We start from the raw sequence: 55969 nt of genomic DNA, 5'->3' as shown, positions 1-55969 counted from the left end.
CGTGCACGTCGTCGGACTGCGACGTCGCCAGCGCCGGCACATCGGTCGGCGACTCGTGCGCCACCGTCTCCGCCTGCGCGGGCACCGCCACCAGCAGCTCCGCCACCAGCGCGATCGTCATGGTCACCGACGCGAGCGTCCCAGCTCGCGCTACCCGTCCCAGCATGGGACTCCCCTACTGCTCCGACCGGTTCGAGACCGGCCCTGCTCCGCTCCGCTGGGAGCACGAAGACTGAGCGTAGGAACAGCGACCCCCAGCTGATCCATCGGTTCTGCCCCCCGTTCGGGGACGACGGACCGGCCGGGGTACGAGCCACATCGGTCGCGCTGCGCGGACAGGCCGCGGAGCGGAGAACACTTCCGGCGTGGTACTGATTCCGGGGTACGAGCTCGGGGTGAGGCTTCACACAGGAAGCCGCGGAGCGGCGCGGGGAGGGGCGACTCCGGTCAGCTCCGACAGGAGTCGCCCAGTACCTCACTCGTCCTTGTCGACGTAGTGCCCGGTCTCGCCGGTGGGGGTCGGCTCGGCCTCGCCGGGGATCTCCGACTCGACGTACTCACCCTCGTCCGCACCGCCCGCACCCTGGGGCCGCGTCTCACCGGGGATGTCGCTGGAGACGAACTCACCGGCGGGCTCGTGCGAGTCGACGTGGTGCTCGCCCGGGATCTCGCTGTCCGTGAAGGCTCCGGCGCGGGTATCCACGCCGTCCGCTCGGCCCTCGTCGCCGCGTGCCTGCTCGTGCTTGCCTGCCATGTTCCGACCTCCGTCGCTCGCGTTCCTGGCTGTGACGCGAGTGTGCCCGTGACGACTGGACGCCGCCCGAGTCCCGTGGGCCGGGCCGGGTGTTGCGTCGAGGCATGCACCGCAGCACCCGCACACCCATCGTCCTCGTTAGCACCGGGGTCGCGCTCGCCCTCGCGCTCACCGGCTGTTCGTCGGGCGGTACGGACACGGCGCCGACGGCCACCGAGACCGTGACGGCCTCCGCCGCAGCGTCGTCGTCCCCGTCGACTGCACCGGCGGCGCCGTCGTCGGCCCCGTCCTCGGCGTCGGCGTCGGGTGGCTCGGCGGCTGGCGGGTCCGGCGGTGACGGTGGCCGGTGCGCCACCGGGTCGCTCACCGGCAGCATCGAGTCCGGCAGCGGTGGGGCTGCCGGCAGCACCTACGTGCACCTCGCGCTCCGCAACACCGGCTCCACGACCTGCACGCTGCAGGGGTGGCCCGGGGTCTCCTTCGTCGGCGGCGGCTCGGGTGCGCAGATCGGCGCCCCGGCCACCCGCGACGAGGCATCGGCGCACCCGACCGTGACACTGGCGCCCGGCGCGGTGGCCGTCGCACCGCTGAAGATCACCCAGGCGGAGAACTACCCCACGGCGACGTGCGACCCGGTGGCCGCGGACGGGTTCCGCGTGTACCCGCCCGGGTCGACCGAGTCGCTGTTCGTGCGGGACTCCGGCGTCACCGCGTGCCGGTCGACCGACGCGGGGCTGCTCAGCGTTCAGGGGTTGGTGCCCGAGGGGCAGGCGGCGGACTGAGGTTGCGGACCGGCGGTGCTCGAGCATCCTCGTGCAGGGAGTGCTCCTGCTGCGTGGCATCCTGCGCGACGAGCACTTGACCTGCTGGAACGGACACCACGGAAACGTCGTCGCAAGAGATGGCTGCGAGTCGCCGAGAAGAACGCTCTGTCCACTCCGTCTGTTAGCGTCGATCACCATGACTGAGCTTCTCGAGCTCGCGGGTCTCGGAGCGGGCTACGACGGGCAGTCCGTGTGTGGCTCGATATCTGTTGCCCTGCAGCCTGGTGAGGGACTCGCGCTCGTCGGGTCGAACGGGAGCGGCAAGTCGACGGTACTCCGCACGGTCATGGGGCGCCTCGCTCCTGTACTCGGTCGGGTGCTCGCCTTCGGTGAGCCCGTCGACGACCGGTCGATCGAGTTCCGCCGCCGCGTCGTCGGCGTCTTCGACGACGACGCGTTCTTCCCGTCCCTGTCGGTCGCTGAGCACCTCGCTCTGGTGGCGACGGGTCACGCAGTACCAGACCCGGAACAAGCGGTCGCTGACGAGCTCGACTTCTTCGGTCTGACGTCGGTGAGGTCGGCCCTGCCGTCACGCCTGTCTTCAGGTCAACGTCGACGAGTACTCCTGGCCGCGGCCTTCATCCGTCCGAGCTCCATCATGTGCCTCGATGAGCCGGAGCAACGTCTCGATGCCGTGATGCGTCGTCGGCTCATCGATCGCCTCCAGAGTCGACGCGCGGAGGGCGCTGTGATCGTCACGGCGACGCACGACGCGGACTTCGTCAGCGGATGCGCCGACACTGTGGTGGTCGTCTCAGATGAGATCCGGCAATTCGGGTCGGGCGACGGAGCCGCAGCGCTGGGGGCTCTGTGACCGACTCCAGGACGATCCGACGGATGTCGCAAGACTCCACCTCGGCGAAGCACGATCTGAGCGATCGCTACAACGTGGTCGTCCTGTCCGCGCTCGTCGTGCTGGAAGCAGTCGGGCTCTTCACCGCGCCGCTGCGCAGCGGATCACGCCTGTGGGACCCTGTCTCGGGACTTCCGCCCGATCGGAACAGCGCAGTCTCCGTCTGGTCCCTACTGTTCGTCGCAGCGTTGCTGGCACTGCAGGCTGCTCGTTCGATGGGACCGGCCGCCGTGACCCTTCCGCAAGCACAGTGGTGGCTCTCGCTCCCGTTGGCTCGTCGCGGCTTCGTCCTGCCCGACCTCGCTCGGGCGGTCGCCATCGTCGCGTTATCCTGCGGTCTCCTGACAGGCCTCGCCCTCGGCGCGGTGCGAGGGCAGGACCACATGGGTGAATCGGCGTCCGCTGCGGTGGGCGTCATGATGACGACCGTCACGATCGTTGCGATCGGCATACTCCTGCAACGGTTCGATCGAGCAGGCCATCGCCTCGACACCGCGCTCCGGGTCGTCGTCCCGGCCTCAGTCATGCTGATCGTGTTCGGAGAGCATCTGTTGGCGACGGCGTCGAGTCCGGTCGCGCCCGTTGCCGCTCTCGAAAGAGGTTCCTGGACGCTGCTGATCGTGTTGACACCGCTCGGAGCGCTCGCTGCATGGTGCATCGCCTCGACGATCCCAAGACTGTCGGCCGCGCAATTGCGCGACGCCGGATCGCGGCGCGAGATACTGACGGTGCGGCTCTTCTCGATGGGCGGTGCGAGTTTCAGTCCCGCGCCCGAGCGCACCGGAGGGTCGCGCAGGTCCAGTGGCCGATCACGTCTACTCGTCCGAGGGCCGGCCCGCCGTTACGTGATCACGCAACTCCGAGTGTTGGTGCGTTGGCCCGGCCTGCTGAGCAGGTCGGCGTTCTTCGCAGCACTCCCTGCTGCCGTCGTCACCGTGCCGTACTTCGACTCGACGGCCGCCCTCGTCCTGGTGCTCGCGGTGAGCTTGCTACGCGTCACGTCGATCACAGGATCCGCCGCCGGCATTCTGGACCAGGTGCCCGCGCTCGGTCGCCTGTTCCTCTTGACCAGACGCGCGCAGACCCGACTGACTTCGATCCCGCCGTTCGCCGTGCTGTTGCCCTGGTGCCTCGTCGCGTTCGGGCTGATCGTCATCGTCGGCGCCGCTCCGATCGTGTGGCTGGCCATGGCGGTCCCCGTGGCAGTCGGGCTGGCGGGATCTGCGGTGCGGACCGGAACACGACCAGACCCCGAGTGGGCATCTGCCGCGATCTCGACGCCGATGGGTGCCGTACCACTCGGCATGCTCTTGAACACGTTCCACGGACGGGTGGCGTCCTTGGTTGTCGTGCTCCCGTCCCTCCTGACCCTCGTCGAGGGGCACGTCACGATGCTCGGTCTGGTCCTGCAGATTGCGCTCGGAGTCGTCGTGTGGTGGTCGTCGACCATGACTCGCTGACGATGGCGGATCGGCGGAGATCGCGCCACCGAGGCGATCGTCGTCACGGCACTACAGTGGTTGAACACGATCGGGGGGAACACGTGACGACGAACGAGCATTCGACCGACAACGCCGGGCGGTACCGCGAAGCGGACGTCGAGGCTCCTCCCGGAACCGCGAACATCATCGTCCGTCGGTCATTCTCCGCAGAGCCGCCAGAGGTGTTCAAGGCGTTCACGGTTGAGGAGCTGTTCGCTCAGTGGACCGCCGCAACTCCGGAGGCGATCGAGATCGTGCGCTTCGACGCGCGGACTGGCGGGGAGTGGCAGTACAGGCTCCACGTCGTTCCCGGACAACCTCCGTTCGGATTCCGAGGGGTCTTCCACGAAGTTCGGCGCGATCAGCGCATCGTGCAGACGTTCGAGTTCGATCGCGCCCCTGGGACTGTCACGCTGAGCACCACCTTGTTCGAGGCGGCCGCGGGAGGCACTTTGGTGACGACGATCTCCGCGATGCCGTCCGAACAGCATCGCGATCAAGTGCTGGATGCGGGTATGCGCACCGGCGCCGACGAAGGCTACCGCCGGTTGGAATCGATGCTCGCCGACAACCGCACGTCCGGCTCACCCGCTGCCCCGCTCACGGGAAGGGATGCGGATCGGATGTAGGGTCACGACCGGCGAGCGCGGCATCGAGCCGAGGAAGGCCACGCAACCGTCGGTTCAGGTGTCCGAAGGTCATCGGGATCGCACCAGGCACGATGACCTTCGCGCAGAACAAGCCCGAACCTTCGAGGTCCAGCGCCGTTTGATCGACGACCAACACTGTCGGTAGACCCGCGGACACCAACCGTTCAATGACGTGATCGAGATCTCGAGTCAAGTCGATGTCCAGTTCGACCGCATGTCTCGCATCCCGTGCCCGGATGTCGACGCCGTGGGCTGCTGCCTCGGTGTCGAGGTGGTCGAAGCGTGAGAAGGCGTCCGGGTGTGCGTAGAGAAGGGCGTGGTCGCTCATGTCACGCACCTCGGCCGGATCAGCCAGCATGGCCGCGATGCGGTCGGTGTGTTGTGGGTAGGACGAATCGACGCTGCTGAGGATCGGCCCCAACTCACAGAGCGCCGACACGAGCGCTTCGTCGTACGACGTCCGGCAGCTCGATGCCGATACGGACCTCGCGAGGAGACGACCGTCTGCCGACGTCGTCCGGTCACGGATCGCCATGACCCACACGGCTGGAAGTCCGGTCGGTGACCTGAGATCCCAGGCCACGATCCGGCACTGGTTCGTCGACTCGAGGTGCTCCCACAATGCTTGCGTCGACTCCGAGGCAGTGGCCCTGCACAGCCGGTCAAGCTCCGCCCGCGTGTACCAGGCGAGGAGGAGAGCATCTCGTTCGACCACTTCCAGTGCGCCGAAGAGCGAGGCTTCCTGGAGACTGCCGCCCAGAGCGCACCCATTCGAGATCTCGTACACGAACTGAGGATCGCCGACGTTCACCTGGGTGTTCCCGTAGTAGGCGAACCCTTCCGGCACCAAGACGCTGCGATCCTCCGTGATCGATGCAGCCCAGACCCAACGACACGGGACATCGCCGCTGAACGGAATGATCCTGCTTCCGTAGCCCACGTCGAAAGGCACGCCGGTCGAGCGGACGTCGAGGGCTTCTCCTGGGGCTTCGTCGAAAGTCCAAGTTCCGGCGGCGGACACCCGACCCGGAGCGAGTCCACACCATCGTTCGAGTGCCTCGAGAGCGGCTGTCGCCTGCGCGCCGTCGGCAGTGGTACTCCGCCCCCAACCCGCCTCGGTCGCGAATGTCCCACGGATGCCCACGGGCGCGCGTGCAACCTGCAAGCCCGCCGCCTCACCGACTTCGATCCGGGGCAGGAGCCCGGCGTAGTCATCCACGTAACGCGCACGGAGCGTCTCGAGATCGACCTTGCCCGCCCGGGTGTCCCCGCGGCGCCGCTTGCGGACCGAGCCGGTCGGGAACCGCCGAGGCTCATCCACCGGAAGGCTCCGGCACCGGGCGCACAGGGGGTCCGGTTCGAGCCGGCGACGAGTGACGACGCCGTCGTGAACGCGGATCGTGTAGTAGCTGACGACGGAGGGGTCTTCCCCCGGTTGCAGGAGTTCGTCGTGGCAGGCCGCGACCAACTCCGGCAACCCATCGTGTACGCCCGAGAGCTCGTGATCGAATCGTGGGAGAGCTCCGTCGATCTTGAGCTGGTCCCAGGCCTCCCCATGGGATCGCGCGAGGAGCCGACGGTTCAAGAGACATCCCGTGCATCCGGTCCGGCCAGGCCGCTCCGCCGGGCCGATGACGATCAGACCCGAGTCGAAGTACACGACGACCCGTTCGCGATCCAGCGGTGGGAGCGCGCTGGGATACTCGTCGTAGACCACGAACGCATCCTGGCCCGCCCGTGCCCCACCTCCGCCGCCGGTCGGGACGGGAGGATCAGACATTCCCATGGTGCACCTTCCTCACGACCGCACGCGCATCCGCGAGACCACGCCACTGACCGACCCCGCACTGGTTCCGCACCGGAGGTAGGTAGGAGACGGCCAATCCCGCTCGGCGTGTCGCCGACACGAGTTCGTCCTCGACCGGAGCACGCACAGAATCGTCCTCGCTGCCGCCCAAGACGAGGAGCGTCGAAGGGGTCGGATCGCCGACGGCCAGGATGACCCGCTCGGCCATGAGCGCGAGGACCGCGGCTCTGCGTCTGCCTCGCTCGCGCTCCGTATCGACGACCCGAGCCACCTCGACGCCCCGAGACGCGATCACGAAGGTGGACACCACCTCGGAGTCGAAACGGCTGACCGACAGTTGATGAGCAGGGCCGACGAAGACTTCGCGTTCATCGGGATCGCCCTCTGCCAACGCCATGCGGCCGAGCACGTCCATGAGCGCCGCGCCGCGCGCCGCACCTCGATCGAGCCCGGCACCGAATCCGGTGTTGCGGTTCTGTACGGCTCGGTGCGGCGAAACACGCTGCATGTACTCGACCGTTGCGACCTGACGGACGGCCGCCATCCGGGCAGTTGCAACGCTGGGCGCCATTGCGTAGACGGTCAACTGCTGCCGGAACGACGTTGCACGACTGATCCGTTCCGGGAACTGAACGATGTTCGACTCATCCACTCGCGAGACAAGTCCGACCTGTTCGTCGAGCAGACGCGCAAGGCCAGCGTCGGAGTGCAAGTCGAGCGCTGTTCGCGGTTCGAAGTGGTGTTTCGACACTGCGAGTGACACGGCATCGACACGAGTCAGGGTGGTCCCGGGCTCGTCCTGGTAGCGGAGGAGCCCGCGGACGGCACTGTCGAGCGCGGATCGTCGGACGGTCGCCGCCCCTGACGTCCGACCGCGGTCGCGCAGCAGTCGGACCGCATCGTCGAGCGCGCCGGAAGGCCAGTGCGCCGGCGTCGCGAGCCAGACGGCCTCGGAAGACTCGTCGACGACCACTCGACTGCCCAAGCGGCTCACCTGGTGTCGCGTCGAGATGAGGTAGCCACGAGCGTTCAACCGCGCGAGGAACGCGTCGAATCGCGGCCTTGCAACATGCGGGATGCGGCCGCGGAGCGCTTCCGGCGAGAAGCCTGCTCGGAAGACCGGTTCAAGGCGGCGCAGCCAGGCGAGGTCGCCGGCACTCGGTTCCCAGGGTTCGTGCACGGCACTGAACAGCACCGTCGCAGGTTCGACCGGGACCACGACGGACGAGTGCAGCCAGACCTTCATGCCGCCGGTCCGAGCCGCCCAGGCAGTGAACCGAGCGAGATCTCCCCGACGCTCGAAACGACGAGCGGATCAAGTCCGGTGATAGCTGCGAATTGCTCAGGATCTCCACTGCCCAATGCGCACAGCCCGATTCCCTCTGCCGCGGCCACGAGGTAGCTGAGTTCCATCACGACCCCGACGTGCTTCAGGATGAGGGAGTAGCCCATCTCGCGGTACTTCCCCATGAGAGCCTCGAAGCGGGCAGCGAGCACGAGCACGACCTGCGGGAGCTGCTCCCCGGCCATCGCCTGTGCCGTGTCCCTGATGAGTACCGAGGCCCCGGAGGGTACGCCCACCGACCGGAGCGCGTCGGCGTCGCCGTCGTACAGGTACATTCCCGGGGAGAGCCCGGCGCAGGTGCGGACAGCCACGTACAGGTCGAGCTCGTACAGCGCCCCGCCGGACGGGTACGGGCGGTGGGCGGAGGCCGAGGCACCGTCGCCGTCGCCTCCACGCACTGCCCGCAACAGCACCGCGAGCTGGTGCAGTGTGATCGGGTGGTCCTCGTCGTAGCACCGGGTCGACCTGCGGCGTCGAACGGCATCGGCGAGCGACGTCGCGTCCACCCCCGAGGCCTGAGCCTCGGCCGGGAGGGAGACCGCTCCGTCCAGGGCGGGACGGAGAGCCGCCCCTGTGGTGATCCGCGGTGCGACCGAACCGAAGTTCTCGCCCAGGATCGCCGCCCGATGTCTCCGAGACCCGATGTGGAAGGCGAGCTCGTGCGACGACCAGAGGGGGGACGGGTCGTGGGTTTCGTCGTCGGCGAGTGCGAGACCCGACTCGAAGAGCATTCGTCCGAGAACGGCGAGCGGCGCGTCCCCCGTCGTGGGGACTGCCTCGGCAAACAGTCCGGGTAGCAAGTCGGCGTCGTACAGATCGAAAGTGCACGTACCGACCGGAGCGGCGAGCGTGACTCGACCGCCCGTCCTGGTCAGCTGGGCGAACCGCGACAGCCTCACAGATGGTGGGACAGCGCCGCGCCGGGCCTGTTTCCGCGTCGGGACACGACGGAAACGAGCAACGCCGTCCCCGTGCACCACTTCGCCCATCAGCCCGAGTTCCATCAGACGATCGATCAGCTCGCCGAACTCCAGAGCGCGAGCGCTCTTCCGATCGAGTGGTTCCCTGGCCAGCACCCGGATGAAGTCGAGTTCAAGATCGGTCGGAGAGCCGAGATCGTAGCGGCGGGCGCCTTGAACAAGCGCCACTCGTCGTCGTGAAGTCTTGCCTGCAGGAGCGATCAAGAGCCTGACCCCGGGGATGAAGAAGAGCACCCGGGTCATGACGCCTGGTCTTCCCGCAACTCGATCACATCCGGGATTCTGATGCCTTCCCCCTCCTGCGGGAACCGCACGTCGTGTGCGCGGGTGCGGTAGACACGCTCGCAGGCATCTGCCGCGAGGTGGCAGAGCATGAAGCGGTCGTACGGCGATAGGCCGATGCGCGTGAGGTGGAGGTACAGGTAGTTCAGCGCAAGGCGATACTGCGCGAACCACACGGTGTCAACGTGGCCAGGAAGGGTTCCGGCACGGGAGTGGAAGGGGCTCGTGCCGAGTTCCGGGAGCCCCTCGCCGGCCCGTGCCGCTGCTGCCCACGGGGGGTCGACCGTGAAGTCGCCGCGTGCGAGGCGGCGTCCCGCGATCGTGAAGAACGGCCCCGCGGTCTCCAGCCAGTTCTCCACGTGCGCGGGAATGCCAGATCCGGCGTCGAGCCGCTCGATCAGTGCTCCGATGCGATGCCCGATGGCAGCTCCGTGCGACACGCTCTTCGACTCCCATACCGCACGAGATCCCGCTGCCTCCGGCCACCAGGACAGGAACGCATCCGCGTGCGACCGGAACGACACGAAGCCTCTCGCAAGCCCGATCCCCGAGAAGCAGTGAGCGGTGGTGACCATGAGGTCGAGAGCGACCGATTGACGACTTGCCCCCGCACGCACGAGTCGGCTGATCTCTTCGACGGAAGCGTTCGTCGTTCGGTAGAACTCAGCGATCTGCCGACTGCCCCCTGGCCCACCCTGCTGAGCTGTTCGGTCGGGCTCGTCGATGACGTCGACGGTCCCCGGCCCTTGTACCGGGACGAACGGCCCGGTGTCGTTCTCGAGTTCTGCCCTGCGCTCCTGCACGGCAAGCGACACGTCGTCAGCGATGTGAACGGGACGCGTGGGAACGGACCGGTACCGACGAAGCGCAAGGGACAGCGCGGACACCATGTCCTGTGTCGCGGACGACGCCGCATCCACGTGCAGCCTCCAGTGCTCTCCCTGTTTCCAGTGTCGAGTGACGTACGTTCCGTCAAGGTGGTGTGCGGCGACGATCGGAGCGATCACATCCACGAGTACGTCGTCGAAATCGATCGGCTCGCAGAAGACCCTGATCACCCTGTTCATCGCGCTTCACCACCGTTTGCGTCATCCAACTGATGTGACTGTTCCCGTTCCACCCACGTCCGAACGAGACCCTCCGTCTGGATGTCGACGCCGATGCGGTTGCAGAAGAGGTGCGTGCACAGATCGACCATCCGCGGGACGGAATCCGTTGTCGAGGCAGGGAGTTCCGCACGCTCGACGCGCCCGAGCCGGTCGATGAGCGAGGTGACCGAGCGGTGCCAGATGAACTCAGGACCGACCAGTCCGGTGTTCAGCCCCTGCGAAACCGCGTTCCGCGCAGATCGAGCAGTCGACCGCAGCTTCGCCGGATCCGCGCTGGCATCCACGTTCGATCGATCAGCGAGGAGCTCTGGATGACCCGCCGCGTGCAGCGCGTCGTTCGAGATGACGGCCGCCTTGAACGCCAGGAGCGCACGGGCCTCGGCCGACGGCGTGCGCTCGAGCAACCGGAGCGCCAGGGCGGAGGACTCGGTGAAGTGGTCCTCGACCGCTGCCAGGGACTCGCCCGTCCCGTAGCGATCTGTTTCAGGGACGTACGCGCGCACTTGGTACGTGTCGTTGGACGCCAGTCGCGGCTCCGGCACGACGCCCTCGTGCTGTCCGAGGATGGTCGCCTGTTCCTCGTAGTCTGCCTGGGTCATGACTCGCGTACTCGGACGACGGTCGAGCACGTCGCGAACCACGCATTGCACCCTCGCGAGCAGTTCCGAATGTGCCGCAGGAGACCGTCCGGGCAAACGGAAGCGGAACCGGATGTGTGGCCCGCCGTTCCAGTACCGCAGGAAGAACATCTGTCCGCGTCCTGGCAGGTACGGACGCATCTCGTTCGAGACGTCCGTCACGAGATGGTCGAGGTCCCCTTGGTGAAAGACGTGGAGGCTCAACCAAGAGGGACTCCTCAGCTCCGGCATGGCTCTCCGCTGCGGATCTCGACGACGAACTCGGTGTGGGCGGTTCCTGGGAGTCCGGCGGCCGGGTTCGGGAGGGCTTCCTCGAAGACCACCAGACCATGGTGTCCGTGCAGCTGGTCAGCGAAAGCTTCGAGTGTGAGTTGTGCACGCAGGTCGACGAACATCGGTTTGCGTGCCTTCCCGAACGCTTGTTGGCGCCAGTCCGAGGTTTCGTCCACAAGCCGGACGTACACGCGCTCAGGCACGCCAGTGTCTCGGCGCCAGCGCTCTACGCTCGTCAGGCCCGACAGTGTCGACAGGTCCGAGCGCGAGATCGGCACGTCGCGACGCGCAAAGACCCACTTCGCGCGCTCGATCACGACACGTTCGTAGGACACACGACCCAACGCGGTGCCGTTCGTCGGCGGCGCGGCCGTCGGGACGGCGTTGATCAACGGGAACGCAGGATGCGCCGCATTGGATTCGCCGAAGACTGCGAGGAGGAAACGCGCACTCGGAGGGAGGAGCGGGTCCGCCATCAGACCGGTGTGCACGGGAAGAAGGCCCAAGCCGGCATCAGAGCGGAGGGCAAGTAGTTCCGTCGTCTCGTCGAACTCAACCCGGAGATCCGTCAGTGTCAGGCGCCGAGCATCGCCATCATCCCATGATCCGGTGTGCGGGTAGTCGAGCACGAGGTCAGCGGCCGGACTCCTGAGGTTGCCAGCGGCACCGAAGACACCCGAGACCTCGAGAACACGCCGATCCGCCGTACCGTCGGTCTGGAGCGGCAGCGGCGGACGTCCGTTCGCCAAACCGACCAGACGGGCCCACCGCGATCGCCCGCGACCATTCCCCGCACCGATGACGTTGACGACCAGGCCGGTCTCCGTCCTCTCAGAGAAGGTCTGTGCGTAGAACGTCGCCGAGGACAACGGTCGGACCCAGTCCGGGTATGTCGCTCGCAGTTCGTTCAGCGCACGTCGCTGCACCGGCCTGCCCTGCTGCGACGCCGATGAGAACAACGTCCTTGACGCAGTCCGCAGGGCGTGCAGACGTCGCAGCCTGGTGTCACGCGAGCTGACGAGCGAGTCAATGGGTGCTGGGCGAGACAAGCGCAAGAAGGAGAGGTACTCGCGGAGCAGCGGATCGATCGTCTCCGGATCAGCCGCGAGGTCTTCCTGGACGGCCCGGTAGAGCTCGAGGAACGAAAGAGTCCCACGCCCCGGGAACCGGATGCGCGAATACTCGTACGCTGCAACGCGGATGGGCAACATGCGATCGTGGACGGTCACCCACGACACGACGTCCTGGAGAGCCGCGCTCATGCTCGAGTCCTCGAGAGCAGCAGGCCACGAGGACGTTCGTCCAAGCAACGCGTTCTCGTGGAACGCAACCTTGCGAAGAGCGCCCTCCGAGGCCCAGGGCAACTCGAGCTCGTCCGCGACCGCAGCGACGCAGCCGCAGATCTTGTCGATGCGGCGGCCGTGTGCTGCGACGTCGAGAAGGTCGGATGAGGCGGACACCGTCCTAGCCAGTTCGGTCAGAGTGATCGCGAGGCTGCTCCGGGGCCGCCGCGATCGGACGAACGCCGCGAGTTGATCCAGGACGTCCGGGTCCTGTTCATCGAGCGGGAGCCGGCACTCCAGGAGTCCGATCTCCGTCAACCGGTCGAGGAACTGCTCGACGGCGTCCGTGGACCCGGGCGCGTCCCCGGCGAGGGTCTGGACGAGTTCATCAACGGACGACCGTCCATCAGCGACAGCGTCGATCACCCTTCGAACCTGTGGGGTCTCTCGCAGCTTTGCCAGCGCCTCGTTCGGTGGCGGCCCGAGGAAGAGCAAGTACTCGGCGTCACGTTCGATCGACGGATTGGGGCGGACCCGTCGAGCTCCTCGGAAATCTGGTTGTAAACCCGTTGCCTGAACGATCTGCGCGAAGACGTACTGATCGAGTTCGAGGAGGGAAATCGGTGGTGCGTCCGCTTCAGCTTTCGCAGACTCGTCCGTGTCCACCAGACCGGTGAAAGTGAACGTGCTGTACGGGCTGGTCTTCGTCGCGGCGCGCGTCACGTATCGGACAGCTGAAACCCTCTGCCGCCTACCCCATTGCGAGCAGTGCTTTTCCTGGAGGTGTTCCAGGAGATGCGGACTTGCTTGCGCGAGGGCACGTTGCAGCAATGGGGATCGCACAACCGATTCCAACCACTGCAATGACCTCCCAAAAGCAACTTGAACGATTTCTTCGCCGTTCGCCAGCGGGTCACGATCCTGGGTTGCAAGGGCCTGGATCATCTTGCGGAGTTCAGGCGGCAGCTTCCCGACGACTTCGTCGCTGCACTCGCGGGGAGACGGCGTTCTCCCGTTGTGAATCGACCGACGAAGCCCGACGAGAGCAGCCCGCAGCCGGCCGGAGGTCGACCCGATCTCGGCAAAAAGCGCATCGGAGGCCGCCCGTCGGCGTCTCTCCAGCGCCGTCTCGGCGTCGAGACACGCGTCGATCGCGAGGAGCAAGGCATCATCGCGGCTGCCGTCGAGTACATCGACATTCAGTCCCGATCGTCTTTCGACAACGGGATGCTGCACGGGGGACGCGGAAGAAATGGCCGACCACCTTCGACTCAGAGAGAGACCGGGGCAGCGCCTTTTCGAGAGCCCCCCCGGTCTCTCTTGCATGTGTTCTCGCTACGGCAGCGAGGAACAGGAAGAACCGCAGCTCGGGAACGACGCCCCCGTCTCGACGAGTCCGTGTCCAGCCGTCAGCGACTCCACCGTCAAACCCTCGTCGGAGAGGTCGAAGACCTCGGCCGCCAGGTCGTTCAGATCGAAATCAAAATTGCTGTCAGTTGCCATGTTTACACCCCCCTTGTAATCATCGGTTTAGATGTACCGTAGCGACCCCCGTCGGGGGGACGCAAGGTTTTTCATGAACCGCCGTGATCAGGCCGGTGTTTCCGCCGTCGCGGAACTCAACGTGCCGGATCGGACTCCGACGGCGCTGAGCCCGCTGGCCCTCGACGCGCGGAAGCGGTGGAAGGCAGTGACAGCATCGAGGGTCCTGCCAGCCGGTTCGGGAGCGACGTGGTCACCGGAGTGCGCGCCAGCGATGTCGTCGCGGCGTCACGGCCGAGCCTCGCCGTCGGGACGTCGGACGCGAGCGAGCTGCTCTCCGGCGGACGGCGGCACCACTGGGAGAGTTCGACGTCCGGGTCGGGCACCCGGTGAACAGGAGCATCGCGGGACGATGACGACGAACCAGCTCCGTCGCGTCAGCGGTACGAGGGGGCGTGCACGACCTCGAGCACCTCGGTGCCCAGGGTCCGCAGGGCCTCGACGACCGCGAGCCGCCGCTGCAGCGTCGCGTCGTCGAACGTCACCGTGACCGCGTAGCTCACCGACGAGCCGGGTCCGCGCAGGATGCCCGCCTCGGCCCGCACCCCCGTCGACGACCCCGTGACGACGACCGCCTGCAAGCCGTGGTCGAGCGCCCGGTGCGCGAGCGGGTCGAGGCCGAAGGCGCCGGCGAGCAGGCTGAGGTCGCTCGCCAGCGAGAGCCACCCGAGCACGCGGTTCGACACCGGTTCGTCGACGACCTCGCCGAGCGCCAGACCGCGCATGAGCCAGGCGAGCTCACCCGCCGGCGCGACGGAGGCATCGGGAGCGTCGTCGGGTCCCCGGCGGTCACGGACCCGGTCGATCAGCGCGGTCCGCTCGATGCCGAGCGCCTCGGCCCGCTCGCGCACGGCGTCGATGCCGACGGCGGAGAGCAATGCGTTCGTGGCCCACGCGTCGGCAGAGGCCCCGACGAGCGTCGCGAGGTCGGAGACCTGCATGGTCGACTCCTGCAGGAACTGCCACAGCCCCGCACCGGTGGCGGTGTCCCGGGCCATCCGCTGCAGCCGATCGCCGTGCAGGCGGCCGTCCTCGAGCTGGGCGGCCGTCTCGATCAGGAGCAGCACCCGGCCGAGACTCGCCACCGGCTGCACGAGCGTGTCGTCCACGGCGAGCAGCGCTCGGCCGGTCGAGGTGTCGATGACCGAGGCACTGACGGACGCACCGTCCCGTGCCAGCGCACCCAGCGCCTCCAGGCCGGCGCTGAACCGCTCGTCCGCTCCCCCGCGGTGGCGGCCACGCGCACGGACGCCCTCCGCGGCGTCGACCTGGTGTCGACGCCGCGGACGGCGGGTGGGGCCTGCGGAGGCACCCGGCTCCGGGCGACCGGCGCTCGGCTCGGCGTCCGGCTCGGACGACGGAGCCGCGTCCGACTCGGTCATCACCAGATCGCGACGCGCTCGGCCGGGTCGAGGTACATCGTGTCCGACTCCGTGACGCCGAAGGCCTCGTAGTAGCCGTCGATGTTCCGCACGATCTGGTTGCAGCGGAACTCGTTCGGCGAGTGCGGGTCGATGCTCAGCAGACGCGCTGCCTCCTCCGGGCGGATCGCCATCCGCCAGGCCTGCGCCCAGCTGAGGAAGAAGCGCTCGGCACCGGACAGCCCGTCCACGACCGGCGGCTCCTGGCCGTCGAGCGACAGCAGGTACGCCTTCCACGCGATCGACAGCCCGCCGAGGTCACCGATGTTCTCGCCGATGGTCAGCGCGCCGTTGACGTGTCCGTCCGGCACCTCCGTCGGCACGAGCGCGTCGTACTGGGCGATGAGGGCCTTCGTGCGCTCCTCGAACGCCTGGCGGTCGGCCTCGGTCCACCAGTTCTGCAGGCGGCCGTCGCCGTCGTACTGCGACCCCTGGTCGTCGAAGCCGTGGCCGATCTCGTGGCCGATCACCGCGCCGATCGCGCCGTAGTTCGCGGCCGCGTCGCGCGAGGCCTCGAAGAACGGGAACTGCAGGATCGCCGCGGGGAACACGATCTCGTTGAAGCCCGGGTTGTAGTACGCGTTGATCGTCTGCGGGGTCATGAACCACTCGTCGCGGTCGATCGGCGTGCCGATCTTGCCGAGCTCGCGGTCGACCTGGAAGCTCGCGACGGCCCGCACGTTGCCGACCAGGTCGTCGGGGCTGACCGACAGGGCGGAGTAGTCGCGCCACTTGACCGGGTAGCCGATCTTCGGCGTGAACTTGTCGAGCTTGTCGAGGGCACGTGCGCGGGTCTCGTCGGTCATCCAGTCGAGGCCGGTGATGCTCTGCCGGTACGCCTCGACCAGGTTGGCGACGAGGTCGTCCATCTCGGCCTTCGACGTCTCGTCGAAGTGCTCCTGCACGTAGATGCGGCCGACGGCCTCGCCCATCGCACCCTCGACCAGGGATACGCCGCGCTTCCAGCGCTCGCGCTGCTTCGGGGCACCGGTGAGGGCCGTGCCGTAGAACGAGAAGTTCGTCGCGGACATCGCGCTCGTCAGGTACGCCGCGGACCCGCGGATGACCTGCCAGCGCAGCCAGTCCTTCCACGCGTCGAGCGGCTGCGAGCGGAGGAGCTCCGCGAGCCCGGTGACGAAGGACGGCTCCCGGACCACGACGGTCTCGAACGCGCCGGCCGGCGCACCGATCGCCTGCCACCACAGGTGCAGGTCGGCGCCGTTCGCCAGCGCCGTCACCTCGTCCCAGGTCATCTTGTTGTAGGTCTTCTGGCTGTCGCGGGTGGTGACGTTGTCCCAGTGCACCGCGGCGAGCGCCGTCTCCAGCGCGATGACGGCCTCGGTGCTCTGCCCCGCGTCGGCGAAGCCCGCCAGCGGGAACATCGACGCGACGAACTCGCGGTACTTCGCGCGGATGTCGGCGAAGCGTTCCTCGCGGTAGTACGACTCGTCGGGCAGGCCCAGGCCGGACTGCTCGAGGAACACGACGTACGACTCCGGGTCGCCCGGGTCGTTGTCGACGAAGAGCTGGATGAACCCGGGCAGGCCCAGGCGCTCGAAGCGTCCGACCATCGCGATGACGTCGTCGGTCGTCTCGACGGCGTCGATCTCGCCGAGCAGCGGGTCGATCGGACCGGTGCCGAGGGCCTCGAGGCGCTCCTCGTGGGTGAACGACGTGTAGAGGTCCCCGACCTTGCGCTCCTCGGTGCCGGGCGCGGCCTGCTGCGAGCGCTCGACGATCTCGCGGACCGCGACCTCGGCGTCCTCGGCGAGCACCGTGAACGAGCCGTACCGGGCCTTGTCGTCGGGGATCGGCGTCTCCGCGATCCACGTCCCGTTGACGTGCCGGTAGAGGTCGTCCTGCGGGCGGACGTCCGGGTCGAGCTCGTCGGTGTGGATCCCTGAGGTGCGTGCGACGTCGGTCATGCGCTCCACGATAGCCACCGGTGCCCGGCCGGCACGGAGTCAGCAGTCACTCCGGTGTAGACATCCGTAGACAACCGCGTATCCTTCGGTCATGAAGACCATCACCGTGGGACAGCTGCGGCAGAACCCGACGCGCATGCTCGCTGAGGTCGAAGCGGGCGAGACCTACCGCGTGACTCGTCACGACCACGAAGTGGCACGGGTCGTCCCGCTGGCTCCTGGCCTTCCGGTGGTCCCCAGGAGACGTGCCGGGGGGTCACGCCTCGCGCAGCTCCCTCGACACGAGCTGCAGACCGCGCGGGACATCGACGAACTCCTGGCGGACGAGCGCGACAGGTGACCGTCTACTACCTCGACACCTCGGTCGCGCTCCGAGCACTGCTCGGGCACTCACCGTCCGCCGCCACCTGGATCGACGTTGTGTCCGCGGACCCGGGACACGAGCTGGTCACGTCTCGTCTGCTGCAGACGGAACTCACCCGTGTGCTCCGCCGCGAGCGACTACCCGTCGCCCTCCGGAACGAGCTCCTCGACGTCGTCGACGTCCTGCCGATCACCGACGGCGTGCTCGCGGCCGCGGAGTCCATCGAGCCCCACATCAAGACACTGGACGCTGTCCACCTCGGTTCGATCATCGCCGCCGGTCTCGACGCCACGATCGTCACGCACGACACCGGCATGCGGGCGGCCGCGGAGTACCTCGGGTACCCGTGCCACGATCCGGTGGCAGAGACCTGACTCGGCATCACGGTCCGGACACCCTCGTCCCCACGCGCCGACGAGCCGTGAAGGCACCGACGACGATCGCCGCGGCGGCGACCGCCGACGCTCCGACGGACACCTGGACGACCCCTGCCGCGTCCGGCACGATCGTCGTCACCTGCAGGTCGACGAGGGACAGGTAGGGCACCCAGGCCAGCAGGACCCACGCGGTGAGCAGCACCGGGAACAGTCGTGGCAGGGCGGTGAGTCCGGCGCCCATCACGATGGTGATGATCGGCAGGACGGTCAGCGAGTACCGGGTGTTGGGTGCTCCACCGCCGTGGACGTAGTCGATCTCGACGACGGTCAGGATCGCGGCGACCGCGAGGAACATCAGCACGATCAGCGTCGTCGACGTCCGGTCACGTCGCCGTCCGGTCGTCGCGGCCACGGTGCGGGACCGTCCGACATCCCGACGTCCGGCCGCCCAGGTCCCGACGACGCCCGCGAGGACCATCGGGAGGATCATGAGCACCCACTGCACGAGCTGGACCGGCTCGGCCGTGTCCAGGACGCCCCGGTAGATCCCGAACAGTCCGGTCCAGAAGTCCGGGTCCGTCGCGACCTCCGCCCTGGGGCGCACGACGCGCCCCATGTTCTCGATCCCCCAGTCCGCCTGCCGGCCGCTGAACGACCCGGTCAGCTGCTGGTTGCGGAACCAGAACCACCCCGACGCGAGCGCGGCGGTGACGACGGGGGTGGCGGCCGCGAGCAGACGCGCCGGCACACCGGTGAGCCTGCCGAACCGCACGGTGGGGGCGACCGCCAGCGCGACGACGAGGGCGACGAGCCAGAGCGCGAAGGACAGGCGCGTCGCCGTTCCCCCGGCACCGACGATCGCGGCGCCGACCAGGAGCCTGCTCGTGACACCGGTCCGCAGCGCCGCGCCCGCGATCCCGCAGGCGAGCACCGAGACCAGCACGAAGAGGACGTCGTTGTAGATCGACCCACCCTGTTGGACGAGCATGCCTGCGAAGGCCGTGACGACGGCGACCGCGCCCGGGAGCAGGCGGGCGGTGGGGAAGCACCGCCACGCGGCCCATGCGGACGCGAGGACCACACCGCCGGCCATCGCGGCACTCATCACCCGTCCGGCCAGCACCGCGGCCAGCGCGTCGCCGCCGTCGAACAGGGGTCCGACGACCGGGGCCAGGACGAGGTAGTACAGCGGCGGGTGCTGCGCGACCCACTGCACCGGGGTCGTGCTGCCGAACGGGGCGTTGTACGTGATGCCGTCCTCGAAGACGGGCAGGTGCGCGTGCCACACCGACAGGACGTAGTCGAGGTGCGCGGGCTCGTCGCCGCCCTCCAACGGTGGGTAGGTGAAGGCCCGTGCGACGGACGCAGCCACCACGAAGACGACGGCGGCGACGACCACCAGGTCGATCCAGGGTCGGGTCGCCGACCGGGCCGCGAGCCGGGTACTGGCGCGTCGGAAGCGTCTCATGTGCGGTGGTGCGTCCCTCTCCGGAGTGTCGTGCTCCCCACAGACAGGCTCCCACGGACGGCTGGACCGGACGGCAGCCGCTACGGTGCTGCCATGGGACTCGGCTGGAAGCTGCACGGTGACGGCGCGACCGTCTCCTCCTCGACCATCGTGGCGCCGGACGAGCGCCTCTCCTGGGGTCGCACCATCGGGCTCGGCGTGCAGCACGTCGTGGCGATGTTCGGCGCCACCTTCCTCGTGCCGCTCATCACGGGCTTCCCGCCCTCGACGACCCTGCTGTTCAGCGGTGTCGGCACGATCCTCTTCCTGCTCATCACCGGCAACCGTCTGCCGAGCTACCTCGGCTCGTCGTTCGCGTTCCTCGCCCCGATCGGCGCCGCGACGAAGATCGGCGGCATCCCGCTCGCGCTGTCCGGGATCATCGTGGTCGGCGTCCTGCTCGCCCTCGTCGGCGCGATCGTGCACCTGGCCGGGGCCGGGTGGATCGACCGGCTGATGCCCCCGGTGGTGTCGGGAGCGATCGTCGCCCTGATCGGCTTCAACCTCGCGCCGGCCGCACGTGACAACTTCACGAAGGCACCCGTCGTCGCGCTGATCACCCTGGCCGCGATCATCCTGGTCACGGTCCTGTTCAAGGGGCTGCTCGGTCGCCTGTCGATCGTCATCGGCGTGCTGGTCGGCTACGTCGCGGCGCTCCTCGCCGGCGAGGTCGACCTGACGAAGGCCGCATCCGCCCCCTGGATCGGCCTGCCGACCTTCACCGCCCCGGCCTTCGACCCGGGCCAGCTCGCGATCTACCTCGGCTTCGTGCCGGTCGTGCTCGCCCTGGTCGCCGAGAACGTCGGGCACGTCAAGGGCGTCGGCCAGCTGACCGGCCGCGACCTCACGCCGCTCACGGGTCGCGCGCTCTTCGCCGACGGCGTCTCGACCGTGCTCGCCGGTGCCGGTGGTGGTTCCGCGACGACCACCTACGGCGAGAACATCGGCGTGATGGCCGCCACCCGCGTGTTCTCGACGGCCGCGTACTGGGTCGCGGCGATCGTCGCGATCCTGCTCGGTCTGTCGCCGAAGGTCGGCATGGTCATCTCGTCGGTGCCGGCCGGGGTGCTCGGCGGTGCGACCACCGCGCTGTACGGCCTGATCGGCGTCATCGGCATCCGCATCTGGGTCGAGAACCGCGTCGACTTCGCGAAGCCGAAGAACCAGCTGACCGCCGGCATCGCGCTGATCATGGGCATCGCCGACTTCACGTTCTCGTTCGGCGGCGCGACCTTCGGCGGCATCATCGTCGGCACGGTCGCCGCGATCGTCGTCTACCACCTGATGGACCTGGTCGGCCGTGCCCGCGGCACGGACCCGGCGTCGCGACGGGCGTCGGACGAGGCGCGCGCCGCCACCGGGGCGATCCCGGCGGAGCCGCGCGCGGACTGAGCGGAGCCGCGCGCGGACCGAGCCGCGGGACCACCGGACGGGAGGCTCGTGGCGGCGCCGCCACGGGCCTCCCGTCCGTCGCGTGGTCCAGCCCGCCCGCTCCGTGGAGCAGCAATCGTCGGGTGGACGTGCTCGACCCGACGCTTCCTGCTCCACCGATGCACCGGACGAGCGGCGTCCGGTCAGGCCAGACCCGTCAGCGCAAGCCGGTCAGGCCGACCGTGAGCTGGACCACCGCCAGGACCGCGAGCACCGCGACCAGACCGACCGAACCCCACCGGGCGATCCCCGCGCGCATCGCGGCGAGGGGGCGACGGGCACGTGGACCGGCCGCGAGCACCAGGACCACGGGCAGCACCGTCGTCGACGCGGCGACCACGACGAAGGCCGCGCCGGCCGCCAGCGCCACGCCGGGACCGGGTTCGGCGTCCCCGAAGGCCAGGCCAGCGGCCAGGGCGAGCACGATCGCCTTCGGGTTGCAGAACAGGAGCATCCCGAGCCCGAAGGCGTGCACCGGACCGACCCGCTCGACCACGTCCGCCCAGCGGGTGCTGGACGGGGACCCGTCCGGCAGCCGACGGACCGCCCACTGCCAGACCGCGAGCCCGGCGAGCACCACCCCGGCGACCAGGGCGACGATCGCCTGGACCGATGATCCGCCTGCCGTCTGCACGGGGAGCCGCTCCCCCACCGCGACCGCCAGCACGAGTGCCACGGCGACGGCCACGACCCAGCCCGCGGTGCAGGCGACCGCGGGCGCGTAGCCCCGCCGGTGCCCGAGCAGCACGACCACGGACGCGACGGGCAGCGGGCTCAGCGCGATGCCGACGGCGCCGGGCGCGAGCGCGAGGAGGTCCACGGCCGCAGCGTACCGACGGCGAGCCGGGCCGGTGCTGCTCCGACTCCGGCAGGATGGTCCGGTGCCCCGACCGACCTCGCCCGCCGCGACCACCGAGCGTCGGTCGGTCGACCGGGACATCGTCCGGCTCGCGCTGCCGGCGCTCGGCGCACTCGTGGTCGAGCCGCTGTTCCTGCTCACCGACACCGCGCTCGTCGGGCACCTGGGGGCGACCGCGCTGGCCGCCGTGGGCCTGGCGAGCGTCGTGCTGCAGACGGTGACCGGCCTGCTCGTCTTCCTGGCGTACTCGACGACACCGGCGGTGGCCCGAGCGCTGGGCGGCGGTGACCGCCGCGGTGCGGTGCACGCCGGCATCGACGGGATGTGGCTCGCCCTCGGACTCGGGGTCCTGCTCGCGCTCGTCGGCTGGCCGCTCGCGGGGCCGCTCGTCGACCTGTTCGGCGCCTCGGCAGAGGTCTCGGCCGCGGCGACCGCGTACCTGACCGTCTCGCTGATCGGGCTCCCCGGGATCCTGGTGGTGACGGCCTCGACCGGACTGCTGCGCGGGCTGCAGGACACCAGGACCCCGCTGGTCGTGGCGTCGATCGGCTTCGTGGCGAACGGGCTGCTCAACGCCGTGCTCATCTACGGCGCGGGCTGGGGCGTCGAGGGGTCCGCCGCCGGCACCGTGATCGTGCAGTGGGCGATGGCCGCCGTGTACGTCGTGATCGCCGTCCGGGCCGCCCGGGCATCGGGTGCACCGCTACGACCGGGGGCCTCGGGCGTGGTGCGGGCGCTCCGGTCCGGGGCCTGGCTGTTCCTGCGCACGGCGTCGTTGCGCGTGGCGATGCTCGCGACCGTCGCCACCGCGTCGGGCCTCGGCACGACCGGCCTGGCGACGACCCAGGTCGGTCTGACGGTGTTCTCGACGCTGGCCTTCGCCCTCGACGCCCTGGCCATCGCGGGGCAGGCGCTCGTCGGCCACGGGCTCGGCGCACGCGACCCCGACCGGGTGCGGCTCGTGACCCGGCGGCTCGTGCTGCTCGGCATCGTCGGCGGCGTGCTGCTCGGGGTGCTGACCCTCGCGGTGAGCGGACTGCTCGGGCCGGTGTTCTCCGACTCGGCCGCGGTGCGCTCGGCCCTGCCGCTCGTGCTCGTGCTCATCGCCGTCGGGATGCCCGTCGCCGGGTACGTGTTCGTGCTCGACGGGGTGCTCATCGGTGCCGGTGACGCGCGGTACCTGGCCCTGGCCGGGCTCGTGAACCTGGTCGTGTACCTGCCGCTGCTCTGGTGGGTCGGCGGGACGCTCGCCGGGCTCTGGGCGGCCTTCGCGCTCGGGTACATCGGCGTCCGGGCCGTGACCCTCGGGGTGCGGGCGCACCGGCGGGGCTGGGTCGAACAGGCGCTGGCGCGGTGACCGGGCGCACGCACGGGCGCGGGCGCGTCGCGTCGTCGGCGCTGCTCGCCACGATCGGCATCGGGGTGCAGGGGCTCGCGAAACTACTCGTCACCGTCGTCGTCGGCCGGGTGTTCGGCACCGAGACCCTCGGCCAGACCACCGCACTGCTGTCGATGTCGGTCTTCACCGCGCTGCTCTGGCCGAACGCCGCCGGCAACACCGCGTCGCGGGTGCTCGCGATCGCCCTGCGCGGGCGGCGGTCGGACACCGCGGTGAACCGGTTGCTCGGAGCGTCGATGGCGGTGTCGAGCGTCGTGCTCGCCGCCGTCACCGTCCCCGTCGCCCTCGCGTGGGGTGCGAGCCCGGGGATGGTCGTCGGTGGGGTCGGGGTCGTCGTCGGGTACGGGCTGTACTGCTACGCCCGCGGCGCCCAGCTCGGGTACGACCGGGCTCCGAAGGTCGCACTGTGGGACACGGTCACGAGCCTGCTCGCCCTCGGGTTGCTCGTCGCAGCGTGCGTCGCCCGGCTCGAGCCGCTCGTGCTGCTGCCCCTGGCGATCGGGTACACCGTGTTCGCCGTCGCCTGCTGGCCGCGGGGCAACCGCGCTCCCGGCGCACCGGAACCGACCGCGGGGGTGCTCGCCTTCGCGGCGTGGAACGTCCTGGCGGTCGTGACCTCGAACGGGCTGCTGCAGCTCACGATGATCTCGGCGCAGGTCTCCGTCTCGGCGCACGAGGCCGGTGTCTACGCGGCGGCGTTCACCCTGGCGACCCCGGCGTCGATGGTCGGGCAGGCGCTCGGCCAGGTGCTCGTGCCGGCGTTCGCACACCGGTCGGACGGCGGGTCGCTGCGCTCGCGCGGGGTGCTCCTGCTCGTCGGGGGCTTCACCGCGGGGACCGCCGTGGTGTTCGGGCTCGTCGCGTGGCTCGCCGGGTGGTTCCTGCCGCTCGTCTACCCCGCCGAGGGGGCCGAGGCCGTCGCGGACCTGCGCTACCTGATGGTCGGCGTCTGGGTGTTCACCGTCGGACTCGTGCCGGCGGCGCTGCTGCTCGCCTCCGGACGGTCACGGCAGGTGGCGCTGGCGTCGGTCGCCGGGTTCGTCGTCGGGGTGGTGCTCATGGCGGTGCTCGCGCCGACGTGGGGTGTGGCCGGGGGCAGCACGGGGTTCCTGGTGGGGAGTGCGGTGAACCTCGTCGTGGTGGTCGTGCTCGGGCTGCGCGCCGCGCGATAGTTTGTTATGAACGACGTCTTTCATAACAGATCATCGGAGGACCATGCAGCCGAGCCCCTACACACCTGGCGAGATAGCCCGCGCTGTTCCTGGTCGCGCCCACCAACTTGCCGAGCTGGACGAGCGCCTGTCCGTCCTCGTCGACCTCCGCCGTCTTGTGGGTCGGATCCGCGTCGACCACGCCGCTCGTGGCTTCGGCAAGACCTCCTTGCTCCGCGAGTACCAACGCCGGGCTGTCCTCCGTGGAGCGGACACCGTGTGGGTGACAGCGGGTGAGCCCCAGGGGCTCATCGGCCAGATCGTCGACGAGTTGCGGCGGACCGCTGACACGGACGGCACGGCGCTCGGTGACAAGGTCGACTCAGTCCGGCTCTCACTCGGGGTTCCAGGGTTCGCGAGCGCAACCGGTACCTTCCGACCTGCTGCTCGGGAGGACGGGAACGCCCCCGCGGGAGCCCGCGCGTTCGAGGACGTCATCCGCGCGGCCACCACCGAGCGACCGCTGGTGATCCTCGTCGACGAGATCCAGTCGGCGGACGCAGCCGGCCTCCGGACATTGGTTTACGCCTGGCAACATCTCCAGGCCGAGGGCGCAGACGTCCCAGCGGCGGTGTTCGCGGCCGGCCTTCCGAACGCACCGGAGACCATTGCGGAGATCGTCACCTTCAGCGAGCGCCTCGCCTACCGGCCGCTCGGTGCCCTGGACAGTGTCGCAGAGGAGATCGCCCTGGTCGGGCCAGCTCGTCTCCTCGGGGTGCAGTGGACACAAGAGGCCGTCAGCCGGGCCCTGTCGATCGCTCAGGGCTACCCGTACTCCGTCCAGCTCATCGCCGACTCCGCGTGGACGGCGGCAGGGCGACCCGACCCAGGCGCGGTCATCGACGTCGTCGCCGTCGAGACCGGACACCGTTCGATGCAGGCAGACCTCGAAGCCCTCTTCCGGGCGCGATGGTCCACCTGCTCGAGCTCGGAACGGCGCATGCTGACCGCCATGGCCGGACTCGGCGACGGACCGACGTCCCGGTCGTCGATCGCGGCGGCGCTGGGCACCGGGACGAACCAGCTCTCGACGCCACGGGCGAGGCTCATCGACAAGGGGCTGATCCAACCAGCCGACCGGGGAATGCTCGAATTCACGATCCCCGGATTCGCCACCTTCGTCCGCTCCGAGTGCGCCTGACGGCGCGGCGGAAGCGGCAGGGTCGGTGTCACGGACGCCCTGAGTCCGTGTCGAAGGTCCGGTACCGTTGGAGCACGCGACAGCCGACTCGATGCGGGGGACGACCGATGAGCCATGACCAGTACCCGGGCCAGGGGGGCCAGGGGCGCCAGGGCCAGCACCAGCCGCAGTACGCGCAGCAGCCGCCGCAGTACGCGCAGGCGCAGCAGTACGGGCAGCCGACGCACGTCACCGTGGGATTCCAGCCGGCTCCGCCCCGTGGCCTCAGCATCACGAGCATGGTGCTCGGCCTCGTATCGATCGTCCTCGGCTTCACCTTCCTCGTGCCGCTCGTCGGGTTCGTCCTCGGCATCGTGGGTCTCCGGAAGGAACCCGCAGGGCGTGGGATGGCCGTCACCGGTCTGATCCTGAACGGACTGTTCGTCGTGGGGTGGGCGCTGTTCCTGATCGTCGTGATCGGCATCGGCGCAGCCGGCATCGCCACGAGCGGCACGTCGGGCTCGTAGCCCACCGACGGGCTCAGGCCCGGCGCACCGGCCCCGTCGTGTCGCCGATCCGCAGCTCCGACCGGAAGGCCGCCGGCTGCGGTTCGGCCCCCTCGAGCATCGCGAGTGCCGCGCGTGCGGCAGCCCGACCCTTCTGCTCGAACGGCTGCACCAGGGTCGTGAGCTGCCGGATCGGCGACCGGTGGAGCAGGCTGTCGTCCACGGTGATGCCGTCGAACCCGATGACGCTGACGTCCTCGGGCACCCGGAGTCCGGCGTCGAGCGCTGCCGAGACGACCCCGACGGCGAGCAGGTCGCTCTGCGCCACGACCGCTGTGGGCGTGGGCGCCCCTGGCGCGAACAGCGTCCGCCCGGCGACCCGGCCGTCCTCGACCGAACTCCCCGCGGCTTCGATCGCGGGCGCGTCCGGGTAGACCTCACGGACGCCGCGGAGCCGCTCGAGCGTCGTGTGGGCGACGCCCGACGCCTCGCGGACGGCATCGACCGGACCGCAGCGCCGCTCGGCGTCGAGCGGCAGGGTCACGATCGTCACGGCGGTGTGACCGAGGTCGGCGAGGTACGACGCAGCCCGGTGCGAGGCCTCGCGGTTGTCGAGCTGGACGGGCACGGCACCCTCGATGTCGTCCGCCTCGATCGCGACGACGGGGATCTGCCGACGACGGAGCACGGCGACGGCGGGGTCGATCCGGACGTTGCACCCGACCAGGACCACGGCGTCCATCGGGGCGTCGACGATCGGTCCGGCACCGTGCTCGTCGTCGAGGGGGCTGCGCACGAGGAGCAGGGAGGCACCGGCCTCGCCCGCGACCTCGGCGATGCCGTCGAGCGTCAGGACGTTCACCGGGTCGCGGAAGGCGTCGCTCAGGCGCTCGTCCATCACCACGCCGATGACCCCGGAGCGGCCCCGGCGGAGCGAGCGTGCCCGAGGGTCGGGACCCCCGTAGCCGAGCTCGGCGGCGGCGGCGAGCACGCGGGCCTTCGCATCGTCGGAGACCGGCCCCGCACCGCTGAAGGCGAGGGACGCGGTCGAGGGCGCGACGCCCGCTGCCCGTGCGACCGCGGCGAGGGTCGGCCTCGGCCCACGGCGCGCCGGACCGTCGGCGTGGTCGCGGGGGTTCGTCGCCCCGGACGCGCCGGGTGCTGTTGCCGGGTGGTCCATCGCCCGTTAGCGTAGTCACACGATCCGGTCGAATCGATTCGACCGGACAGCCGGAGGCGGGCATCCGACCAGGAACCCTCCGACCGGCGACCGCCACGACCAGCACGAGACCGGAAAGCTCCGCATGACGACGACGTCCACCCGATCCGCCCCGACGACCCGCACCTGGATCATCGCGGTCTTCGTGGCCTTCACGCTGTCCGGCCTGGCCATCGCGACCTGGCTCGGACGCATCCCGAGCGTGCGCGACTCCCTCGGTGCCTCCACCTTCGAGATGGGCCTGCTCGTGCTCGGCATGGCGGTCGGCTCGATCGGTGGCCTGACCTTCGCCGGCCACATCGTCGCGAAGGTCGGTGCACGCCGGGGTGTGCAGGTGGCCTCGGTCTGCCTCGCGGTCGGCCTCGTCTTCGCGGGCTTGGCCGTCACCTACGGCTGGGGCTTCGCGGCGATCTGGGTCGGCCTCATCGCGTTCGGGTTCGGCAACGGTCTGGTCGACGTGTCGATGAACGTCTCCGGCGCCGCCGCCGAGAAGGCCGGCGGACGCACGATCATGCCGCTCTTCCACGCGGCGTTCAGCGTCGGCACGCTCGCCGGGGCCGGCCTCGGCGCGCTCACCGAGAAGCTCGAGGTGCCGGTCGTCCTGCACTTCGCCGTGCTCGGCGTCGTGGTCTGCCTGGTCATGCTCGCCGCGGCCTCGCGCTTCGGCGACGAGCACCGGTACGAGGAGCACGAGTCCACCGCGACCAGCCCGACTCCGGTGCAGCTCACGCGCCGGCAGGTCTGGGCACAGCCGTCGACGCTCCTCATCGGGGTCATCGTGCTCGGCATGGCGCTGGCCGAGGGCTCCGCGAACGACTGGCTGCCCCTCGCCATGATCGACGGCCACGGGCTCGACAACGCCGCGGGGTCCGCGGTGCTCACGGTGTTCCTCGCGGCGATGACCGCCGGACGCATCGCCGGCAGCCCGCTCATCGACCGGTTCGGCCGGGTGCCCGTGCTCCGCGTCAGCGCCGCCGTCGCCGTGGTCGGCCTCGGCCTGCTCATCTTCGTCGACGTGATCCCGATCGCGATCGTCGGCGTGGTGCTCTGGGGGCTCGGGGCGAGCCTCGGCTTCCCGATGGGCATGTCTGCCGCGGCCGACGACCCCCGCTCGGCAGCGCTCAAGGTCAGCGCGGTGGCGACCATCGGCTACGTGGCGTTCCTCGCCGGTCCCCCGCTGATCGGGTTCCTCGGCGAGCACATCGGCCTGCTCGGCGCCCTGCTCGTGGTGTTCGTGTTCATCATCGCGGCCGGCCTGGCGTCGGGTGCGGCCCGTGAGACCGGCGCAGCGGCGGAGACCCTGCGGAAGCGACGCGCAGGCCGGGGCGACCACGGTGGCCGGGGAGACGGCGGCGACCACGGGGTGGCAGGTGACCAGCAGCCGGACGCGCGGCAGCACGACGAGGGCGGGTCGCGCCTCCCGGCCGGGACGGACGACACGATGGCGGACCCGGCAGCGTCGGGCGGAACGCGCGCCGACCGTTAGGATCGCCGGGTGCGTCTCGTCATCGCCCGCTGCTCCGTCGACTACGCCGGACGCCTGTCGGCCCACCTGCCGCTCGCGACCCGCCTGCTCATGCTCAAGGCGGACGGCTCGCTGCTCGTCCACTCGGACGGCGGCAGCTACAAGCCGCTGAACTGGATGAGCCCGCCGTGCTCGATCGAGATGACCGAGCCCGACGAGGAGCAGGCGAGCGCCGGCATCACCCAGGTCTGGACCGTCACGCAGAAGAAGACGCAGGACAAGCTCATCGTCAGCCTGTACGAGGTGATCGCGGACGAGGCCCACGACCTCGGCGTCGACCCCGGCCTGGTGAAGGACGGCGTCGAGGCGCACCTGCAGCAACTCCTGGCGGAGCAGATCGAGCTCCTCGGCGACGGGCACACGCTCGTCCGCCGCGAGTACATGACGGCGATCGGTCCGGTCGACATCCTGGCGCGGGACGACGCGGGCGCGAGCGTCGCGGTCGAGATGAAGCGCAACGCCAACATCGACGCGGTCGAGCAGCTCACCCGGTACCTCGAGCTGATGAACCGCGACCCGCACCTGCGGCCGGTGCAGGGCGTGCTGGCCGCGCAGACGGTCGCTCCACAGGCCCGCACCCTGGCCGAGGACCGCGGGATCCGCGTCCTCGTGCTCGACTACGACGCGATGCGCGGCATCGAGGGCGGGCACACCCGCCTGTTCTGAGCGGTCGCGTGGCGCGCTCGGCACCGGCCGGGAGGCTCGCCCCACCGCCCTGCGCGCCCACCGGCCCGCCCCGCGGCCGGTCACACCGCCCCGACTAGGCTGGTCAGGACATGACGCGCCCGTACACCGCCATCCTGTTCGACCTCGACGGGACCATCAGCGACTCCGCTCCGGGGATCCTCGAGAGCATGACGCACACCTTCCGCACGGTCGGCGTGCCCGTGCCGGACCACGCGACGCTGATGTCGTTCGTCGGCCCGCCGATCATGGACACGTTCCGCACGGCGATGGGGATGGACGACGCGGGCGCCGAGCGGACCCTGGCCGTGTACCGCGAGCACTACCTGTCGCACGGGGCCCTCGACTCGGCGATGTTCCCCGGCATCGACGTCGTGCTGCGCACCCTGCACGAGGCCGGGCTGCCGCTGTCGACCGCGACGAGCAAGCCCGAGACCCCCGCCACGGTGATCCTCGACCACTACGGCCTGACCGGGTACTTCGACTTCGTCACCGGCGCGAGCGACGACGAGGTCCGGAGCGCCAAGGCCGACGTCGTCGCCGAGGCCCTGCGCCGCCTCGAGGCCGCCGGCCACGACGTGAGCCGCCCGGTGCTCGTCGGCGACCGACTGCACGACGTCGAGGGCGCCCGCGTGCACGGCGTGCCGGTCGTCTTCGCCGAGTGGGGGTACGGCTCCCCCGCCGAGGCCGAGGGCACCGTCGCCAGCGCCGCCACCCCGCTCGACCTGCTGCCGATCCTGCTGCCGGACGCCGCGTGAGCGGGCACCGGTGACCGCCGTCGCCCGTCGCGGGTTCCGCGGCGCGGCCTGGCTGCTGCCGGCGGCGATCGTCCTCATCGCCCTCAACCTGCGCGGGCCGATCGTGGCGCCGGCCCCGGTGATCGGCGACCTGCGGGTGGACCTCGGACTGACCGCGACGATCGCCGGGCTCCTGACGACGATCCCGGTGCTGTGTTTCTCGCTCGCGACGCCGTTCGCCAGCTGGGTGATCGCGAAGGCCGACCCGGAGCGTGCGGTGTCCCTGGCGCTCGTGATCGTGCTCGCGGGGACGATCGTCCGCTCGACCCCGTCGGCGGCGTCGCTGCTCGTCGGTACCGCGGTGATCGGCATCGGCATCACCATCGGCAACGTGGTGATCCCGGTGGTCATCCGACGCGACATCTCCCCCGAACGCGTCGGGCTGGTCACCGGCGTGTACACGTCGGCGCTCAACGTCGGGTCGATGATCACCTCGCTCGGCACCGCGCCGATCGCCGCCGCCTGGGGGTGGCCGGTCGCGATCGCCGTCTGGGCGGTCTTCGCGGTCGTCGCCGGGCTGGCGTGGACCTACGCGGTCGGGGCGCGCGCGGCCTGGCTCCGGCCGGTGCGGAGCGAACCCGTGGTCGCGACGGGACCGGTCGAGCTCCTGACCGAGACCGGATCGATCCGCACGGTGTCGGCAGCGGCGACGCCCGTCCGCCCCTCGCGTCGGCTCATCACCTGGGGGTTGACGCTGGCGTTCGGCGGCCAGGCGTTCTCGTACTACGCCCTGACCGCCTGGATCCCGACGCTGCTGCACGACGAGATCGGCTTCTCGGCGGAGTCGTCGGGCGCGAGCTCGTCGGTGTTCCAGATCCTGGCGGTCGTCGGCGCGCTCGGCGTCCCGGTGCTCGCCACCCGCTGGCGGCCCCGCGCGATCATCGCCCTGGTCGCGTTCCTCTGGCTCGCGATGCCCCTCGGGCTGCTCTTCGCGCCGCAGCTCTGGCTGCTCTGGTCGGTGCTCGGCGGCGCAGCACAGGGTGGGGGCATCACCGTCGTGTTCATCATCGTCGTGCGGATCGTCACGAGCGACGACGACGCCCGCCGGATGTCCGCGTTCGTGCAGGGCGGCGGGTACCTGATCGGCTCGGCGGGCCCGCTCGTCGCCGGGTCCCTGCACGGGGCGACCGGGAACTGGACGGCACCGCTGCTCGTCGTGCTCGTCGCGGTGCTGGCGCTCGGCGTCGCGGGGACGCTCGCGGCCCGGCGCGTGCGCTGACGCGCGCGGCGCGGCACACGGCAGCGCAGCGCGGCCCGCGGCCCGCAGCCCGCAGCGCGACCCGCGACCCGCGGCGCGGTCCGCGCCGTCGCACGGTCCGAACTCGAGGACGTGGTTCGACGCGCTCCCGAACAACCGTCTGCACGTCGCGCCACGGAAGGACGTGGTTCGACGTGCCTCCCGTTGTGCCGCAGCACCCGCACCGGGCGAGGCGGGCGCGCAGCAGCACCCGCAACCAGCTCGACAGCAGGCCTCCCGAGGACGTCCCCGAGGGTGCGAGGGCGGCCGCCGACGGTTCGGGTCCGGGGCGGGCGCCCTCGCGCTACGGCGCCGTCGGGTTCGACGCTGCGTGTCAGACGAGACCAGCCCGGGAACAGGGATCCGGGCTCCCGCGGGCAGGGTCCCGCAGGGTAGCCCGACCGAATGTACGCGGGGGTGCGGCCGTGCATCTCAGACGAGCGCTGATCGGACCGCCGTGGAGCGCCCGGCGGCGCACCGGGGTGCGGTGCCTGGCTGTGACCCGAACACAGCCAGACACGACGACCCGTCGCCTCCCGACGGAGGCTCCGGCGGCCCCGGCACGAGTGCCGGGAACCACGCCAGTGAACCAGGTGGGACGTCCCGGCACGACACCCACAACGCGGGGGGAACGACCGTTCTCCGGGCATCCGCCAGGGTCGGCGTCGGCGTCTGCAGGTCAGCCCGCCTGCAGCACCTCGCGCAGCGACAGCGGACGACGACCGGTGACCCGCTCGACGTCCGTCGAGACGTGCGCCAACGCGCCCTCCGCGATGGCCGTGTAGGTGCTCACCCACGCATCCGCCTGCCACGGCGCCGGGTTCCAGCGCGCCCGCGAGGCGTACGCCTCCGCCACCGTCTCCGGCTGGTACGTCACCGCGCGGCCGCGCACCTCGGAGACGGTCGCGGCCGCCTGGGCGAGGGTGATCGCCTCCGGCCCGGTCAGCTCGTACGTCCGGTCGACGTGGTCCGACGGGTGCAGCAGCACCTCGGTCGCGACCCGCGCGACGTCCGCCCGCGCGACCGCGGCCATCGCACCGACGCCCGCCGGTCCGCGGATCACGCCGTCCTCGCCGACCAGGTCCTCGACGAAGTCCAGGTAGAACGAGTCCCGCAGAAACGTGTGCGCCATCGGGGTCTCCTCGATCGCGCGCTCCGTGGCCCAGTGGTCGCGGCCGAGCGTGAAGGTCGCGTCCGGCGCCGCCCCGACGAACGACGTGTAGACGACGTGCCCGACGCCCGCGTCGGCCGCCGCGCCCACGAACGCGCGGTGCTGGTCGAGGCGGTCCTGCGCCTCGGCACCGGAGACCATGAGCAGGAGGTCCACGCCCTCGAGCGCGGCGCGGGAGGCGTCGACGTCGGCGTACGAGGCGACCGCGACCTCGGCCCCGGGCAGCTCCGGTGCGCGCGCCGGGTCGCGCACGAGCATGCGGAACGGCGTGCCCGCCGCGGCGAGCGCGCGGGCGACGGCGCCGCCGATGTTGCCGGTGGCTCCGGTGATGGCGATGGTCATGGTCGCTCCTGTCGTTCGGTGCTGCTGGTCGGGTCGGGTCGGCTCAGGTCCGGATCGTCCTGGAGGCTCGCCCCACCGTGGCAGCGACCCTCGCCGCGTTCACGCCGTCGACCTCCGTCGCCCAGGTGCGGGCCGCCTCGTGGTCGCGTCCGTGCCGCATGTGCCGGCCCACCAGACGGTCGACGCGGACCCGGTCGTCCACGACGCACGCCCAGGTCTCGGTGAACAGGTCGGTCAGGGCGGACCAGGGCGCGTCGGTGTCGAGCAGGTAGTTGCCCTCGGAGACGACGAGCCTGGTGCTCCGGGGGACGGCGATGCTGCCCGCGACGGGTTCGTCGACGCGGCGGTCGAAGTCCGGCGCCCAGACCACCTCGTCGGCAGCGGTCCCGTCGTCGGGGGCGACCAGGCGCCGGACCAGGGCGACGTAGCCGGCGGCGTCGAAGGTGTCGATCGCGCCCTTGCGGTCGTGCCGCCCGAGGGCGTCGAGCGCGGCGTTCGCCAGGTGGAAGCCGTCCATCGGGACCTGCACGGCGGTGCCGGGTCCGTGTGCCGCGTCGACCGCCGCGACGATGCGTCGGGCCAGGGTCGACTTGCCTGCTCCGGGTGCTCCGGCGATGCCGAGGACCGCGCGGCCGGAGCCCGCGGCGAGCGCCACCGCCCGCTCGACGGCGGCGTCGACGGACAGCTCGGTCGGGGTCACGGTCCCATCCTGACAGGAGCGGTGGTTCACTGGCCGTATGGTCGATGCGACGACGGCGTTCAGCGGGTTCTCGGTGCGGGACGTCCCCGACGCCCGGGCCTTCTACGAGGGCGTCCTCGGGCTGCCGGTGAGCGATAACCACGGCATGCTCGTGTTGCACCTCGGCGCCGGGCCCGGGGTCCTGGTGTACCCGAAGGGGCCCGCGCACGAGCCGGCGTCGTTCACGGTGCTGAACTTCCCGGTGCCGGACGTCGACGCCGCCGTGGACGAGCTGTCGGCGAAGGGCGTGCGCTTCCTGCAGTACGAGGGCGTGACGGACGAGCGCGGGGTGAACCGGCACGGCGGGCCGCTCATCGCGTGGTTCACCGACCCGTCGGGCAACGTGCTCAGCGTGCTCGAGGGCTGATCCGGTCCCAGGTGTCGCGGAGGGCCCCGGGGGGCAGCAGCGCGTCGACCTCGGCGGTCAGGTCCGCCAGGGCCGTCAGGTGCTCGGGCAGGAGGAGGTCCCACGGCACGGGCGCGACGCGCTCGATCGACCGGAGCGTGGCGGTCTCCGGGTCGGTGCCCCACTGCTCGGCGAGGGCGTGCACGAGCACGTCCTGCTCCAGGCGCAGCGCGCGCAGCCGGTCGAGCAGCTGACCGGTGCGGTCCGGCTCGGCCGCAGCGGTGACCAGGTCGCCGAGCAGGGCTCGCTCGTCCCAGAGCCGGGCGGACAGGTCGGTGGCCTCGCCGCTCACGGTCGTCGTGCCCACTCGAGGGCGATCGGCACGAGCAGCCCGTGCCGGCGGTGGGGCAGCTCGGCGATCGGCACCCACGCGGCCTCGTCGGTCGAGCCGTCGGCCTCGTTGCGGAGCTCGCCGCCGGTGACGGTCACACGGAACACCACCTGCACGGCCTTCATCGGTCGCCCGGTGTCGTGCATCCGGCGTTCCTTCGGCACGATGTGGTGCCGGATGCCGAGGAGCGGACCGCACGTCGCCTCGTACCCGGTCTCCTCGAGGACCTCGCGGACGACGGCCTGCTCGACGGTCTCGTCGAACTCGACGCCACCGCCCGGCAGCGTCCACGTGCCGGCCTCCGGGATCCGCAGTCGGGCCAGGAGCACGCGGTCGCCCTCGGTGATCACGCCGTAGGCGGCGAGCCGGGTGTCGTAGTCCGTGTACTCCATCCGCCGACCTTGCCAGGATCGCCCGGAGGGCACACCCAGACGCGCCGCCGACCACCCTCCGGTGCGGGGTCGGTGCGGACCTCCGCACGGCCGACGGACCACCCGGAGCTGGCCGGTCGGACAGGCCCGCCCCGTCGACCGACCACCTCGCGTGCAGGATCGCTCAGGATCAGCCGGGAGAGCACCGGGGAACGCCGTCCCGGAGCATTCCCGGACACCTCGACTCGCTACGGTCACTGGACCACGCCGCTCCTGTCCCGTCTCCCGTCGGATGCCCGAGAGCGTCCCGACCGCCGGACCCGCCCGTGACCACCCTGCCGCTCCTGTCCGCCCACGTCCTGCTGCCCCTCTACGCCCTGACCCTGCTCGCCGCCGTCCTCGTGCTCACCGCCGTCCGCCGGTCCTGGCGCTGGGCGGCGATCGCGATCGTGGCGGGTGCACTGGTCGGTGCGGCGCTGTCCTGGTTCCTCGGCGACGTCCTCGACGTGCTCGGGGTCCCGCCGACCTGGGTCGACCGGGTCTGGACGGGCGTGGTCTGCGCCCTGCTCGGCGTCGCCGTCGTCGGACTGGTGCGCGGCGGCGGCGCGCGCCGGGGCAGATGGACGACCAGAGTGGTCGCCGCGCTGCTGGTGCCCCTCGCCCTGCTGTCCGGCGGGCTCGCGGTGAACCGGGACGCCGGGCTCTTCCCCACGATCGCCGACGCGCTGGGGCAGTCCCACGTGCCACCCCTGCGCCTGCCGGACGACCCGGACCCGGGGTCGTCCCCGGTCGACGCCGCGAGCTGGCGACCGCCGCACGACATGCCGTCCCACGGCCGCTACGGGTCGGTGCGGATCCCCGGTGCGGTCTCGCACTTCCACGCCCGACCGGCCATCGTCTGGCTGCCGCCGGCCGCACTCGTCGAGCACGCCCCCGAGCTGCCCGTGGTCGTGATGCTGTCCGGGCAGGGCCCCGGTGCGGCCCCGGCGAACATCATCGAGGCCGGTCGGATGGCGACCCGGCTCGACGCGATCGCCCAGCGGAACCACGGGCTCGCGCCGATCGTCGTGATGCCCGACCAGCTCGCCCGCGCCTCGAACAACCCGATGTGCGTCGACGGTCCGCTCGGGAACAGCGCCACCTACCTGACGAGCGACGTCCCGACCTGGGTGCACGAGCACCTGCACGCCGCAACCCGCGCCCAGGACTGGGCGATCGCCGGCTTCTCGCAGGGCGGTACCTGCGCCCTGCAGCTCGGCGCCGGTCACCCCGAGCGCTTCGGGTCGTGGATCGACGTCTCCGGGCAGATCGGACCGGTGCTGCAGGACCGCGAGGACACCATCTCGAGGGGTTTCCACGGCGACAGCGCAGCGTACGAGGCCGCCCAGCCGCTCCGGGTGCTCGCCGAGGGAGCGCCGTACCGCGACTCCGCCGCGTTCGTGGCCGCCGGCGCCGACGACAGCCGGTACGGACCGGTGGTCCCGAAGGTCGTGGCCGCCGCACGCGCTGCGGGCATGCAGGTGACCGAACGGATCGTCGAGGACGGTGGGCACGACTGGCACACCGCCGGCGTCGCCCTGGCCGAGGGCGTCGAGTGGTTCATGCACCGCACGCACCTGACCCGATGACGAGGACGTGACCGTGCCCTTCACCGTCAGCCACGCGGTCGTGGCCCTCGCCGCCCGCCGGACCCTCCTGCCGGTCGCCGCCGTCGCGGTCGGGTCGATGGCACCCGACGCCGTGCTCTTCGCACCGTTCCTGCCACGCTACGAGGACGCCCACTCCTGGTGGGGCATCCCGACGATCGACCTCGCCGTCTCCCTCGCCGTGCTCGCCGTGTGGTGGTTCCTCGTGCGACCGGCCTGGGCTCCGGTCGTCCCCGGACTGCGACGACGGCTGCCGTCCGGGTGGGGTCGTCGACCCGTCCTCACCGCGCGGGACGTGCTGCTCGTCGTCGTCGGATGCGTGCTCGGCAGCGTGACGCACGTCGTGTGGGACGGCTTCACGCACCCGCACGGCTTCGTGGTCCTGGCCTGGCCGGCACTCCGTGAGACCACCGTCGGCGGCTACCCACTGCCCTTCTTCCTGCAGGACGTCTCGAGCGTGCTCGGACTGCTGGCACTGCTCGTCGTCGCCGCGGTGTGGTGGCGGCGGGCCGACGTCGGGCCTGCGGAGCCCCTTCGTCCCTCCGAACGCCTCGTGCCGATCGCTGCCCTGGCCCTGGTCGTCGTGCTGGCGCTGGCCGTCGGTACGCGTGCGCTGCTCGGGGGTGCGGGGATCGGCGGGACCGTCACCGCACTCGCGTTCCGGGTGCCGGCACTCGTGGGGGCGGTACTGGTCGTCGGCGCCGTCGCGCTGCTCGTCGCGCGAGCAGGCTCGGCTCGCCTCAGGCGCTGACGGCGGCCGCCGCCCACCCGGCCCGCATGCGGGCGACCGCGCGGTCCCACCCGGCGAGCAGGTCGGCGTCGTCGCGGAGCATCGCCTGCAGCTGGAGCCCCTCGAAGAGCGCGACGAGCTGCTCGGCCGCGTGCCGCGGTGAGACACCCCGCGGCTCACGGCCGGCGATGACGTCACGCACGAGCGCGAGCGTCACGTCCTCGAACAGCATCGTGTACTGCTGCCGGAACCATCCCGAGGCCGGGTGGCCCGGGGTCGAGGTGGCGCTCAGCAGCGCGATGCGGACCCGGACGATCGCGGGGTGCTGGTGACCGCGGTCGAGCCGTGCCCGGAGGTAGGCGACGGCCCCGTCCTGCTCGGCGACCCCGCGGAGTGCGTCGCGGCCGGCCTTGGCCCAGCGGTCGACGACGGCCACGACGAGCAGCTCCCACGACGGGAACACGCGGTGCACCTCGGCGACGGGGACGTCCGCGGCACGTGCGACGTCGTCCGGTCCGACCGCGTGGAAGTCGCCGTCACGGAAGGCATCGGCGGCACCGGCGACGATGCGGGCGCGGAGGTCGGCGTCGGGCATGTGGTCGATCCTGCCCACCGAGCGGTGTCCGCGCGACCTCCCGTCCGGGGGCGAGCGACGTCGGCAGAGGGGTGAGCGCTCGGCGTCACGGATCGTCACCGTCGGACACAGTCCGACACAACCCTTCCGCGGCCGTCGCCTCGCTGCCACGGTCGTCGGCATGGCGTACATCTGCTTGGTGCTCTCCGGAGCGGCACTGCTCATCAACGGGCTCACCCTGCTCGGTCGGGTCCCCGGCCGTGACAGCGGTGTGTTCAACGTCCTGATCGGCGGGTTGCAGCTCGTGCTGTGCACGGCCGTCGCCGTCACGGCCGACGGGTCGCTGCCCGTCCTGCTCTCGATCGCGGGGACGTTCCTCTTCGGCCTCACCTACCTGTACGTGGGGATCGACACGCTCGCGGGGCTCGGCTCGACGGGACTCGGCTGGTTCTGCGGCCTCGTCGCCGCGATCGCCGTCGTCTTCGCGGTCACGAACGTCACCGTCGACCCGGTCCTCGCCGTGCTGTGGGCGACCTGGGCTGGGCTCTGGACGCTCTTCTTCCTCCTGCTCGCCCTGGGTCGTGATCTCGGCCGGTACACCGCGTGGGCCCTCGTCCTCGCCAGCCAGACCACCACGACCGTGCCGGCGCTCCTCGGGCTCTCCGGTCGGTGGCCGGTCGGGGCCGGGTGGACGGTCGGCGCCGCCCTGGTCGCGGTCGTCGTCTTCGTCGGCGCGGCCGTGCTCTCCCGACGCGGGGGTCGGCGAGCACCGTCGACCGCCGCCCAGCCCCCGGTCGTCACGCCGACGGCCACCGCCTGAACAGCACCCGCACACGCAACCCGGAAGGCACGACACCATGACCGACACCACGGCCGACCAGCTCGGCACCGCCCAGACCACCGCACCGGTCGACTACGAGACCCTGGCCGGCCGCTTCCGGCCGATCTTCGACCGCATCGCCGCCGGCGCCTCCGAGCGGGAGCAGGACCACCGGCTCCCCTTCGACGAGATCCGCGAACTCGCAGCCGCCGGGTTCGGCGCGGTCCGCGTCCCCGTCGCGTTCGGTGGCGCGGGCGCGACCCTCCCGCAGCTCTTCCGCCTGCTCACCGAGCTCGCGGCCGCGGACAGCAACATCCCGCAGGCCCTGCGCGGGCACTTCGCCCTCGTCGAGGACCGTCTCGTCGGGCGCTCCGGCGAACGCGATGCCTGGCTCGAACGCTTCGGTCGGGGCGAGATCGCCGGCAACTCCTGGACCGAGGTCGGGGCCGTGCAGATCGGCGACGTCGTCACGAAGGTCACGCCGCAGGACGACGGCACCTTCCGCATCAGCGGGCAGAAGTACTACTCGACGGGCAGCATCTTCGCGGACTGGATCGACACGTACGCCGAGCGCACCGACACCGGCGACCGGGTCATCGCGATCGTCGACGCACACCAGCCGGGGGTCGGCCACTCGGACGACTGGGACGGCTTCGGCCAGCGGACCACGGGCTCGGGGACGAGCACGTTCACCGACGCCGTCGTGCAGGCCGACGCGGTCGTGCTGTTCGACGACCGGTTCAAGTACCAGACCGCGTTCTACCAGGCGGTGCTCCTCACCGTGCTCGCCGGCTCCGTCCTGGCCGCCGAGCGGGAGATCGCGCTGCAGGTCCGGAACCGCAACCGGGTGTTCTCGCACGGCAACGCCGACAGCTTCGCCGCGGACCCGCAGATCCTGCAGGTCGTCGGCGAGGTGTCCGCGGCCGGTTTCGCGGCGACCGCGATCGTCGACCGGGCGGCCGAGGCGCTGCAGGCCGCGTACGAGGGTGCTGCCCTCGACGAGGCCGAGGACGAGCGACGCAACGACCGCGCCGAGCTCGCGACCGCACAGGCGCAGGTCGCGCTCACGTCCCTCGCGACCACGGCGACGTCACACCTGTTCGACGCCCTCGCGGCCTCGGGTGTGAGCACGACGAAGAACCTCGACCGGCACTGGCGGAACGCCCGCACCGCGGGGAGCCACAACCCGTGGGTGTTCAAGGCCCGGATCGTCGGCGACCACGCCGTCAACGGGGTCGAACCGCCCCGGGTCTGGGCGATCGGGGCGACGCGTCGCGGCTGAGCGCCGCGACACCGCAGCACACCGTCGCGGGGGTCGGGGCCGAGTGCCCCGGCCCCTCGCCGTGCAGCCTGCGCGGGCCCGGTGGGTCACCCCCGGTCGAACACCAGCGTCTCGTCGTCCGCCGTGGTCACCCGTCCGGTCCGCGCGAACTCCGCCCAGATCGCCCGCAGTGCCCGTCCGCGCCGGTCGACCTCCGGCCAGTCCCGCTCCGGAACGAACCGGCTGCCGACCCACGCCGTCCGTCCGCCGAGCAGCAGCGGCAGGTCGCTCATGTGCACCGCACCGACCGGCGCGACCGACGGGTGCCGCAGCAGCCGGTACACCGTCGCCCGACCACCGGCCTCCCGGTGCCGAGCGGCGAAGCGTCGTGCATCGCGACCGTAGATCACCTCGGACAGCGGCCGGACGAGCAGCCACCGCAGCAGCGACCGCAGCGGTCGGGACCGCGCCGCCGTCCGGAGCCCGGGGACGAGCGGCACGTACATGCCCGCCTCGTCGGAGCCGGACCCGATGAGCACGTCGACGTCGGGGGCGACGGAGCGCCAGGCCCGGTCGGTGTCACGTTCGGCGGGCAGCGGCGCGAACCCGTACTGCGTGCCGAACGGCATCCCGCCGGCCAGGCCGTACCGACCGCCGGCCCTCGTCGCGCGGGCCTGCCGCTCGAGGACCTCGTCGAGCGGGGCGTCTCCCGCGACCGCTCCGACGGCCCGGACCATCGCCCGGTTCATCCGCGCTCGGCCCCGCGACAGCCCGAGCGGTGCGCTCTGCACGATCGCCCGACGGAACAGCCCGCACGCACCCTCGCTGATCATGAGGTGCGCGATCGCGTCGGCTCCTGCGGACTGCCCGAACGCCGTCACCGCGGCGGGGTCGCCGCCGAACGCCGCGATGTTCCGCTGCACCCACCGGAACGCCTCGACCAGGTCGAGCAGGCCGAGGTTCGCCGGCACCGTCCCGCCGTCGCCGAGGAACCCGAGCACGCCGAGTCGGTACGTCACCGTGACGACGACCACGCGCTGCTCCGCCACCAGGTCGTGCGCGTCGTGGATCGGCAGGTCACCGCCGCCGAGCACGTAGGACCCACCGTGCACCCACACCATCACCGGCAGGCGCTCGTCGGGTCGGACGTCCGAGGGCACCGTGATGCTGAGGCGCTGGCAGTGCTCGTCGACCCGCAGGTGGTCCATCGACGGCAGGAGCTGGTCGACGGAGGTCGCGCTCGGCTGCGGCGGGACGGGCGCCGGGGTGTCGGCGCGGAACGGCTCGGGGAACGGCGGCTGCGGCGTCGGCGGTGCGAAGCGGTCGGCCTGCGCGTACGGGATCCCGAGGGCGCGGGTCACCTCGCCGTCGACGACCGCCTCGATCGTGCCGGCCGGGGAGTCGAAGGGACGGGTGTCGGTGGTTGGCACCGACCCACGCTAACGGCGCGACCTGCGGACGTACGGCAGACGGACTGGAGGCGCGGTGCCAGCTGGCACCGCGCCTCCCGTCCGTCAGTGGTGGCGACCCGCGACGGGCGTCAGCGGACCCGCTTGATCGGGATGACCACCAGGGCGCCCAGCAGGGCGACGATCCCGGCGGCCCAGCACATGAGCTCGTAGTTGTCGGGGTGACTGCTGCCGATCTTCAGGAAGAAGAGCGAGATGGCGGGTGCGAGCGACTGTGGCAGCGCGTTGGCGATGTTGATCACACCGAGGTCCTTGCCCGGGCGGTCGGCGTTCGGCAGCACGTCCACGACGAGCGCGGTGTCGATGGCCGAGTAGATGCCGTAGGCGAAGCCCATGACGACCTCGGCGACGTAGAAGCCGGTCACGGTGTCGGCGTGGGCGAGGATCACCAGGCCGACCGCGAACAGCGCGGTCGAGCCACCGACGAAGACCTTGCGGCGGCCGATCCTGTCCGACGCCCAGCCGGAGAGCGCCGCGCTGACGAGCAGCGCGAGCGTGTAGAGGAGCACGCCGAACGCGACCGCCTCGGTGGCGTCCTTCAGGTTGTCGATCCCGAGGTGCTCCTGCATGTAGAGCAGGCGGTACGTCGTGAACATGAACGTCGCGAGGATGATCAGGAAGCGCGACCACCACGCGAACGCGAAGTCGGGGTTCTTGATCGGGTTCGTCCAGAACGACGAGATGAGGTTGATCCAGGTGAACGGCTTGAGCTTGTAGGTCGGCAGGTCGTCACGGGCGACCAGGGCGTACACGACGACCAGGACGATCGCCAGGACGCCCGGGGCGATGAACAGGACCGGCAGGTTCGCCACGAAGAACACCGACAGGTACGTGCCGGCGAGCACGGCGATGTTCTGCGCGAGCGCGATGATGCTCGACGCCCGGCCGCGCTGGAGCTGCGGGACGTTGTCGGCGAAGCTCGCGAGCAGGGTGGCGAGCGTGGCGTTCGCGGCGAGCTGCGCGAGCAGCCAGCCGAGCGTCAGGTTGAGGACGTCGGGCGCGTAGGCGATCCAGGCGAGCGCGATCGCGAAGACCACCACGCCGCCGAGCAGCCACGGGCGACGGCGACCCCAGCGCGTGCGGGTCCGGTCGGACAGCGCACCGGCCAGCGGGTTCATGATGAGCGCGCCGAACGCACCGATCGGCAGCACGGAGCCGATGACGTTCGCCGCGTCGTCGCCGACCAGGGCCTGCGCCTTGATCTGCATGCTGACGTAGACCGGGGCCATGAGCGCCACGAACAGACCGAACTGTCCGAGGAACAGTGCGACCTGGTAGCCGATCCCCACCTTGACGGTGCTGACGGGCTGGGTGATGCCCTCTTCCGGGTTCAGCAGTGCGGGGCTGCCGGGTTCGGGTGTGCTCATGACGCCTCCTTGAGTCGATCGGAAACCTTGTGTTGCAAGGTTTTCCGTCGGCGAGCATACATCGCTCGGGCCGCGAGCGACACGTGTCGTTCAGGTTCGCAGAAGCGGCGCATCGAGACGGCGCGGCACCGACGCGCGACAAAAACTACACAGCGGGTGGTTTTTGGGGTAGCGTCGGTCTCGATCTCGCCGGGGAGCATCGATCCTCGACGGGCCCCGACAACCTGACAGGACCGAAGGAGCCCTCTGCCATGCCCACCACCTCTGTGCAGCTGTACTCGCTGCGCGACGCCATCGCCGAAGACCTCGACAAGGCCATCGCCCGGGTGCGCGAGATCGGCTACGAGAACGTCGAGCCGTACGCGTTCGTCGAGCGCGCTGCCGACCTCGAGAAGGCCTTCGCCGCCACCGGGCTGCGGGCTCCGTCCGGTCACGTCGCCGTGATCGACGCCGAGGACACCGCCCCGATCTGGGACGCCGCCGAGCGCCTCGGCATCCAGACCGTCATCGACCCCTTCATCCCGACCGACCGCTGGCAGACCGCCGACGACGTCGCGAAGATCGCCGAGCGCGTCAACGAGCTCACCGCCGAGGCCACCGCGCGCGGGCTCAAGTTCGGGTACCACAACCACCAGTGGGAGTTCACGAACAAGGTCGACGGCAAGACCGTCTACGAGCTCTTCGTGTCGCAGCTCTCGCCGGAGACCGTCCTCGAGGTCGACACCTTCTGGGCCACCGTCGGCGGCGCCGACGCACCGGCCGTCCTCAAGTCGCTCGGCGACCGCGTCGTCGCGATCCACGTCAAGGACGGCAAGGTCGACGGTGACATCCTCACCGCGCTGCCCTCGTCCGAGAGCGCCCTCGTCGTGCCCGAGGCACTGCAGCGCGCCTTCGAGAACCAGACCCCGGCCGGCCAGGGCGACGTCGACGTGCAGGGCATCCTCGCCGCCGCACCGCAGGCCATCCGCGTCGTCGAGTTCGACGCGTACTCGGGTGACGTCTTCCAGGGCATCACCGAGTCGCTCGCCTGGCTGAAGGACAACGACAAGTGAGCCGCGTCGGAGTCGGCATCATCGGTGCCGGCAACATCTCGGACCAGTACCTGACCAACCTGACGCAGTTCGCCGACGTCGAGGTCCTGATGGTCGCCGACCTCATCCTCGAGCGCGCGGCCGCACAGGCCGAGAAGTACGGTGTGCCGTCGTCGGGCACGGTCGAGGAGCTCCTCGCCCGCGACGACATCTCGATCGTCGTCAACATCACGATCCCGGCCGAGCACGCGAAGGTCGGCCAGCAGATCATCGCCGCCGGCAAGCACACCTGGAGCGAGAAGCCGGTCGCCACCACGGCCGAGGACGCCCAGGCGCTCCTCGCCGCCGCGTCGGCCGCCGGCGTCCGGTACGCGACCGCCCCGGACACCGTGCTCGGCGCCGGGATCCAGACCGCGATCCGTGCCATCGCCCGCGGTGACATCGGCACGCCGCTCACCGCGACGACGATGTTCCACGTGCCCGGCCCGGACCAGTGGCACCCGGACCCCGAGTTCCTCTACGCCGAGGGCGCCGGTCCACTGTTCGACATCGGCCCGTACTACGTGACGACCCTCCTCCACGCGTTCGGCTCGGCCTCGCGCGTGCAGGCCGTGTCGTCGAAGTCGCGCGAGACCCGCGTGATCGGCTCGGGCCCCCGTGCCGGCACCGAGTTCGCCGTCGAGGTGCCGACGCACCACGCCGCGCTCATCTCGTTCGCCGACGGCCAGTCCGCGCAGACGACGCTGTCGTTCCAGCACGCCCTGCCCCGCAACGGCTTCGTCGAGATCAACGGCTCCGAGGGCACGATCGTGCTGCCGGACCCGAACGTCTTCGACGGTGACAGCACGCTGTGGACGCTCGGCAAGGACGAGCCGACGACCCTCGAGCACAAGGGCTCGACCTGGGGTCGTGGCACGGGTGTCGTCGAGATGGCGCGTTCGATCGCCGAGGGCCGCCCGGAGCGTGCCTCCGGTGCCGTCGCGTCCCACGCGCTCGACGTCATGCTCGGCATCCGCGACGCCGCCGATTCCGGCCAGGCCGTCGAGATCACCTCGCGGATCACGAAGCCGGAGCCGCTGCCGGCGGACTTCGACCCGGCTGCCGCCGTCCTGGCTGAGGGCGTGCGCGCCTGAGCTGAAGAGCAGCGAACGGGAGGCGCGGTGCCAGCTGGCACCGCGCCTCCCGTCCGTCACGTTCAACGCCTGGTGTTCCGGCGCCGACGACGGATCATCGTGCCGACGTACATCCCGCTCGCCCCGACGGCGACCGCGTTGACCAGCGCGCCCGTCCACTGACCCGGTGTGTCCACCGTGCTGGCGAAGTACGCAGAGCCGGCCACCAGCAGGCCGACCGCGACTGCGAGCGCGAACCAGACGTTCGTCAGGATCTTCAGCACAGCTCTGCACTCAGGCACATCGGGGTGCGTGGTGCGAGACCGGGTAGACGCGCAGCGACTTCGTGCCGCAGCGGATGCCACCACCGCTGCCGATGGCATTGCTCGCGAGGAGCGCTGCCACCTGCGCAACGGCACACACCGCGGGGCCGAGCGCGCACATGCCGGACGCGATGGCGGACAGCGCGCACCTGATGATGAGGTTCTGATCGAACGCGTTGAACGCGACGTACATGCCGTAGCGGTCGGACCCCGTACCCAAGCGGGCGTCCGAGCCGCCGGTGTTCAGTTCGAGCGTCGTCCCGCCTTCCCCCTCGATCACGACGGTCGTCGTACCGTCAGCTGCGGTGTGCTCCGCCGTGATCGCTCCTGCGGACCGGGCTTCGTCGATGGCTCGATGAACCGTCTCCATCGTGACGGCATCCGGCGCTGTGCCGTCGATCCTCTGGGACACGTCCGCCGATGAACGGGCAGCTGCGTTCGCAGCGGGAGCGTTCACGAGGCCGGCTGCGACGAGCGCCCCAGCCAACGCGAGACCGGCCGATCGGGTTCGGAAGTTCTGCATGATCGTCTCTCTCGAGGTGTGCACCAGGATCTGGACACCCTGGTGGGTCGACCGTAGTGCCCAACTCACGAATGTGGAACACTGGTATATCTGCCACGTGCGAGGTGACCACGCTCACCTGCCGGTCGTTCGGCCACCCGGCTTCGTCCCGAGGGATGATGCCGACGGACGCGGTGCGTGCGACAGTCGCACGTGGGACGAGATCCGATCGCCGACAGAGGAGACAACACGCGTACGACGAGTGGCGGGACACGGCGACGTCGGATCGTGGCGACTGCCGTCGCGGTCGGTGCCGTGCTCGCGGTGGCCGGGACGGCTGCGGTGGTCCAGCGGGTCGGGACCGCGCGACGGCTCCCGCCGGCGGACGCCACGTCCGAGCAGGTCCTCCGCGTCTACCTCCGCGCAGCAGAGGCCCACGACTGCGCGGTGACCGAAGCGCTCACGGCCGCACACGCACCGTCGTCGCCCGAACACGCGTGGTGCGGGCAGCGGCAGCCGACCTCGTGGTTCGACGAGCACCCGGACCTGCTGGCACACCGCAACATCGGCGCTGTCGAGCGGATCCCGGCCGATGAGCGCGGCGGGGTCTCCGAGGAGTGCATCCCCGTCGACGTCACCGAGACGAACATGAGCGGCGCCGACCCCGGGACACTGCAGAGGTGGCAGTTCTGCTTCCACCAGACGGCGGACGGGTGGCGGCTGTACGACGAGGGCTACGGTTGATCGGCCGAGCCGTTCCCGGGAGGACCACGACGTGACGACGAGACGAGCGACCCGCGCAGAGGCATCGGCCTGCGGGGCGGTGCTGGCGCGCGCGCTCCGGGACGATGCCGTCGTCGCAGCGGTCATCCCCGGCGAACACCGGCGCGAGGAACGACTGACGCAGTCGTACACCGCGAGCCTCCTGACCGGCGCATTCGCGGACGGGGTGGTCGACGTGGTCGAGTCCGCGGACCGGATCCTCGGGCTCGCCGCGTGGGAACGTCCCGGACACCGCACGGGGCTCGCCGATCGTCTGCAGCAGTTCCCGAGGTACCTGCGAGCGATCGGCCTCCGACACCTGCGGACGGCACTGCGCACGTCCGAGGTGTTCGCCCGGCACCGACCCGCGACGCCGCACTGGTACCTCGCCGACGTCGCGGTCGACCCCGCCGCCGCCGGCCAGGGCATCGGCTCGGAACTCCTGCGCACCGGCCTCGTCCGCGTGGACGAGGAGCACGCTGCCGCCTACCTCGAGGCGACCACACCGGGGAGCCGGCGGCTCTACGAACGATTCGGCTTCGTCGCCGGTGCCCCGCTCGGGCTCGCCCCCGGCGGGTACCCCGTCGCCATGCACCGCCCAGGGCGTCCCTGAGGCACCACCGTCCCGTCGCGCAGGCGTGGGCGGCCCGGGCGCGCTACTGTTCCGGGCAGAGGGAAAAGACCCGCGCCGCTCGTCGGCCGGGAGCGTGCACGCGTCTCACGGGAGTCGCCACTTCTTCATCGAAGGAGTGCACCCGTGTCTGCACACACCCCACCCGCCCGTCTCCGTGACGCGTGGATCGCCCTGTCCGGGCTGTCCGCCGTGTTCCTGTTCGAGATGCTCGACAACTCGGTCCTCACCGTCGCCCTGCCGACGATCGGCCGTGACCTCGCCGCCTCCACCGCCTCGCTGCAGTGGGTCTCGAGCGCGTACTCGGTCGCGTTCGGCGGCCTGATGCTCCTGTTCGGGGCGGTCGCCGACCGGTTCGGCCGCCGCCGCACCATGCTCGTCGGGCTGGTCCTGCTCGCGGTGGCGAGCGCGTCGACCGTCCTCGTGACCAGCGTGGAGCAGCTCGTCGCCGTCCGTGCCCTCATGGGGCTCGCCGCCGCGATGACCACCCCGGGCTCGATGGCGCTGACCTTCCGGCTCTTCGCCGGCGACGACCTGCGCGTCCGGGCGCTGACCGTGGTGTCGACCGCCGGACTCGTCGGGCTCGCGATCGGCCCGACCATCGGCGGCTTCGTGCTCGCGGTGGCGCCGTGGCAGGTGCTCCTGGTGGCGAACGTGCCGATCGCCCTCGTCGCGCTCGTCGGCATCCGGTCCGGGGTCACCGCCGACCGGCCGGAGGACCTGCACCGGCACCCGCTCGACCTGGTCGGCGCGGTGCTCGGGACGGCAGCGGTGGTCGGGGTCCTGGTGACCCCGACGCTCTTCGTGGTCACCCCGGGGTGGGGCGCGTGGGTCACAGCCGGCGCCACCGTCGCGGCCGTCGTCGGGTTCGTGGTGCGCGAACGGTCCGCCCGGCACCCGCTGCTCGACCTCGCCCTGGTGGCGCGGCCCCTCGTCGCGAGCGGTCTGGCGTACAAGGCTGCGGCCGGCCTCGCCACCGCCGGGCTGTCCTACGCGGTGACCCTGCAGCTGCAGGCCGCGTGGGGGTGGCCGCCGGCCCTCGCGGCGATCGGGACCTTGCCCCAGGTCGTCGTGCTGCTCGTGAGCGGCCGCTTCGTGGCGCCCTTCGTCCGTCGGGTCGGGCTCGATCGGGCCGCGTGGACGAGCGCCACGGCCGTCGTGGTCGGGCTCGCCGTGTTCACCCTGCTCGGACGTACCGGGTACCCGGCCGTCGCGGTCGCCCTCGTGCTCGTCGCGGGCGGGATGCGTGTCGTCGGGGCGGTCGCCGGCGCGAGTGTCCTGTCCGGGCTGCCGACCGACCGCACGTCGATCGGGGCGGCGCTCGTCGACACCGCGAGCGAGCTCGCCACCGCGGTGGGGATCGGGGCGACCGGCACGGTGCTCGCGGCGTTCGTCCCGGGCAGCATCACCGTCGCCCGGACCACGGCCGTGCACGCTGCCGCCGTCGTCGGTGCGCTGCAGGTCGCCGGGGCCGTGATCACCGTGGTCGCGGCGCTGCTCGTCACCGTCGGGGTGCTCCGCGCGCGACGCGGCGTCGGCACACCGGAACCGACGCCGGCCCCGGCCCCGACACCGACCCCGTCCCCGCCGATGCCGTCGACGGCCACGTCCACGTCCACGTCCGCGTCCTCTTCCTCGTCCACTTCCGCCGACCACCACCAGGAGTCCTCCCGTGCCTGAGACCACCACGCCCCGACCGCCCTTCGACCCCGAGCTCGCCGTCCTCCTCACCGCGCTCGAGGCCCGTGGCCCGTTCACCATCGACGCCGCGGCCCTGCCCCGGATGCGCGCGCTCGACGTCAGCGAACAGGAACTCGACGACCGACTGCGTTCCCGCGGCCTCGAGCGGCGGAGCATCACCGTCCCCGGCCACGGCGGCGACCCCATCGACCTCGCGGTGATCCAGCGCGCCGGTCGGACCGGTCCGACCACGGGCGTCTACACGATCCACGGCGGCGGGATGGTGATGGGGCACCACCTCGGCAACCTCGACTCGTACGACGACTGGCTGCTCGACCACGACGTCGTGCTCATCAGCGTCGACTACCGCCTCGCCCCGGAGCACCCCGACCCGACCCCCGTCGAGGACTGCTACGCCGGACTCGTCTGGGTCGCGGAGCACGCCGACGAGCTCGGCATCGACCCGGCGCGCATCGTGGTGGCCGGGCAGAGCGCGGGCGGGGGCCTGGCGGCGGGGACGGTCCTGCTCGCTCGTGACCGGAGCGGGCCCGAGGTGCTCGCGCAGGTCCTCGTCTCCCCGATGCTCGACGACCGCGACGACACCGTGTCCACCCGGCAGATCGACGGCGTCGGCGTCGCCGACCGCCAGGCGATGCACTTCAGCTGGGGCGCCTACCTCGGCGAGCGCCGTGGTACCGACGACGTCTCCCCGTACGCGGCACCCGCGCGCGCCGAGGACCTGTCCGGGCTCCCCCGCACGTACGTCGACTGCGGCAGCGCCGAGGTGTTCCGCGACGAGACCGTGGCGTTCGCGAGCGCGCTCTGGGCCGCCGGGGTCGACGCCGAGCTGCACGTGTGGCCGGGCGCGTTCCACGGCTTCACCAGCATGGTCCCGGGTGCGGCGGTCTCGCGCTCGGCGGTCGCGGCCCTGGCCGACTGGACGACCCGGCTGCTCGGGGAACCCGACCCGGTCCGGACGCCGGGGGCCTGACCGGGCGCGACCGGCAGCAGCGGCGGCGGGCGGGGCGAGAGCTCGGGCGGACAGCGGACAGCGGGCAGCGGCGGCGGGCAGCGACGAGGATGGAGCGCACCGCCACGACGGCGGTGGCACCGGCACGTCCCCGACCTCCCCCGGAAGGACCGCACCGCATGCTCATCCCCCGCCCCCGCTCCCGCGTCGACGGCACCGGCTCGTTCACCCTCGACGAGCGGACCCGCGTCACCGCCGACCCCGCGGCCGAACCGGTCGCCCAGTACCTGCAGCAGGTCCTGCGCGCATCGACCCGACTCCCCCTGTTCGGCGCCGGCGGCGCGACCGACGTCCCCCTGGTCGCCCTCCGGATCGCCGCCGACCCGAGCGACCTGCCGGAGGGCCCCGGCGGTGACCGCTCGGAGGCCTTCCGCCTCGCGGTCACCACCGACGGCGTCGTCGTCACCGGTGGTGGCCCGGCCGGGGTCTTCTACGGCGTCCAGGCGCTGCTCCAGCTCCTGCCCGCCGACGTGTACCGACGCGGCCGGGTGCGTACCGAGGGGTGGACGCTCCCGGCCACCGTCGTCGAGGACGCCCCGGCCTTCGCCTGGCGCGGCGTGATGCTCGACGTCGCCCGGCACTTCCGCACGAAGGCCGAGGTGCTCCGCCTGGTCGACCAGCTCGCCGTGCACCGGATCAACCGCCTGCACTTCCACCTGACCGAGGACCAGGGCTGGCGCATCGAGATCACGAAGTACCCACGGCTCACCGAGATCGGGTCGTGGCGCACGGAGTCGCAGGTCGGCGCGCACGTCCCCGACGTGGACGGCACGCTCCGGGTGGCCGGCAAGGACGGTCGCCCGCACGGGGGCTCCTACACGCAGGACGACATCCGCGAGATCGTCGCCTACGCGGCCGACCGGTTCGTCACCGTCGTGCCGGAGATCGAGACCCCCGGGCACGTCCGCGCGGCGCTGGCCGCGTACCCGGAGCTCGGCGTGCACCCGGACCGGCAGCTCGACGTCTGGACCGAGTGGGGCATCGCGCACGACGTCCTGAACGCCGAGGACAGCACCGTGCAGTTCTTCCGCGACGTCCTCGACGAGGTCGTCGCGCTCTTCCCCTCGGAGTACATCGGGATCGGCGGTGACGAGTGCCCGAAGGACCAGTGGGAGGACGACCCGCGCACGCAGGAGCGCATCCGCGAGCTCGGGCTCGAGGACGAGGAGCAGCTGCAGGCCTGGATCGTCGGGCAGCTCGCGGCGCACCTCGAGGCGCACGGACGCCGGGCGTTCGGCTGGGACGAGATCCTCGAGGGCGGCACGCTGTCCCCGTCGGCGACGGTCGTCTCGTGGCGCGGGCTGCAGGGCGCGATCACCGCAGCCCGACGCGGGCACGACGTCATCGCGACGCCGGACGACCAGGTCTACCTCGACTACCGGCAGAGCGACCTGCCGAACGAGCCGATCCCGGTGTCGATCGTGCTCACCATCGACGACGTGTACGCGTTCGACCCGGTGCCGACGGAACTCACCGGGACGGAGCGGGCGCACGTCATCGGTGGCCAGGCGAACATGTGGACCGAGCACGTCGACTCCGTCAGACGGCTCGACTACCAGCTGTTCCCCCGGGTGGTCGCGCTCTCCGAGGCCCTCTGGTCGGCGGACACCACCCGTCCCCGCGACGTCGGGGAGTTCCGGCAGCGTCTGGCGCACCACCTCGGTCGCCTCGACGCCCTCGGTGTCGAGTACCGGCACGAGTCCGGCCCGCGCCCCTGGGAGGAACGACCCGGCGTACCGGGCCGCCCCCAGACGCGCGCGGAGCGCGCCGCGTACATCGACGCGGTCACGGCGAACATCGCGGACGGCGCGTCGACGCCGTAGTCGCGACCGGGTGGCGGACGGGAGGCTCATGGCGGCACCGCCACGAGCCTCCCGTCCGCCGCGCGTCGAGACGGAGCCGTGGTCGCGTCGCCGGGACCGGCGTCAGTCCTCGGCTGCGGGGATGATCGACTCGAGCAGGCGGAGCACCCGCTCGCCGTCGACCGCCTCCGGGTCGAGCAGCCACTGCACCTGCAGGCCGTCGGACGCGGCGATGCCGAGGCTCGCCAGGTCGACGGGGTCGAGGTCCGCGCGGATCCGACCGGCCGCCTGGTCGGCGGCGATCAGCTCGGCGAGGTCGGCGCGCAGCCGGGTGAAGCGCTCGCGCATGAAGTCGCGGGTGGCGGGGTGACCCTCCTGCACCGCGTCGGCGGCGAGGGTCGTGTAGAGCTGCACGAGCCCGGGGACCTCGCGGTTCCGCGACGCGCTCTCCCGCATGTCGCCGATCGCCGACCGCATCCGGTCCGGGGCGTCCTGTTCGCGGACCTCGTGCTCGCGGTAGACGGCGAGCAGCAGTTCGTCGCGGCTCGGGAAGTAGTGCCGGAGTGCCGCGTGCGTGATGCCGAGCGCGTCGGCGACCGATCGGAGCGACGATGCGTCGACGCCCTGCGCCGCGACCATGCGGATCATCTCGTCGAGGATCTGCGCACGGCGTTCGGCGCCCTTGCGGTACCCACCGCGTCGGGGCGGGGTCGCGCCGTCGTCGTCGACCTCGTGCGTCATCCCCCCAACTTACCGCTGGAAGGTTTTCGCGCCACCCCGCGGTCGCCGCTAGGAGTCGTTCGGCTCCGCAGCGCCGTCGGGGTCGACCGTGTACTCGTCCACGGGGGTCGGGGTCCCGACGGCGAGGGCGTCGGTGATCTGGGACAGGCAGCGCGCGAGCACCTCGTTGTCCTCGCTCGACAGGTGGTCCATCACGCCGACCACTGCCTCGTGGAAGCGGGCGTACGACGAGTCGATCTTCTCGGCGGCCTGCACCGTGGGCTCGAGCACCTGTGCCCGACGGTCGGTGGGGTGCGGTACGCGGACGATGTCGCCCTTCGCCGCGAGCCCGTCGACGATCTTCGTGACCGACGCGTTCGAGACGTTGAGCATGACGGCGAGGTCCTTCGGCCCCATCGCCCGCCCGTCCCGGTGCGCCTGCAGCATGTACCGCACGGTCAGGAACTCGTTCTTCGTCAGACCGCTCTCGGTGCGGGCCTGCTCGAGCTGCTGCTCCTCGACGTGCTGCAGGCGCAGGAGTGCGTCGACGGCGACCTTCGCGGCCTTCGACCGCGGCTCCCTGGCGTAGAGGTGGACGTGCTCACGGCGGACGACGGTCAGGGGCATCGGCTGGTGGGGTCTCTCTGTCGGGCGGATCCGGTCGGAGCGGGTGGCTACGCGGTGGGCGCCGTGAAGAAGTCAGCGTACGACGGTTCACTGCGCGTCGACAGGAGCGAGGGGTCCTGGATGCGCCGGGACACCCAGGCGTCGATGACGGCGGGGTCGGTCAGACCGACCCGCGTGTGGGTCGCGGCCAGCCGTGTGGTGCGCGGCATCCCGGAGTACGTGCTGTGCATGAGTGATCCCGCCTTCCTGCGTCGTTGCCGTCCTGGTCGGACGAGTGAACTGTTTCACGACGCGAATGATCAGTGCAACGAACTTTTCGCGTTCTGTACGGTTCGCGCGGCACCCGACGGGGCGGGGCCAGGATGGGTCCATGGCCTACATCGCCGCGGACGACCGCTACGACTCCATGCCCTACCGCCGGACCGGCCGCTCAGGGCTCGACCTGCCACTGCTGTCGCTGGGCTACTGGCACAACTTCGGCGACGACAAGCCGTTCGAGACGCAGCGGGCGATCAGCCGTCGGGCGTTCGACCTCGGCATCACGCACCACGACCTCGCGAACAACTACGGCCCGCCCTACGGCGCCGCCGAGGTGAACTTCGGTCGGCTGATGCGGGAGGACTTCCGTCCGTACCGCGACGAGATGGTGATCTCGACGAAGGCCGGGTGGGACATGTGGCCCGGACCGTACGGGCAGGGCGGCGGCTCGCGGAAGTACGTGCTCGCCTCGCTCGACCAGTCGCTCGAGCGGATGGGCCTGGAATACGTCGACGTGTTCTACTCGCACCGGCTCGACGCCTCGACCCCGCTCGAGGAGACGATGGGCGCACTCCACACCGCCGTCCAGCAGGGCAAGGCGCTCTACGTCGGGATCTCGTCCTACGACGCCGAGCGCTCCCGGCAGGCCGTCGAGATCCTGCGCGACCTCGGCACGCCGCTCCTCATCCACCAGCCGTCGTACTCGATGCTCAACCGCTGGATCGAGGACGAGGGGCTCCTCGACGCAGCCGGCGAGCTCGGTTTCGGCGTCATCGGCTTCACCGCGCTCGCGCAGGGGCTGCTCACCGGGCGCTACCTGGACGGCGTGCCGGAGGACTCACGTGCCGCCGCCGGCAAGTCGCTCGACGCCGGCACCCTGACGGACGAGGTCGTCGGACACCTGCGGGCGCTGAACGGCATCGCGTCCGACCGCGGGCAGAGCCTCGCGCAGCTCGCCCTCGCCTGGGCGCTGCGCGACGAGCGGGTGACCTCGCTCGTGATCGGGGCGTCCCGCGTGGAGCAGCTCGAGCAGAACGTCGCGGCGCTCGGCAACCTGTCGTTCACGGACGACGAGCTGCGTCGCATCGACGAGCACTCGGTCGGCGTGCTCGACGTCGACCTCTGGTCCGGAGCCCGTTCCGGCCAGGTGAGCTGACCTCCGGTCCCGGATCGCAAGACGCAACGTCGGCGGTTGCTCGCAGCGGTACGACGCTGCGAGCTGCCGCCGACGTTGCGTTCCGCGGGAGGAGGAGGGCGTCAGGCCATGCCGAGGCGCTCGTCGAGCAGCGCCAGGAGCCGCTCCCGGAAGGGCACCGACGACCAGCCGTGGTCGGCGCCGTCGACGACCGTCAACCGCGCGCCGGGCAGGAGTTCGGCGTAGCGGCGGCCGTACGACACCGGCACGATCGCGTCCTCGGTCCCGTGCACCACGTCGGCGGGCCCGGCGTAGTCGGACACCGGGCCGTACACGTCGAGGCCGTCCTGAACGTCGGCGATGAACGCGCCACCCAGGGGCATCCCGCCGAAGTCGAGCCAGCCGCGCTCGCGCACCGGGGCGAGGGGCTGCCCCTGGATCGCGTCGTGCTCCGTGATGTCCTCGACGACGACGCCGGCCGGCGACCACAGCGTGAGCGTCCGGACCCGCGAGGGCTCCCGCGCCGCGGCGAGCGCCGACTCCACCGCGCCCAGGCTGTGCGCGACGACGTGCACGCCCTGTCCGCGGTCGGCGGCGCGGATCATCGTGACGACCTGCTCCACCTCGTCGCGGATGGTGATGTCCGCGAACTCCCCGTCGCTGACGCCCTGCCCGAGTCGGTCGTGGCTGCGGACGACGGCGCCTCGGGCGACCAGGTGTCGTGCGGTCTGCACGAACAGCTGGTGCCCGCCGAGCGCACTGTCGCTGAAGCCGTGCACGAGCAGCACGACGGGGGCATCCGCCGCCCCGTCCTGCGGCTCCCACTGCCAGCCGCGGATCGTCCGACCGTCGTGGTCGAGCGTGGTCGGGGTGGTGCGGGGGTCGACACCCCGCAGCGGCGCGCTGGCCATCAGTTCGTCCGGTCCACCCAGCCGGCCGGCAGGTCGCCGGGAGCGGTGTCGACCACGGTCTCGTCGTCCTCGCCGACGTGCTCGAACAGCGTGATGTGCGCGAACTCCGGCACGACGTAGATCGGGTAGGTCGGCCCCTCGTCGCGGAAGCGCTGCATCTCGTCCAGGTGGTCGTTCTGGAAGAGCACGGTCTTCTGCCCGTCGAGCTCGATCCAGCGCGGGAAGAAGATCGTCCCGTGCAGGACCCGCTGCTCGGGGATGACGTTGACGACGACGCTGGTGCCGGTCGGCTCGTTCCAGGACACCTTGTAGACACCGGGGGCGAGGGCGACGAGGTCGACGGTCTGGTCCTTCACCCAGCGGCCGCCGACGTGGCCGGTGTGGATGCGGTAGTCGATGGTCGTCGCGTTCTTGACGTACATCTCGTACTGCCAGCCGTTGGCGTAGGTGTAGACGAACCGGTGGCCGACGATGCCGGTGAGGTCCTGGGGCGGTTCGGGGTGCTCGACGGAGGTCTGTGCGGTCATGCGATCGAGTTTGCACCCGGAATGGTTTTGTTGCAAACACTTCTCGCTGCTAGGTTGCCGTGTGTGCAGGGTACGGACGCATCGGACGCCACGACGCAGGTCGCGCGCAGGCTGAGCGACCGCATCGGCCCGTTCCGGCGCGCTCTCCTCCGCACGTCCCGCGAGGTCGCCGACCTGCCCGACCTGCCCGACGCCCAGGTCGAGGCGATGCGTGCCCTGACCGGGTCCACGACCACCCCCTCGGCCCTCGCCGCCCGCCTCGGTCTCGCCCGGTCGACGGTGAGCAAC

Annotated in this window: 57 protein-coding genes (2 of these 57 cut by a window edge); 29 read left to right on the top strand and 28 right to left on the bottom strand. The window is 71.1% G+C overall.

Going from position 1 to position 55969, the window contains the following annotated elements:
- Together D8M35_RS00565 and D8M35_RS00560 are read right to left on the bottom strand one after the other, a co-directional pair.
- On the bottom strand, positions 1-121 hold the start of the coding sequence (locus tag D8M35_RS00565; protein ID WP_238638033.1) for a PA14 domain-containing protein. 7013 nt of this gene lie to the left of the window's left edge; the window shows 121 of its 7134 coding nt (coding positions 1-121); its start codon is at positions 119-121; the stop codon falls past the left edge of the window.
- A 354-nt stretch (positions 122-475) separates the two neighbouring features.
- Positions 476-754 carry a hypothetical protein gene (locus D8M35_RS00560; protein WP_126890045.1) on the bottom strand — a complete coding sequence of 93 codons (279 nt, stop codon included), beginning with the start codon at positions 752-754 and terminating at the stop codon, positions 476-478.
- 104 nt (positions 755-858) lie between these two features.
- On the opposite strand from D8M35_RS00560, the gene D8M35_RS00555 reads away from it, so the two are divergent.
- The 4 genes from D8M35_RS00555 to D8M35_RS16470 all read left to right on the top strand — a co-directional run bounded on the left by D8M35_RS00555 (position 859) and on the right by D8M35_RS16470 (position 4541).
- Positions 859-1536, top strand: a complete 678-nt coding sequence (locus tag D8M35_RS00555) for a DUF4232 domain-containing protein (RefSeq protein WP_126890044.1) — start codon at positions 859-861, stop codon at positions 1534-1536.
- 178 nt (positions 1537-1714) lie between these two features.
- Positions 1715-2392: an ABC transporter ATP-binding protein gene (locus D8M35_RS00550; RefSeq protein ID WP_126890043.1), complete on the top strand. Its 678-nt coding sequence runs from the start codon at positions 1715-1717 to the stop codon at positions 2390-2392.
- Positions 2393-2415: 23 nt separating this feature from the next.
- Positions 2416-3891: a DUF6297 family protein gene (locus tag D8M35_RS16475; protein WP_161972541.1), complete on the top strand. Its 1476-nt coding sequence runs from the start codon at positions 2416-2418 to the stop codon at positions 3889-3891.
- 83 nt (positions 3892-3974) lie between these two features.
- Positions 3975-4541, top strand: coding sequence for an SRPBCC domain-containing protein (locus tag D8M35_RS16470; RefSeq protein WP_161972540.1), 567 nt, complete (start codon positions 3975-3977; stop codon positions 4539-4541).
- Here D8M35_RS16470 and D8M35_RS00540 read toward each other — a convergent pair.
- From D8M35_RS00540 to D8M35_RS00500, 9 genes are all read right to left on the bottom strand, one after another.
- Positions 4513-6279, bottom strand: coding sequence for a TOMM precursor leader peptide-binding protein (locus D8M35_RS00540; RefSeq protein ID WP_161972539.1), 1767 nt, complete (start codon positions 6277-6279; stop codon positions 4513-4515). The two genes, D8M35_RS16470 and D8M35_RS00540, sit on opposite strands and share 29 nt — an antisense overlap.
- Before the next feature lie 55 nt (positions 6280-6334).
- Positions 6335-7615: a hypothetical protein gene (locus D8M35_RS00535; protein WP_126890041.1), complete on the bottom strand. Its 1281-nt coding sequence runs from the start codon at positions 7613-7615 to the stop codon at positions 6335-6337.
- Entirely contained in the window at positions 7612-8937 is a 1326-nt protein-coding gene (locus tag D8M35_RS00530) for a SagB family peptide dehydrogenase (RefSeq protein WP_126890040.1), read from the bottom strand. The genes D8M35_RS00535 and D8M35_RS00530 overlap by 4 nt, the downstream gene beginning before the upstream one ends.
- The gene (locus tag D8M35_RS00525; RefSeq protein ID WP_126890039.1) at positions 8934-10043 is read right to left on the bottom strand and encodes a lantibiotic dehydratase C-terminal domain-containing protein; all 1110 of its coding nucleotides are present in this window, start codon (positions 10041-10043) and stop codon (positions 8934-8936) included. The genes D8M35_RS00530 and D8M35_RS00525 overlap by 4 nt, the downstream gene beginning before the upstream one ends.
- A complete protein-coding gene (locus tag D8M35_RS00520) occupies positions 10040-10927 on the bottom strand; it encodes a thiopeptide-type bacteriocin biosynthesis protein (RefSeq protein ID WP_161972538.1) in 888 nt (295 codons plus the stop codon). Before D8M35_RS00520 ends, D8M35_RS00525 begins: the two co-directional genes overlap by 4 nt.
- A 14-nt stretch (positions 10928-10941) precedes the next feature.
- Positions 10942-13515 (bottom strand): lantibiotic dehydratase, encoded by a 2574-nt coding sequence (locus D8M35_RS00515; RefSeq protein WP_161972537.1) that lies wholly within the window; start codon positions 13513-13515, stop codon positions 10942-10944.
- Positions 13516-13614: 99 nt separating this feature from the next.
- Positions 13615-13782, bottom strand: coding sequence for a thiomuracin/GE37468 family thiazolyl RiPP peptide (locus D8M35_RS00510; RefSeq protein ID WP_126890036.1), 168 nt, complete (start codon positions 13780-13782; stop codon positions 13615-13617).
- Between the two features lie 416 nt (positions 13783-14198).
- On the bottom strand, positions 14199-15203 hold the full coding sequence (locus D8M35_RS00505) for a serine hydrolase (protein ID WP_126890035.1): 1005 nt from the start codon (positions 15201-15203) through the stop codon (positions 14199-14201).
- A complete protein-coding gene (locus D8M35_RS00500) occupies positions 15203-17167 on the bottom strand; it encodes a M13 family metallopeptidase (protein WP_126890034.1) in 1965 nt (654 codons plus the stop codon). The genes D8M35_RS00505 and D8M35_RS00500 overlap by 1 nt, the downstream gene beginning before the upstream one ends.
- 91 nt (positions 17168-17258) lie before the next feature.
- Between D8M35_RS00500 and D8M35_RS00495 the strand changes: the two genes are divergently transcribed.
- Both D8M35_RS00495 and D8M35_RS00490 read left to right on the top strand, forming a co-directional pair.
- Positions 17259-17507, top strand: a complete 249-nt coding sequence (locus D8M35_RS00495; RefSeq protein WP_126890033.1) for a type II toxin-antitoxin system Phd/YefM family antitoxin — start codon at positions 17259-17261, stop codon at positions 17505-17507.
- Positions 17504-17905 (top strand): PIN domain-containing protein, encoded by a 402-nt coding sequence (locus tag D8M35_RS00490; protein ID WP_126890032.1) that lies wholly within the window; start codon positions 17504-17506, stop codon positions 17903-17905. The genes D8M35_RS00495 and D8M35_RS00490 overlap by 4 nt, the downstream gene beginning before the upstream one ends.
- 7 nt (positions 17906-17912) lie before the next feature.
- Here D8M35_RS00490 and D8M35_RS00485 read toward each other — a convergent pair whose 3' ends face one another.
- Complete coding sequence (locus tag D8M35_RS00485; RefSeq protein ID WP_126890031.1) at positions 17913-19376, bottom strand: hypothetical protein; 1464 nt, start codon at positions 19374-19376, stop codon at positions 17913-17915.
- 93 nt (positions 19377-19469) lie between these two features.
- On the opposite strand from D8M35_RS00485, the gene D8M35_RS00480 reads away from it, so the two are divergent.
- Complete coding sequence (locus tag D8M35_RS00480) at positions 19470-20807, top strand: uracil-xanthine permease family protein (RefSeq protein WP_126890030.1); 1338 nt, start codon at positions 19470-19472, stop codon at positions 20805-20807.
- A 196-nt stretch (positions 20808-21003) separates the two neighbouring features.
- On the opposite strand, the gene D8M35_RS00475 is transcribed toward D8M35_RS00480, so the two are convergent.
- Complete coding sequence (locus tag D8M35_RS00475) at positions 21004-21666, bottom strand: GAP family protein (RefSeq protein ID WP_161972536.1); 663 nt, start codon at positions 21664-21666, stop codon at positions 21004-21006.
- 61 nt (positions 21667-21727) lie between these two features.
- Between D8M35_RS00475 and D8M35_RS00470 the strand changes: the two genes are divergently transcribed.
- From D8M35_RS00470 to D8M35_RS00455, 4 genes are all read left to right on the top strand, one after another.
- Positions 21728-23062, top strand: a complete 1335-nt coding sequence (locus tag D8M35_RS00470; protein WP_126890028.1) for an MATE family efflux transporter — start codon at positions 21728-21730, stop codon at positions 23060-23062.
- On the top strand, positions 23059-24276 hold the full coding sequence (locus tag D8M35_RS00465) for a lipopolysaccharide biosynthesis protein (RefSeq protein WP_126890027.1): 1218 nt from the start codon (positions 23059-23061) through the stop codon (positions 24274-24276). The genes D8M35_RS00470 and D8M35_RS00465 overlap by 4 nt, the downstream gene beginning before the upstream one ends.
- 43 nt (positions 24277-24319) lie before the next feature.
- The gene (locus D8M35_RS00460) at positions 24320-25456 is read left to right on the top strand and encodes an ATP-binding protein (protein WP_126890026.1); all 1137 of its coding nucleotides are present in this window, start codon (positions 24320-24322) and stop codon (positions 25454-25456) included.
- 107 nt (positions 25457-25563) lie between these two features.
- Positions 25564-25962 (top strand): DUF4190 domain-containing protein, encoded by a 399-nt coding sequence (locus D8M35_RS00455; protein WP_126890025.1) that lies wholly within the window; start codon positions 25564-25566, stop codon positions 25960-25962.
- Positions 25963-25975: 13 nt separating this feature from the next.
- Here the strand turns inward: D8M35_RS00455 and D8M35_RS00450 are convergent, their stop codons facing one another.
- Positions 25976-27121 carry a substrate-binding domain-containing protein gene (locus D8M35_RS00450; RefSeq protein WP_126890024.1) on the bottom strand — a complete coding sequence of 382 codons (1146 nt, stop codon included), beginning with the start codon at positions 27119-27121 and terminating at the stop codon, positions 25976-25978.
- 124 nt (positions 27122-27245) lie between these two features.
- Between D8M35_RS00450 and D8M35_RS00445 the strand changes: the two genes are divergently transcribed.
- The 4 genes from D8M35_RS00445 to D8M35_RS00430 all read left to right on the top strand — a co-directional run bounded on the left by D8M35_RS00445 (position 27246) and on the right by D8M35_RS00430 (position 31385).
- Positions 27246-28646 carry an MFS transporter gene (locus tag D8M35_RS00445; protein ID WP_238638027.1) on the top strand — a complete coding sequence of 467 codons (1401 nt, stop codon included), beginning with the start codon at positions 27246-27248 and terminating at the stop codon, positions 28644-28646.
- 9 nt (positions 28647-28655) lie between these two features.
- On the top strand, positions 28656-29351 hold the full coding sequence (gene nucS, locus D8M35_RS00440) for an endonuclease NucS (RefSeq protein WP_126890023.1): 696 nt from the start codon (positions 28656-28658) through the stop codon (positions 29349-29351).
- Between the two features lie 110 nt (positions 29352-29461).
- Positions 29462-30127, top strand: coding sequence for an HAD hydrolase-like protein (locus D8M35_RS00435; protein ID WP_126890022.1), 666 nt, complete (start codon positions 29462-29464; stop codon positions 30125-30127).
- Positions 30128-30137: 10 nt separating this feature from the next.
- The gene (locus D8M35_RS00430) at positions 30138-31385 is read left to right on the top strand and encodes a CynX/NimT family MFS transporter (protein ID WP_126890021.1); all 1248 of its coding nucleotides are present in this window, start codon (positions 30138-30140) and stop codon (positions 31383-31385) included.
- Between the two features lie 697 nt (positions 31386-32082).
- Here D8M35_RS00430 and D8M35_RS00425 read toward each other — a convergent pair.
- Together D8M35_RS00425 and D8M35_RS00420 are read right to left on the bottom strand one after the other, a co-directional pair.
- Positions 32083-32916, bottom strand: a complete 834-nt coding sequence (locus D8M35_RS00425; RefSeq protein ID WP_126890020.1) for an NmrA family NAD(P)-binding protein — start codon at positions 32914-32916, stop codon at positions 32083-32085.
- Positions 32917-32959: 43 nt separating this feature from the next.
- The gene (locus tag D8M35_RS00420; protein ID WP_126890019.1) at positions 32960-33616 is read right to left on the bottom strand and encodes a nucleoside/nucleotide kinase family protein; all 657 of its coding nucleotides are present in this window, start codon (positions 33614-33616) and stop codon (positions 32960-32962) included.
- Between the two features lie 37 nt (positions 33617-33653).
- On the opposite strand from D8M35_RS00420, the gene D8M35_RS00415 reads away from it, so the two are divergent.
- Positions 33654-34022, top strand: a complete 369-nt coding sequence (locus D8M35_RS00415) for a VOC family protein (RefSeq protein WP_126890018.1) — start codon at positions 33654-33656, stop codon at positions 34020-34022.
- Here the strand turns inward: D8M35_RS00415 and D8M35_RS00410 are convergent.
- The gene (locus tag D8M35_RS00410) at positions 34003-34368 is read right to left on the bottom strand and encodes a hypothetical protein (protein ID WP_126890017.1); all 366 of its coding nucleotides are present in this window, start codon (positions 34366-34368) and stop codon (positions 34003-34005) included. The genes D8M35_RS00415 and D8M35_RS00410 overlap by 20 nt on opposite strands.
- Positions 34350-34784, bottom strand: coding sequence for an NUDIX hydrolase (locus tag D8M35_RS00405; protein ID WP_126890016.1), 435 nt, complete (start codon positions 34782-34784; stop codon positions 34350-34352). Before D8M35_RS00405 ends, D8M35_RS00410 begins: the two co-directional genes overlap by 19 nt.
- A gap of 305 nt (positions 34785-35089) precedes the next feature.
- Here D8M35_RS00405 and D8M35_RS00400 point away from each other — a divergent pair, with 305 nt between their 5' ends.
- Together D8M35_RS00400 and D8M35_RS00395 are read left to right on the top strand one after the other, a co-directional pair.
- Positions 35090-36391, top strand: a complete 1302-nt coding sequence (locus tag D8M35_RS00400) for an esterase family protein (protein WP_126890015.1) — start codon at positions 35090-35092, stop codon at positions 36389-36391.
- A 13-nt stretch (positions 36392-36404) separates the two neighbouring features.
- Positions 36405-37160, top strand: a complete 756-nt coding sequence (locus tag D8M35_RS00395) for a DUF4184 family protein (protein ID WP_161972535.1) — start codon at positions 36405-36407, stop codon at positions 37158-37160.
- Here D8M35_RS00395 and D8M35_RS00390 read toward each other — a convergent pair.
- Positions 37150-37734 carry a TetR/AcrR family transcriptional regulator gene (locus D8M35_RS00390; RefSeq protein ID WP_161972534.1) on the bottom strand — a complete coding sequence of 195 codons (585 nt, stop codon included), beginning with the start codon at positions 37732-37734 and terminating at the stop codon, positions 37150-37152. The two genes, D8M35_RS00395 and D8M35_RS00390, sit on opposite strands and share 11 nt — an antisense overlap.
- A gap of 160 nt (positions 37735-37894) precedes the next feature.
- Between D8M35_RS00390 and D8M35_RS00385 the strand changes: the two genes are divergently transcribed.
- Complete coding sequence (locus D8M35_RS00385; protein ID WP_126890012.1) at positions 37895-38533, top strand: AmiS/UreI family transporter; 639 nt, start codon at positions 37895-37897, stop codon at positions 38531-38533.
- A gap of 37 nt (positions 38534-38570) precedes the next feature.
- The gene (locus D8M35_RS00380) at positions 38571-39815 is read left to right on the top strand and encodes an acyl-CoA dehydrogenase family protein (protein ID WP_126890011.1); all 1245 of its coding nucleotides are present in this window, start codon (positions 38571-38573) and stop codon (positions 39813-39815) included.
- 86 nt (positions 39816-39901) lie between these two features.
- Here D8M35_RS00380 and D8M35_RS00375 read toward each other — a convergent pair whose 3' ends face one another.
- Together D8M35_RS00375 and D8M35_RS00370 are read right to left on the bottom strand one after the other, a co-directional pair.
- Positions 39902-41224, bottom strand: coding sequence for a carboxylesterase family protein (locus D8M35_RS00375; RefSeq protein WP_126890010.1), 1323 nt, complete (start codon positions 41222-41224; stop codon positions 39902-39904).
- 110 nt (positions 41225-41334) lie between these two features.
- Positions 41335-42630, bottom strand: a complete 1296-nt coding sequence (locus D8M35_RS00370) for an MFS transporter (RefSeq protein WP_126890009.1) — start codon at positions 42628-42630, stop codon at positions 41335-41337.
- A 251-nt stretch (positions 42631-42881) separates the two neighbouring features.
- On the opposite strand from D8M35_RS00370, the gene D8M35_RS00365 reads away from it, so the two are divergent.
- Complete coding sequence (locus D8M35_RS00365) at positions 42882-43682, top strand: sugar phosphate isomerase/epimerase (RefSeq protein ID WP_174234663.1); 801 nt, start codon at positions 42882-42884, stop codon at positions 43680-43682.
- Positions 43679-44794, top strand: coding sequence for a Gfo/Idh/MocA family protein (locus D8M35_RS00360; RefSeq protein ID WP_126890008.1), 1116 nt, complete (start codon positions 43679-43681; stop codon positions 44792-44794). Before D8M35_RS00365 ends, D8M35_RS00360 begins: the two co-directional genes overlap by 4 nt.
- Positions 44795-44856: 62 nt before the next feature.
- Here the strand turns inward: D8M35_RS00360 and D8M35_RS00355 are convergent, their stop codons facing one another.
- Together D8M35_RS00355 and D8M35_RS16465 are read right to left on the bottom strand one after the other, a co-directional pair.
- Positions 44857-45057 (bottom strand): hypothetical protein, encoded by a 201-nt coding sequence (locus D8M35_RS00355; protein ID WP_126890007.1) that lies wholly within the window; start codon positions 45055-45057, stop codon positions 44857-44859.
- 10 nt (positions 45058-45067) lie between these two features.
- Positions 45068-45376 (bottom strand): hypothetical protein, encoded by a 309-nt coding sequence (locus D8M35_RS16465; protein WP_126890006.1) that lies wholly within the window; start codon positions 45374-45376, stop codon positions 45068-45070.
- 510 nt (positions 45377-45886) lie between these two features.
- Here D8M35_RS16465 and D8M35_RS00345 point away from each other — a divergent pair.
- The 5 genes from D8M35_RS00345 to D8M35_RS00325 all read left to right on the top strand — a co-directional run bounded on the left by D8M35_RS00345 (position 45887) and on the right by D8M35_RS00325 (position 51524).
- Positions 45887-46342, top strand: coding sequence for a hypothetical protein (locus D8M35_RS00345; protein WP_126890005.1), 456 nt, complete (start codon positions 45887-45889; stop codon positions 46340-46342).
- A 31-nt stretch (positions 46343-46373) separates the two neighbouring features.
- Positions 46374-46973 carry a GNAT family N-acetyltransferase gene (locus tag D8M35_RS00340; protein ID WP_126890004.1) on the top strand — a complete coding sequence of 200 codons (600 nt, stop codon included), beginning with the start codon at positions 46374-46376 and terminating at the stop codon, positions 46971-46973.
- Between the two features lie 144 nt (positions 46974-47117).
- Positions 47118-48671, top strand: a complete 1554-nt coding sequence (locus tag D8M35_RS00335; protein WP_274542754.1) for an MFS transporter — start codon at positions 47118-47120, stop codon at positions 48669-48671.
- Positions 48664-49662, top strand: a complete 999-nt coding sequence (locus D8M35_RS00330; protein WP_126890003.1) for an alpha/beta hydrolase — start codon at positions 48664-48666, stop codon at positions 49660-49662. Before D8M35_RS00335 ends, D8M35_RS00330 begins: the two co-directional genes overlap by 8 nt.
- Before the next feature lie 158 nt (positions 49663-49820).
- A complete protein-coding gene (locus D8M35_RS00325; protein ID WP_126890002.1) occupies positions 49821-51524 on the top strand; it encodes a beta-N-acetylhexosaminidase in 1704 nt (567 codons plus the stop codon).
- Positions 51525-51626: 102 nt separating this feature from the next.
- On the opposite strand, the gene D8M35_RS00320 is transcribed toward D8M35_RS00325, so the two are convergent.
- From D8M35_RS00320 to D8M35_RS00310, 3 genes are read right to left on the bottom strand one after another with little or no spacing between them, the layout of a single operon-like run.
- A complete protein-coding gene (locus D8M35_RS00320) occupies positions 51627-52244 on the bottom strand; it encodes a TetR/AcrR family transcriptional regulator (protein ID WP_126890001.1) in 618 nt (205 codons plus the stop codon).
- A 48-nt stretch (positions 52245-52292) separates the two neighbouring features.
- Entirely contained in the window at positions 52293-52850 is a 558-nt protein-coding gene (locus tag D8M35_RS00315) for a MarR family winged helix-turn-helix transcriptional regulator (protein ID WP_066651217.1), read from the bottom strand.
- A 47-nt stretch (positions 52851-52897) separates the two neighbouring features.
- Entirely contained in the window at positions 52898-53080 is a 183-nt protein-coding gene (locus tag D8M35_RS00310) for a hypothetical protein (RefSeq protein WP_126890000.1), read from the bottom strand.
- A 140-nt stretch (positions 53081-53220) separates the two neighbouring features.
- On the opposite strand from D8M35_RS00310, the gene mgrA reads away from it, so the two are divergent.
- A complete protein-coding gene (gene mgrA, locus D8M35_RS00305; protein WP_126889999.1) occupies positions 53221-54264 on the top strand; it encodes an L-glyceraldehyde 3-phosphate reductase in 1044 nt (347 codons plus the stop codon).
- 101 nt (positions 54265-54365) lie between these two features.
- On the opposite strand, the gene D8M35_RS00300 is transcribed toward mgrA, so the two are convergent.
- Together D8M35_RS00300 and D8M35_RS00295 are read right to left on the bottom strand one after the other, a co-directional pair.
- Positions 54366-55154: an alpha/beta hydrolase gene (locus tag D8M35_RS00300; protein WP_126889998.1), complete on the bottom strand. Its 789-nt coding sequence runs from the start codon at positions 55152-55154 to the stop codon at positions 54366-54368.
- On the bottom strand, positions 55154-55681 hold the full coding sequence (locus D8M35_RS00295; protein ID WP_126889997.1) for a phenolic acid decarboxylase: 528 nt from the start codon (positions 55679-55681) through the stop codon (positions 55154-55156). Before D8M35_RS00295 ends, D8M35_RS00300 begins: the two co-directional genes overlap by 1 nt.
- 63 nt (positions 55682-55744) lie before the next feature.
- Between D8M35_RS00295 and D8M35_RS00290 the strand changes: the two genes are divergently transcribed.
- A protein-coding gene (locus D8M35_RS00290; protein WP_238638026.1) for a MarR family winged helix-turn-helix transcriptional regulator crosses the window boundary here: on the top strand, positions 55745-55969 show its 5' portion. The gene runs 246 nt beyond the window's last position; 225 of the gene's 471 nt are visible here — the first part of the coding sequence; the start codon lies at positions 55745-55747; the stop codon falls past the right edge of the window.

This window comes from Curtobacterium sp. HSID17257 (assembly GCF_003989515.1).
In the GTDB taxonomy this organism is placed as follows: Bacteria; Actinomycetota; Actinomycetes; order Actinomycetales; family Microbacteriaceae; genus Curtobacterium.
Note: the sequence above shows the minus strand (reverse complement) of the source record. Positions and strands in the feature narration are given on the sequence as shown.

What these genes read in the sequence shown, in the direction of transcription:
- D8M35_RS00560 (WP_126890045.1), bottom strand. Translation starts at nt 754, where the DNA reads ATGGCAGGCAAGCACGAGCAGGCACGCGGCGACGAGGGCCGAGCGGAC.
- D8M35_RS00555 (WP_126890044.1), top strand. Translation starts at nt 859, where the DNA reads ATGCACCGCAGCACCCGCACACCCATCGTCCTCGTTAGCACCGGGGTC.
- D8M35_RS00550 (WP_126890043.1), top strand. Translation starts at nt 1,715, where the DNA reads ATGACTGAGCTTCTCGAGCTCGCGGGTCTCGGAGCGGGCTACGACGGG.
- D8M35_RS16475 (WP_161972541.1), top strand. Translation starts at nt 2,416, where the DNA reads ATGTCGCAAGACTCCACCTCGGCGAAGCACGATCTGAGCGATCGCTAC.
- D8M35_RS00535 (WP_126890041.1), bottom strand. Translation starts at nt 7,615, where the DNA reads ATGAAGGTCTGGCTGCACTCGTCCGTCGTGGTCCCGGTCGAACCTGCG.
- D8M35_RS00530 (WP_126890040.1), bottom strand. Translation starts at nt 8,937, where the DNA reads ATGACCCGGGTGCTCTTCTTCATCCCCGGGGTCAGGCTCTTGATCGCT.
- D8M35_RS00525 (WP_126890039.1), bottom strand. Translation starts at nt 10,043, where the DNA reads ATGAACAGGGTGATCAGGGTCTTCTGCGAGCCGATCGATTTCGACGAC.
- D8M35_RS00510 (WP_126890036.1), bottom strand. Translation starts at nt 13,782, where the DNA reads ATGGCAACTGACAGCAATTTTGATTTCGATCTGAACGACCTGGCGGCC.
- D8M35_RS00505 (WP_126890035.1), bottom strand. Translation starts at nt 15,203, where the DNA reads ATGACCGAGTCGGACGCGGCTCCGTCGTCCGAGCCGGACGCCGAGCCG.
- D8M35_RS00500 (WP_126890034.1), bottom strand. Translation starts at nt 17,167, where the DNA reads ATGACCGACGTCGCACGCACCTCAGGGATCCACACCGACGAGCTCGAC.
- D8M35_RS00495 (WP_126890033.1), top strand. Translation starts at nt 17,259, where the DNA reads ATGAAGACCATCACCGTGGGACAGCTGCGGCAGAACCCGACGCGCATG.
- D8M35_RS00485 (WP_126890031.1), bottom strand. Translation starts at nt 19,376, where the DNA reads ATGAGACGCTTCCGACGCGCCAGTACCCGGCTCGCGGCCCGGTCGGCG.
- D8M35_RS00480 (WP_126890030.1), top strand. Translation starts at nt 19,470, where the DNA reads ATGGGACTCGGCTGGAAGCTGCACGGTGACGGCGCGACCGTCTCCTCC.
- D8M35_RS00460 (WP_126890026.1), top strand. Translation starts at nt 24,320, where the DNA reads ATGCAGCCGAGCCCCTACACACCTGGCGAGATAGCCCGCGCTGTTCCT.
- D8M35_RS00455 (WP_126890025.1), top strand. Translation starts at nt 25,564, where the DNA reads ATGAGCCATGACCAGTACCCGGGCCAGGGGGGCCAGGGGCGCCAGGGC.
- D8M35_RS00450 (WP_126890024.1), bottom strand. Translation starts at nt 27,121, where the DNA reads ATGGACCACCCGGCAACAGCACCCGGCGCGTCCGGGGCGACGAACCCC.
- D8M35_RS00445 (WP_238638027.1), top strand. Translation starts at nt 27,246, where the DNA reads ATGACGACGACGTCCACCCGATCCGCCCCGACGACCCGCACCTGGATC.
- D8M35_RS00435 (WP_126890022.1), top strand. Translation starts at nt 29,462, where the DNA reads ATGACGCGCCCGTACACCGCCATCCTGTTCGACCTCGACGGGACCATC.
- D8M35_RS00425 (WP_126890020.1), bottom strand. Translation starts at nt 32,916, where the DNA reads ATGACCATCGCCATCACCGGAGCCACCGGCAACATCGGCGGCGCCGTC.
- D8M35_RS00415 (WP_126890018.1), top strand. Translation starts at nt 33,654, where the DNA reads ATGGTCGATGCGACGACGGCGTTCAGCGGGTTCTCGGTGCGGGACGTC.
- D8M35_RS00405 (WP_126890016.1), bottom strand. Translation starts at nt 34,784, where the DNA reads ATGGAGTACACGGACTACGACACCCGGCTCGCCGCCTACGGCGTGATC.
- D8M35_RS00390 (WP_161972534.1), bottom strand. Translation starts at nt 37,734, where the DNA reads ATGCCCGACGCCGACCTCCGCGCCCGCATCGTCGCCGGTGCCGCCGAT.
- D8M35_RS00385 (WP_126890012.1), top strand. Translation starts at nt 37,895, where the DNA reads ATGGCGTACATCTGCTTGGTGCTCTCCGGAGCGGCACTGCTCATCAAC.
- D8M35_RS00380 (WP_126890011.1), top strand. Translation starts at nt 38,571, where the DNA reads ATGACCGACACCACGGCCGACCAGCTCGGCACCGCCCAGACCACCGCA.
- D8M35_RS00370 (WP_126890009.1), bottom strand. Translation starts at nt 42,630, where the DNA reads ATGAGCACACCCGAACCCGGCAGCCCCGCACTGCTGAACCCGGAAGAG.
- D8M35_RS00365 (WP_174234663.1), top strand. Translation starts at nt 42,882, where the DNA reads ATGCCCACCACCTCTGTGCAGCTGTACTCGCTGCGCGACGCCATCGCC.
- D8M35_RS00325 (WP_126890002.1), top strand. Translation starts at nt 49,821, where the DNA reads ATGCTCATCCCCCGCCCCCGCTCCCGCGTCGACGGCACCGGCTCGTTC.
- D8M35_RS00320 (WP_126890001.1), bottom strand. Translation starts at nt 52,244, where the DNA reads ATGACGCACGAGGTCGACGACGACGGCGCGACCCCGCCCCGACGCGGT.
- D8M35_RS00315 (WP_066651217.1), bottom strand. Translation starts at nt 52,850, where the DNA reads ATGCCCCTGACCGTCGTCCGCCGTGAGCACGTCCACCTCTACGCCAGG.
- D8M35_RS00310 (WP_126890000.1), bottom strand. Translation starts at nt 53,080, where the DNA reads ATGCACAGCACGTACTCCGGGATGCCGCGCACCACACGGCTGGCCGCG.
- mgrA (WP_126889999.1), top strand. Translation starts at nt 53,221, where the DNA reads ATGGCCTACATCGCCGCGGACGACCGCTACGACTCCATGCCCTACCGC.
- D8M35_RS00300 (WP_126889998.1), bottom strand. Translation starts at nt 55,154, where the DNA reads ATGGCCAGCGCGCCGCTGCGGGGTGTCGACCCCCGCACCACCCCGACC.
- D8M35_RS00295 (WP_126889997.1), bottom strand. Translation starts at nt 55,681, where the DNA reads ATGACCGCACAGACCTCCGTCGAGCACCCCGAACCGCCCCAGGACCTC.